Genomic DNA, 57,369 nt, shown 5'->3' on the forward strand with positions numbered 1-57,369 from the left:
GCTCGCGGTGCAGGGCTCCCCGGTGGACATCGGCGGTTACTACCACCCCGACGTCGCCAAGGTCGCCTCCGTGATGCGTCCCTCCGCGAAGTTCACCGAAGTACTGTCCGGACTGGCCAAGTAACCGGACCCGCACACGCAAAACGCCCCGCCTCCCATCACGGGAGGCGGGGCGTTTTTGTTTGCGGCTGTTGGCCTGCGGGCCTTAGCGCTGGACGTGCTTGCCGAACGGAGGCTCCGTGGCCATGTCGGGATCCGTGTTCACAGGCCGCTCTGTGGGAACGGCGTCGTACCCGACTTCCTCTTCGAGGGGGACGGCGGTGGTGGCAGCGCCCCCGCTGACGCGCTCGCGCCAGGCGCCGGTCTCCACTTCGCGCTCCTCGATGAATTTCTTGAAGCGCTTGAGGTCCGAGGCCACCTGGCGGGAATCGAGCCCGACTGCTGCTCCCACCTTCTCGACGGCGGAGTCAGGCTCCCAGACGAGTTCCACACTGACCTTGGTTTCGGTCGGATTGAGTGCTTCGAACCACACTGTTCCCGCGTTGCGCGGTTCGTCGAGGCTTTCCCAGGTGACGCGCTGGTCCGGCTGCTGGACGGTGATCCGGGCGTCGTATTCCCGCTTGACGCCGGCGATGCTGGTCTGGAAGTGCACTGTGGTGTCGTCGAGCTGCCGGACGGAGTCGACACCGCTCATGAAGTGCGGAAAGTCCTCGAACTGGGTCCACTGGTTGTAGGCCTGGCTCAGCGGGACACTTACGTTGATGGATTCCTGGACAGTTGCCATGCGTACATCGCTCCTTCAGCTGGCGGGCCGTTGGCCCGCGGTTCTGATCTCGTTGCGGGCTTCGTGGGCGCGCTTAAACCAACTTAGCGACATTCCCGGCAAATAGTAAGTTTGCTGATGAAAGCGCGGCTGGCCCATTGTGATCAACCGCCGATTTCCCTAGAGTACTAAGCAAGCTTAGTTTCTGGCCGGACGGCCGGCCGCCTGTGGCCAAGGACCGGACGGCAGCGGCTAAGGACCGCACTTCAGAGGGGAACAAATCCATGTCAGCAGACAGCAACGTCCACATTCCCGGCGCCACATCGAGCGAGCCACCCAGTGTTGCCGAGCCGACGCAACCGCGGGAACCGCTGCCGCCCAAGCCGGACCAGAAGGGGCCCGAAGCGGTGTCACCCACCGGAACGCCCACAGGTGCACCTGCCCATTCGCGGGCCCAGTCCGGGGCCTACCTCACCACGGCCCAGGGGCTGCGGCTCCAGGACACCGACCATTCGCTGAAGGCAGGACGGCGCGGTCCGGTGCTGCTCCAGGACCACCACCTCCGCGAAAAGATCACCCACTTCGACCACGAACGGATCCCGGAACGTGTAGTGCACGCCCGCGGAGCGGGGGCCCACGGCACCTTCCGGTCCTACGGCTCCGCGGCGAATATCAGCCGCGCGGGCTTCCTGGCCAAAGATGTTGAAACTCCCGTCTTTGTCCGGTTCTCCACGGTCCTGGGATCCCGCGGCTCCGCCGACACCGTCCGTGACACCCGTGGCTTCGCGACCAAGTTCTACACCGACGAGGGCACTTTCGACCTCGTCGGCAACAACATCCCTGTCTTTTTCATCCAGGACGGCATCAAGTTCCCGGACATCATCCACGCCGGCAAGCCGCACCCGGATCGCGAAATCCCGCAGGCGCAGAGCGCGCACGACACCTTCTGGGACTTTGTGTCGCTGCACACCGAGGCGCAGGCACACACCATGTGGAACATGTCCGACCGTGCCCTGCCGCGCTCCTACCGAACCATGGAGGGATTCGGCGTCCACACCTTCCGCCTGGTGAACGCCGCGGGGGACACTGTGCTGGTCAAATTCCACTGGAAGCCCAAGCAGGGTGTGCACTCGCTTGTCTGGGAGGAAGCCCAGCTCATCAACGGCATGGACCCGGACTTCCACCGGCGTGACCTTGCCGATGCCATCGAGGCCGGAGCTTACCCGGAATGGGAGCTGGGAGTGCAGGTGTTCCCGGACACCGACGAGGAATTCTTCGAGGGAATCGACCTGCTGGACCCCACCAAGTTCGTCCCCGAAGAACTCGCACCGGTGCAACCCATCGGACTGATGACGCTCAATGCCAACCCGGTGAATTACTTCGCCGAAACCGAGCAGGTTGCTTTCCACCCCGGGCACCTGGTGCCGGGCATCGACGTCACTAACGATCCGCTGCTGCAGGTTCGGCTCTTCTCCTACATCGACACCCAGATCTCCAGGCTGGGTGGCCCCAACTTCGGGCAGATCCCCATCAACCGGCCGCAGGCGCCCGTCAACGACATGCTCCGCGACGGCATGCACCAGCAGGCGGTGCACGGGGGAGCGGCACCGTACCACCCGAATTCGCTCGACGGCGGCTGCCCGTTCCTCGCAGGGGCCGATCTCAGTGCGTTCGTGGACGTTCCCGAGCAGTTGGCGGCGGCGGTCAAGGAACGGAAGTCCCCGGCGTCGTTCGATGACCACTTCAGCCAGGTCCGGCTCTTCTTCCGCAGCCTGAGCCCGGTGGAGCAGGACCACGTGATCCAGGCTTACACTTTTGAGCTTGGCAAATGCCGCGAGGAAGCCATCCGGGAACGCCAGCTTCAGAACCTGGCCAATGTTGATACCCGACTGTGTGCTGCCGTTGCCAACGGCCTGGGCATGCCGGCGCCGGCAGCCACGGTGGACGTGGCAGATACGGACCTTAGCCCAGCGCTGTCCCAGATCGGCGGTACCTGGCCGGTGAAGGGCCGCGTGGTGGGGATCGTGGCCGACGCGGGCAGCGACCTGGATGCGGTGCGTGCCGCGTGCACCGCGTTGGACGCCGCGGGAATCGTGCCGCTGGTCATCGCGCCGTCCGGAGGCTACTTGGGGGCGGAGGCCGACGGCGGGATCCCGGTTCAGAGGACATACCTCACCGCGCGATCCACAGAGTTCGACGCCGTGCTGGTTGCCGGTTCGGCCGACCCGGCCCCCGACGCCGAGCAGGGCCTGGACGCCAAGGCCGGCGAGCCCGGGACGTCCCTGGATCCGAGGGTGATTCTGCTGCTTTCCGAAAGCTTCCGCCACGCCAAGGCGATCGGGGGCTGGGGCGGAGGTGCCGCCGTCGTGGATGCTGCCAGCATTCCGCAGGATGCTCCCGGAGTTGCCGTGACCGACGGTGCGGACGGTGCGGTGTCGCGGATCCAGGAGCTTCTGGCAGCGCACCGGTCCTGGGAGCGTTTCCCGGCCTCAACCTCCTGACGGAAGGGCTGAGGCCGCGGCGGTCTGGATCCGGGGGCGAAGACCCGGATTCAGTCGTCGCTCTTACCTTTGCCTTTGTTTCCCGATCCTGAGTTGTCCTGGGCCGGGGGAAGCACGGGAGCGGGGGCTTGCTTCGCGGCTTCCTCGGCGGCCGCTTTGGCAGCAGCGGCATCCGCTTCCGCCTTTGCTGCTGCCGCCGCCTCCTTCGCCGCCGCTGCGTCCGCTTCCGCTTGGACCTTGGCGGCGGTCAGATCCGCCCGCACTGCCTCGATGGCCTTCGTAATGCTCTGGTGCCGCTTGAACGAGACGCTGCCCTCGGCGGCAGAGGCGTCCAGTTCCGCCACCAGCTCGTCGAGGGATTTGAGGGCGCCGGCATGATCGTTGCCGGCGGCTGATTGTGAAACCGTCAGGACCTTGGCCTGGAGTTTCTGAGCGGCATCCGTATCGAGGTCCGGGGCGGTGGAGCTGCAGCCGGCGAGGGCAGCGGCCAACAGTGCGGCCGTGACCACCGCCCGCCACCGCTGCGGTGACCAGCGTCCACGGTTGACTGGCAATGACGTCATGGTTGCACGCTCTTCTGCAGTTGTTCCAAGTGCTCTCCCAAGGTGCCGGTGACCGCGGGGTACTGGACGGGCTCCGGGGTTGCGGGAGTGTTGGCGGACAGGAAGATGGTGGCGCTTACCGCGAGCACCGCGAATGCAGCCGCGACAGCCGCCAGCTTGCCGCGGTTGGCAGAGCGGAGGCGTTGGGCGACGCCGGTGCGCGGCGGACCGTTTTCGCCGGGCCGCAGCTCAGCTGTGGTGCGGCCACCGGACCTCGCTTCAGTTGTCCGCATGCTTTCCGGGACAACCAGGGGCGGGCGCGACGGCGGGGCAGGAAGAATGCGCGTGGGCTCGTCGGCCACGCTTCCGGGCGCTGACTCAGGTGAGACCAGGGCCTGCCGAAGGGCGGTCTCAAGATCTGCCGCCGTCGGTCGGTCCATCGGGTCCAGCGCTGTCATGGAGCGGATCAGGCTTGCCCACTCCGCTGGAACGTCAGCGGGGATTTCCGGGGCGCGGTGCAGGCGCGCCACCGCCGATTCAATGGCGCTTCCCGGATATTCCACCGCTCCCTTGATGCACTCGAGCAGCACAAGGCCCAGGGAATAGATGTCGCTGGCGGGACCCAGATCGGCTCCCCGCGCCTGTTCGGGACTCAGGTATGCGGCGGTGCCCACCATGGTCCCGGTGGCCGTCAGCCGTGTGCCGTCGATAATCCGGGCAATCCCGAAGTCTGTCAGTTTGGGGCGCAACGGTTCACCCGGGCGGACCTGAACCAGCAGGATGTTGGCTGGCTTGATGTCACGGTGGATGATGCCTAGATTGTGGACGTAGGCCAGGGCGTCGGCGACTCCGGCTCCGATCACCGCTACTTCATCCAGCGGGACTGTGCTGTGCCGGATCCTGCTGCGGAGATCCTGCCCCTCAATCAGTTCCATGGTGAGGAACGGCCGGGGCTCTTCGGGGACGCGCGAGTCGATTCCGGCGTCGAATAAGGTCACCAGGCTGGGGTGGTTCAGGGTGGCGAGCAGTTGAATCTCAGCTTCCTGGCGCTTCAATTCATCCGCGTCAGCCGACTGCGGTGCAAAGAGCTTGAGGGCCACGTCGCGGCCCAGGTTCTCGTCCCTGGCCGTGTAGACCGATGCCATGCCGCCGCGTCCGATGACCTCGCCGAGACGGTATCGGCCGTCCAGGACCTCAGCCGTTTCATTGGGCGAACTCTCCACGATGTCCCCATCCTTTTTAGCGTTCCCTCGGAACGCACTCTAAGAATAATACGGGGACGGGTATGCATTTTCATAAGGATGCTTGTTAGTTGAGCCTCCTGGATCGGAAACTGGCGGTGGATGGAGGTGGGGCCGGGGAAGCCCTGAGCAGCTTCCCCGGCCGGACTATTCCGCAAGCGGGCCTAGGCCTTCTTGCGCCGTGCCAGCACCAGCATGATGATCATGCCACCGGCGAGGAGGAGAAGGGCTGCAGTCACCACCTCAAGGTTGGCCCCCGTGGCTGCGAGCATCGGTGACTTGCTGGCTGCCGAGGCATTGGCAGTCGTGGCAACCTGCGATGCGGCCGACGGGTTCAAGCCGTTTCCGGCAGCGGCAGCGCCCGGGACGGTGACAACGGGGAAGCTGACGCCCGGCATGGTTCCGTTGGCAGGACCACCAATGACTCCGGTTGCGGGTCCGCCGGTTGAGGGGACCTCAGTCGACGGTCCGCCGGTTGACGGGACGCCGGTCGTGGGGCCCCCGGTTGCGGGTCCGCCGGTCGTGGGGCCCCCGGTTGCGGGTCCGCCAATACCCAGATCCACGCCGAGGTCGATTGCGGTGTCGGTTCCGGTGGTGGTGCCGGTGTCGCTTGAACCGCCGACGCCGAGGTCAACGCCGAGGTCGATTGCGGTGTCGGTTCCGGCATTCGTGCCGGTGTCAGCCGTACCCAGGTTGACGTCCACGAGAGCGGCGAGGTCGGTGGTGCCGGAATCAGCCGTACTCAGATTGACGTCGACAAGGGCGCCGAGATCGGCGGTAGGCGTGTTCGATCCTGCCGTCCCCGTGTCTGCTGCACCCAGATTGACGTCGACAAGGGCGCCGAGGTCGGTGGTGCCGGCATCCGCGGTGCCCAGGTTGACGTCGACGAGGGCGCCGAGGTCGGTGGTGCCGGCATCTGCCGTGCCCAGGTTGACGTCGACGACGGCGGCGAGGTCGCCGGTTGTGGTGTCCGACCCTGCCGGCCCCGTGTCTGCCGTGCCCAGGTTGACGTCGACGAGGGCGTCAACGTCGGTGGTCCCAGCGTCTGCCGTACCCAGGCCGAGGTCGACGACGGCGCCAAGGTTGGCAGTGGTCGTCTCCGACCCTGCCGTGCCCAGGCCGACGTCGACGAGGGCGCCGAGGTCGGTGGTGCCGGCATCAGCCGTACCCAGGTTGACGTCGACGAGGGCGCCGAGGTCGGCGGTGCCGGCATCAGCCGTGCCCAGGTTGACGTCGACGAGGGCGCCGAGGTCGGTGGTGCCGGCATCAGCCGTACCCAGGTTGACGTCGACGAGGGCGCCGAGGTCGGCGGTAGGCGTGTCCGATCCTGCCGTCCCCGGGTCTGCTGCACCCAGGTTGACGTCGACGACGGCGGTGAGGTCAGTCGTGCTGTTTTCCGGCGTTGAGTCACCCAGTAGGCCCAACGACGAGTTCGCGGCTACAGCCGCAGAGACCGTGGCGGAAGTGCCGGATGTGAGACCATCCGACCCGCTTGTCGTATCCGCGGCGCTTGCAGCGGTGCAGCCGAAGGCTAAGAGTCCTCCGGCAAAGAGGGTGCTGAGCAGCCCTCTGCGCATGTTTGTATGCATGGTGATATCTCCTGAAAGTTGTGGTGGGGCGCCCAAGGCAGCCCGGATGGCCGTTTCCCGCGCAGAAGCGCAGGCAAGGCCTACCTAGTCAGGAGTTGAACCGGGGTCGAAAGACACCGGCGTAGGGGCGTTCTGCAGGGGGCCGCTGACGGGGAATACGCCGGTCAGCGGAACGTCAAGATAAAAAGTCGAAAGCCAAGCTGCGCCGCCGGCGCCCCCGCTTGAAGACTGGCCGCTCCCCGAACCGGAGCCCGGAACAGCAGGTATTTCGGCTGGGCCAGGGCTTCCTTCACGGGGGCCGGGTGACTCGACGCTTCCGGTCTCTGCCGGAACAGACCGCAGTGTGCCTGAGTCAGCGGCGGAGAATGGTGCCACCGCCATTGACGTGACGTAGGCGGCAGCGGGTCCGCCGGCACTCTCAGTGTCCGCACGAAGGGGCAATGCCGCGGCCGGTGTGTTGCTTGCTCCACCCGCGGCGTCCGGCACAGTGAGGACCGGCGCTGCGATGTTGTCCGGAAGCGAATCAACGCCATCCAGCAGGTCGCTGACCGGTTCCACGACGGGCTCAAGAACGGGCAGGGTATCGCCTGCCGCTGGCAGGACTTCCTGGGCGATCCCGGCGACAATGCCGTCGGCTGCGTCGATCACCGGTGCCGTGACGGCACTGATATTGCCGGTTGGGACGATCTGGTTCACCACCGGGACAGCTGCGATCACATGGTCCACAGCGCCGGTGAGGGGCTGGACAAGTCCGGCAGGTTCGGTGGAGCTCGGCTGGGCGGGCAGTACCGTGACTCCGGGCGGCGCTGCGACCGCAGTAGGGGATGAAGCGGCGGCGGCCAGGATGTCACCAACGGGGCTCGTTGCGGCTTCCGCGACCGAAGAAACTGAAGAGCTGACGCCGCCCACCAGTGAGCCAGGGTCCGATGCTGCATTGGCGCTGGCTGCAGGGGCTGACAGTGTCAGCCAAGCCGTGGCTGCTGCGCCCGCAAGGAGCACCGGGCGGAGCGCGCGCCAGGACAGACGTTCCATGCGCAACACCCCCCGGCTCCTCGAAAATTCGACGATTGCCTACAGCCTAGGCACGGTCCTAGGCGGGAGTCCAGCATTTTCCGGGAAATAGCCCGGCGAATTGACTATCTGGTTGCGGGCTTCGATTGCGCATGGTGGGCATCATTGGGGTAGCTCACGCCGAGCTGCGCACGGACACCGTCGAAGAGCCTCATGACATTCAGCGAGTCCTCAAGCGGCATGACCGTGCTTTCCGTGAGTCCCTGCTGGATGCACCTGGTCACCTCGCGGAGTTCGTACGCATAGCCGCGGCCCACCACGTCGAAGTGCTCCGTGCGTGGTTCCCCCATGCCGATCCTGATCCGGATTTCCTTCGGATTGTTCACGGATCCGATGGTCTGCAGGTACCCCAGGCGCCCGGCCACCGTGGCTGCACGCGGGCCATAAGCCGTCAGCGACGACGTCAGCTGGGCCTGCGCACCGTGGTGGTATCCCAGCGTCAACGCATTCTGGGCGTCCACGCCGTCGTCGTTCACTGAGCCCGTGGCACTGACGGTTTGCGGGAATCCCAAGGTGCCCAGTGCCCAGAGCAGCGGATAAACAGTCAGGTCCAGGAGGGCGCCGCCGCCGTCCTTGAGTGCCCACAGGCGGGCGCTGGGGGAGTAGACCGCCGGGAAGCCGAGGTCCGCCGTGACCCACTGGATCGCGCCGAGTTCGCCGGACGCCGCGATGTCGAAGGCGCGCTGCATGCTGGGCAGGAACCTGCTCCACATGGCTTCCATCAGGAAAAGCTTCCGGGACCGTGCGAGGGCCACGAGCTCGGCGGCCTCCCGCGCGTTGATGGTCAAGGCCTTTTCGCAGAGCACGTGCTTGTCGGCACTAAGTGCCGCCAGCGCGACTTCATAGTGATGGGCGTGCGGAGTAGCCACGTAGATAACATCCACCGCCGGGTCCGCCAGCAGCCGCTGGTAGCCGATCCCGCTGTCACCTTCACCGTATGCCTTGGCAAAACCGTACTTGGCCGCGAACGCGTCCGCCGTCGCCTGGTTCCGGGAACTGACCGCGTAGAGTTCCGCATCGGCGAGGTGAACGAGGTCCTGCACCACGGACTGGGCAATGCCGCCGGTGGCCACCACTCCCCACCGCAGCGTACGTCCTGTAGCGGATCGGGGATCCTGGTCGGTCTGGCTGAACAGCCACGGCTTCGCGATGGGGGCACTCATTGTGCCATCCTCTCATCCCGGCTGGGAGAGCGTCGGGGAAAAACCCGCAGGAACTGGGAGAGCGTCGGGGAAAAACCCGCAGGAGGTGGGAGAGCGTTGGGGAAAAACCCGCAGGAGGTGGGAGAGCGTTGGGGAAAAACCCGCAGGGGCTGAGAGAGCGTTGCACGTCCCCTCAGCCCCTGCGCCTGGTCGGCCGGTCAGCTACGCGGTGGCTGCCGTTGCCACCCGCGTGCGGGCGGGCTCCTCGGTGAGGCGCCCCTGCTGGAGCCGGAAGCGGCGGTCCGTCTTGTTGGCGAGCTGGCGGTCGTGCGTGACCACCAGGATGGTGGTGTTGTGGTCGCGGCTCAGCGAGCTGAGGAGCTCGATGATGTGTTCACCGGTCTGCTCGTCAAGGTTGCCCGTGGGCTCGTCGGCGAGGATCAGCTTGGGCTCATTGGCCAGCGCACGGGCAATCGCCACACGCTGCTGCTCGCCGCCGGACAGTCGGTTGATGCGGCGCACGTGCTTCTCCGGATCCAACTGCACCTGCTCCAGCAGTTCCTTGGCGCGGGCAAGCCGTACGGCTTTGCGGACCCCGGCGAATTCCATCGGCAGCATCACGTTGTCCACGGCGGACAGGTTGGGAATCAGGTTGAATTGCTGGAAGACGAAGCCGATGTCGCGGCGCCGGTACTCCGTCAGCTTGCCGTCCGGCATGCTCGCCAGGCTGACGCCATTGACGACGACGTCTCCGCTGGTGGGCTTGTCCAGCGCACCCAGCAGGGACAACAGGGTGCTCTTGCCGCTGCCGCTCTTGCCCACGATGGAGGCGAGCGTTCCCTGTTCCAGTTCAAAGCTGACGTCGTTGACGGGTTTGATGGTGCGGTCGCCGGACTTGAAGGTGCGGACGAGGTTCTTGACTTCGATCATGGCTACTCTCCTCGGAGGACTTCGATGGGACGGATGCGGGCTGTCAGGAGTGCCGGTACCAGCGCGCCGATGATGGCCACGCCGAACACTGCGGCGATGCCGGCGGCGATCACGCCGGGGGAGGCGCTCGCAGTGACGCTCGTCAGGAGCTGGGACGCTCCGCCGAACGGCCCGTTCTGGCCGCCGGGGAGACCAGCGCCGCCTCCCGGGAAGCCGGCCGCCCCGCCGGGCATGCCGCGCCCCGTGGTTGCCGCCGTCGTCGTACTGGTGTTGGAGCTGATCAGTGCGGAGGCGATGCCTCCGCTGGCGAAGGAGGCGACGGCGGCACCCGCCACGCTGCCGAGCGCCACCAGGACCAGCGCCTCTAGGACGAACTGGAGCCCGATGGTGCGGTTGGGGGCGCCGATCGCCTTGAGCACTCCGATTTCACGACGGCGCTCGCGGACCAGCATCACCATGATCAGGAGAATGATCAGGCCTGCCGTGCCCAGCGCCGCAACGAAGGCGATGAACGAGATGTTCTTGACGCTGTCCAGGGAGCTGACGGCGGTTTCGAGGTTCTGGCCCTGGGTGACGTCAGCATTGTCGGCGCCAAGTACGTCCTGGAGGGCGGTCTTCGTCGAATCGACGTTTTCCAGGGTATCCACCGTGACGATCATCGTGGACAGTTCGCCGGGCAGTTCCGCCAGCGTCTGGGCGGAAGGAAGCGTCACATACAGGGCGTTGTTGCCGAACGTGGTGCCCGCGTCGAACAGGCCGGCAACCGTGTAGGTCTGGTCATTGATGGTGAACGTGGAGCCCACCGACAGGCCGTTCTTTTCGGCGAGCGTAGTGCCCAGGAGGGCATTGCTGGATTCCGCGGTGTAGTCGCCCAGGCCGGTGCCGTCGGTGATGTCCAGGGCCTTGCCCGTGCTGTCCACCTCGGCGCCGATTCCGGTGGCGGTGATCGGGAGACTGCGGACCGGCTGCGTGGCACCGGTGCTGCCGGTGGTTCCTTCTGCGGCCTGGTTGCGGCCGCCGAGCGTTCCGGCGTCGACGGCGGCGGTAAGGCTGGTGGTCAGCGTGGTGGTGGCCTGCCCGCCGGGTCCGCCCTGGCCCCCGCCGGGACCTGCCGTCTGGGTACCGGAGGCGGTTTGTGCAGCGGCTTCAGTCGCGTTCCGAAGCCGGAGCGCTTTGGTGCCGACGACGCCGGTCACGTTGGGTACAGCGGCCGCGGTTGCGGCCTGCTCGGCTGTGAGCGGCTCGCCGCCGCCTTCGAAGCCCTGGCCGCCCGCCGGATTGACAGTCAGGACGGTGCCCACGGATGCGTTCAGTTCGGTGACTTTGGCGGCAACCGCCTGGTTGGCCACCAGCATGGACAGGGCCAGGCCGATCGCCACGGCCAACACCGCCACCACGGCCCCGGTTCGGACCTTGTTTCTGAAGGCATTGCCTACACTTCGGGCGAGGACGCTCACGGTACTCCTAGGATCTCTGGCCGGACGGACTGACCGGCTGCTGATCCAACAGTGGTGCGCCCGGCTGTGCGGAGGACGGGCCGAAGCTATGTTTGCGCTGTGAAGGCGGGCGTCCCTGCGGGAACGCAGGAGCCCCGGCCCACCCTCTCGGGTGGGCCGGGGCTCTGTGCTGCAGTCGGAGGCGCCGCAGCGCTGACTACCGGAGATCGGCTACTTGGTGATCGGGCCGAGTACCGGATCGTCCACGTAGGCCGTCTTGACGTTCTCCTTGGTCACGATGACCGGATCCAGCAGGTAGGCCGGGACGGTCTTGACCGTGTTGTTGTAGGACTTGTCATCGTTGATCTCAGGCGTCTTGCCGGCCTGGATGTCCTTGACCATGGTGATCGCGTGCTCGACGAGCTTGCGGGTGTCCTTGTTGATGGTGGAGTACTGCTCGCCGGCCATGATGGACTTGACGGACTCAACCTCGGAGTCCTGGCCGGTGATGACCGGAAGCGGCTTGCCGGCCGCCTTGACGGACGTCAGCACCGCACGTGCCAGGGTGTCGTTCGGGGAGAGGACGCCGTCCAGGGAAGCGGTGTTGTAGCTGCCGGTCAGCAGGGTGTCCGCCCGGCGCTGGGCGTTCTCAGCCTTCCAGCCCTGGGTCACAGCCTGTTCGAACGAGGTCTGGCCGGAGACAACCTTGAGCGTGCCGTCGTCGATCTTCGGCTTGAGGACGCTCATGGCGCCGTCGAAGAAGACCTTGGCGTTGGCGTCATCCGGGGAACCGGCGAACAGTTCGATGTTGTACGGGCCGGAGGGCTTCTTGGCCTTCATGCCGTCCAGCAGGGCCTGGCCCTGGAGCTCGCCCACCTTGAAGTTGTCGTAGGCCACGTAGTAGTCCACGTTCTCGGTGTTCAGGAGCAGACGGTCGTAGGCGATGATGGTGGCGCCGGAGTCCTTGGCCTGCTTGAGCTGGGTACCCAGCTGGGCGCCATCGATGGCACCCACGATGATGACCTTTGCACCCTTGGTGACCATGGCGCTGATCTGGTTCTGCTGCTCGGAGACGCCGCCGTTGGCGAACTGCACGTCAGCCTTGAAACCGGCTCCGTTCAGGCCGTCGTTGAACAGCTTCTCGGCCAGCACCCAGTTTTCACTGGTCTTCTGGGGGAGCGCGACGCCGATCGAGGAGTTCTTGGGGAATGCCTCGCCGCCGCCCGTGCCACCACCTGTGGTGCCGGTTTCAGAGCGGCCGCAGGCTGTCAGCGCCAGTGCCGCAATAGCAGCGATTGCTGCTGCCTTTCCTGCTTTACCAATCATTTGCATTGCTTGGTTCACTTTCTATAGATGGTGTGCGGAGATTCGTGGGGAAGCGCTCAGGCTTCCTTGCGGATGACATCCTTGGTGGCTGTCGTCTCGTCCGGCTGGAGTTCGGTGCTCTTGCCGCCGAAGTTTTTCATCATCATGCCGATGATGGATTTCTTGCCCTGGGTCTTGTTGTAGACGTCGAAGGCGACGGCGATCAGGAGGACGAGGCCCTTGATGATCTGGGTGAGGTCCGCGCCGACGCCGAGGAGCTGCAGGCCGTTGTTCAGGACGGCCATGACCAGGCCGCCGACGATCGAGCCGATCACGGTGCCCACGCCGCCGGTCACTGCGGCGCCGCCGATGAACACGGCTGCGATGGCGTCCAGTTCCCAGCCGACGCCGTCGAACGGGCCGGAGGCGGTGGAGCGGCCCACGAAGATCATGCCGGCCAGGCCGGCGAGGATGGACATGTTCATCATGACCAGGAAGTTGACCTTCTTGGACTGCACTCCCGAGAGTTCAGCGGCGTGGCGGTTGCCGCCGACGGCGTAGATGTGGCGGCCCACGATGGTCTTGGAGGAGATGAAGCCGTAGATGATCACCAGGGCTGCCAGGATCAGGCCGGGAATCGGGAAGGACGTGCCCGGGCGGCCGGTGGCGAACAGGTACGTGGCGTAGAGGATGGCACCGCAGATCAGGACCAGCTTGAGGATCATCACCCAGGCTTCGGGGACTTCAGCGCCGAGGGCGATTGCCCGGCGGCGTGAACGCACCTCGCTGAAGATCACGAAGGCGACAGCCAGGACGCCGAGGATCAGGGTCCAGTTGTTGTAGCCGGTGTTCGGCCCGAATTCAGGAAGGTAGCCGGAGCCGATCGTCTGGAAGTCGGCAGGCACGGGGATGGTGTTGGACTTTCCGACGTACTGGTTGAAGCCGCGGAAGAGCAGCATGCCGGCGAGGGTCACGATGAAGGCGGGGATGCCCACATAGGCCGTCCAGAACCCTTGCCACGCCCCGATCAGCGCCCCGAGGGCCAGGCCGAGGAGGACGCCGGCGTACCAGGGGATGCCCCAGTCACGGATCGCCAGGGCCACGGTGACGCCGACGAATGCTGCCACGGAACCCACGGAGAGGTCGATGTGGCCGGCGATGATGACCAGCACCATGCCGATGGCCAGGATCAGGATGTAGGAGTTGCCGTTGAAGAGGTTGATGACGTTGCCCGGGGTGAGCGTGCGGCCCTCGGTGAAAATCTGGAAAAAGACGATCAGTGCAACCAGGGCGAAGATCATGCCGAATTGGCGGGTGTTGCCGCCAAAGAGCTTCTTGAGCGCGTTCATTGTTTCGGTCCTTGTGTCTGGAAGGTTCTGGAGTTATCCAGAAGGTCAGGCGGCGGTCTTGCGGGCGGATGTCATGAGCTTCATCAGGCTTTCCTGGCTGGCTTCATCCTTGTTCAGGACACCGGTGATGGCGCCTTCGAAGATGGTGTAGATGCGGTCGGAGAGGCCCAGCAGTTCCGGCAATTCGGAGGAGATCACGATCACTCCCTTGCCCTGGTTGGCCAGCTGCTGGATGATGCCGTAGATCTCGTACTTGGCGCCCACATCGATGCCGCGGGTGGGCTCGTCCAGGATCAGCAGGTCCGGATCGGTGAACATCCATTTGGCGAGCACCACCTTCTGCTGGTTCCCGCCCGAGAGCTTGGCGACGCCTTCTTCCACTGAAGGTGTCTTGGTGCGCAGCGACTTCCGGTACTGCTCCGCGACCGTGAATTCCTTGTTGGGGTCCACGACGTTGTGCCTGCTGATCTTCTTCAGGTTGGCCGCAACGGTGGTGGTCTTGATGTCATCCAGGAGGTTCAGCCCCAGCGACTTGCGGTCCTCGGTGACGTAGCCCAGGCCGGCATCGATCGCCTGGCGGACGGTGCGGAGCGTGATCTCCTTGCCGTCCTTGTAGATATGTCCGGAAATGAACCGGCCGTAGGAGCGGCCGAACACGGAGCGGGCCAGCTCGGTGCGGCCTGCGCCCATGAGCCCGGCGAAACCGACAATCTCGCCCCGGCGGACAAAGAAGCTGGAATTCTTGCAGACCAGGCGGTCCTGGATCTGCGGGTGGCCCACGTTCCAGTCCTTGACCTCGAAGAACACCTCGCCGATGTTTGGTTCGTGGTCCGGGAAGCGTGATTCGAGCGTGCGGCCCACCATGCCCTTGATGATGCGGTCCTCATCCACGCCGTCGGCCTTCACGTCGAGGGTTTCGATGGACTTGCCGTCACGGATGATGGTGATGGAGTCCGCGATCTGCTCGATCTCGTTGAGCTTGTGGGAAATGATGATGGACGTGATGCCGCGGCCCTTGAGCCCCAGCATAAGGTCCAGCAGGTGCTGGGAGTCGGACTCGTTCAGCGCCGCCGTGGGCTCGTCCAGGATCAGGAGCTTCACCGACTTGCTCAGCGCCTTGGCGATCTCCACGAGCTGCTGCTTGCCGACGCCGATTTCCTTGATGGCGGTATCCGGATCCTCGCGCAGGCCCACCCGGGCCAGCAGTTCGGTTGACCGCGTCCGGGCCTCGGCCCAGTCGATGATGCCGCGCTTGGTGGGCTCGTTGCCCAGGAAGATGTTCTCCATGATGGAGAGTTCCGGGATGAGCGCGAGTTCCTGGTGGATGATCACGATGCCGGCCTGCTCGCTGGCCCGGATGTCCCGGAACTGCTGGACCTCGTTCTGGTAAACGATGTCGCCGCTGTAGGTGCCGTACGGGTACACGCCGGACAGGACCTTCATGAGGGTGGACTTGCCGGCGCCGTTCTCGCCGCAGATGGCGTGGATCTCTCCGGCCTTCACTCGCAGGCTTACCTCGGACAAAGCTTTAACGCCGGGAAATTCCTTGGTGATGGACCGCATCTCGAGAAGGATCGGATCGTTGTGCGTGGTCTGGGACGTCATTTGCCCTTACGCCTCCAATGCATGACTTCGTTGTCCGCCCCGCAAACCGCAGGGCCGTCTGATGAAAAAGTAAACTGGATCACAGCCCTTGTCGTCAAGTCTTTAACGCAACAGCCGGATAACGAAAAGATTCAGGAGCGGCGGATTCCCGCATGCTGGAACACCAAAGCGGCCGCCCCCAGCGCCTCCGCCCGGTCCCCGAGGGAGGACATGGTGAGGGTTGTGGTTTCCCCGATGACGGGCACGGCGTGGCGCACCAGGCCCCGCCGGATGGGATCCAGGAGGAGGTCTCCGAGCCCGGCCAGCGGACCGCCCACCACAATGACTTCGGGGTTGATGAGGTTGGCCACGTTGCCCAGTGCCCGGCCCACGGCCAGGCCGGCGTCGTCGATGACACGCAGGGTGGCGGAGTCCCGCTCCAGCGCTTTGCGGACGATGTCCTCCGCGCTGAGCGGCTTCTCCTCGCCCCGGCCGAGGAGCTCGATCATGGTGGTGGTGGAGGCGATGGTTTCCAGGCACCCCCGGTTCCCGCAGCGGCAGATCAGGCCGTGTTCATGAATGGTGGCGTGGCCTATTTCGCCGGTGATCCCCACGTTGCCATAGTACGGGGCGCCGTTGAGGATCAGTCCGGCGCCGATGCCCGAGCCGATCTTCATGAACATCAGGTTGCTGATGCCGCTGTGGGGACCCCACGTCACCTCGGCCAGGGCGCCAAGATTGGCGTCGTTGTCAATAAAGACGGGGAAATTCAGGGTGTCTTCGAGGTACTGAAGGATGTTGATTCCCACCCACTCGGGCAGGATCGCCCCCTGCGCCACGGTGCCCGTCCGGCGGTCGATGGGGCCCGGGATTCCGACGCCGGCGCCGACGATCGCGCTGCGTTCCACACCGCTTTCCGCCAGCAGTTTGGCCAGGAGCTCGACGGCGGCGCTAATGCCTTCGTCCGCGTGGTGGCCGAGAGGCAGCAGTACTGATTCCTCAGCGATGATGTGGTAGCTCAGCGTCGCGAGGACCACACGGAGGTGGCGGCGGCCGAAGTCGATCCCAACGGCCACGGCCCCGTTGCTGTTGAGCCGGACGTTCAGTGCCCGACGGCCGGAACTGGTGGTCGGTTCCGTGGACGCCAGCCCGGCGTCCTGCATGATTTTGACGATGTTGGAGACCGTGGCCGTGGAAAGGCCGGTCTGCCGGGCGAGTTCAGCCTGGGTTGACGGGCCGTTCAGGAGGCATTCGATGATCCGTTGCTGGTTCAGGTGCCTCAAAGCGGACTGTGAACCAGGATTTTTGGTTCGGCTCCTCGTTGAGCGCGGTGATGAGGGCATGCAATGAAGCGTGCACCATCTGCACCGTTGTAGTCAAGAAGTTAACGCAAGAGCACAAGCGCAGTGCCCGCGCCGCACGCGCGGACGTTCCGCACTGCAGGGCCCGTTTTCCGGGTGGAAATGCACCTACGGCCCAGTCTGCACCTTGGCTACGCTGGGAGGAAGAGGCTGCAACAAGAGGCGTGCCGTGCTTCCCGCGGCCGTCCCGGAGACTATAGAGGTGGTAATGGTGCTGCTGGCACTCCTGCAGGCGAACGCTGCAGTCCTTGATGTGGAAGCAAACTGCGGGACGGTCGACGACGCTGCGCGGACCGCCGCCGCGGCCGGAGCCCGGGTCCTGCTGACCCCGGAATTGTTCCCGGTGGGATATGCGCCGCGCCGGGTCCGGGCCGAACTGGATCCCGGGACGCTCCCGTCCATCCGCCGGACGCTGGCCGGCATCGCCCGGAGGAACGGCATTGCCCTGGTCTACAGCCTGCCCGCCGTTCGCCCGGACGGGCGGTGGCAGATCACTTCCACCCTGGTGGACCATCAGGGCGCGGAGCTGATGAACTACGCCAAAGTGCACCTGTTCGGTGCGGAGGAACGAGGGGCGTTCAGCCCGGCGGCGGAACCTCCCGCCGTCGTCGACTTCCTGGGGATCAAGACGTCCATGGTGATCTGTTACGACGTCGAGTTCCCCGAAGCGGTGCGGGCCGCCGCCGTCCGCGGTGCCGAACTCCTGCTGGTTCCCACCGCCCTGTCCCGGGGCTTCGATTCCGTGCCCCGGGTCCTGCTGCGCGCCCGGGCGCTGGAAAGCCAGCTGACCGTGGCCTATGCCAACCATGCGGGGGAGGAGGACGGCGTGGAATTCCTGGGCCTCAGCGTCATTGCAGGTCCCGACGGCGCCCTGCTGGCCGCTGCCGGAGCGGAGCCGGAACTGCTGTACGCCGACGTCTCCGCGGCGAGTGCCCGCGACGCGCGCGCGGAAGTGCCATACCTTCGGGAGCGCCGGCCGGACCTCTACCGCGACTGGGAGTCGTCCACGTACTGAAGGGCAAACCAGAGCTCCGCGCGTACCTGGGCCAGGTTGAGGTCGGTGTCCAGCAGCTCAGCAAGGGCGTTGACCTGGCGACGGACACTGTTGCGGTGCAGGCCCAGGGCCTTGGCAGTGGCATCCCAGCTCCCGTTCTCACCCAGCCAGGTCCGCAGCACCGCCAGCTGGGCGTTCCGCCGCTCGGGATCCTCCTGGCTGAGCACCGGTTCCAGGAGCCGGGCCGCCAGCATGGTTCCGGCTTCGCGGCCGAGCAGCCCGGCCACGGACCAGGTTACCTCGTCCACCCGGGCGCTCCGGCCGGTTGCCTCTACCCGTGCCCGCAGTGACGTCACCCGCCGGTAGGCGGATGCCAGTTCCTGGAACTCCGTGGCATCCCCGACCACCAGCCGCCAGCCCAGCGCTTCCGTCTCGGCGAGCAGGGCATCGTCCACCTTCAGACGGGTAATGGCGGTGAAGCCGTAGTCGGTGAGCTCCACCAGTTTGGTGTCGAACATCCGGCGCCACTGCAGCAGTTCCCGGACGGGACTGTCGCCGGGCCCGCCGGGCTCCGCCTTCACGCCCTGGACCACCCGCAGCGGGGCCGAGCGCGTGGAGGAAATGCTCTGTGCCAGGAGGTCCCTGAGCCCGTTGACGTGCTTCGTGCCGCCCGAGGTGGCGCTCTCCGGGTGCAGCAGGAGCGCCGTCGCCAGCTGGCTCGGCGCCAGCGAGCCGCTGGTCCGCTGCCGCACCAGCAGTTCCAGGAGCCCCACCACGGAGGACACCACGCTGTTCTGCGCCGGCGTGAGGGGCCCGCCGGATCCCAGGACCAGCGCGCCGAGGTTGGCATCCCGGGTGCTGCGGAGGGGATGGCCGAACACCAGGGACGACCCCGGCTCCTCGAGGGACTCCATTTCCACCCGGGGGCCGCTGCCCGCCAGCAGCCGTTTCAGCAGCGGCTGCAGGGCGGAAAGTTCGACGGCGCCGGGCGGGGCCGCGCTTCCGGCGGCCGATGACCGGGCGCGGATCCGGCCGTCGGCTCCGACGAGCAGAGCCCAGACCGGAACCCGCTGCGCCAGCGCCGCAAGGAGTTCGTGTTCCGGCCTGGCTGAAAGGACCGCCCGCATCAGCTGCCGGTTGGTGTCCGCCAATTGCCGGAACACCCTGGCGTTGTCCGATTCCAGCAGCTGCGAAAAAGCCAGCCCGATCGCCGCGAACGGGACAGTCCTGGGGAACTCCACCAGCGTCAGGTTGTGGCGCCGGCAGGCTGCGACCAGTGTCTCGGGAACAGCATCGAAGTACGGTTCCAGTCCGAACCCCAGGGCCCCCACGCCGGCGCCGACCAGCCGCTGCACGTACGCGTCCATCTTTCCCGGGCTGCCGCCGTCGCCGAGGAACGGCAGCCCGGCGGTGAGGATGAACTCGCCGTCCAGCAGGTAGGGCGTGGGGTCCTCCAATTCGCTCGGCTCCACCCAGCGCAGCATGCTGGCACCGTTGCCGCCGTCGTGCAGTATTTTCAGCTCCGGCGGCAGCGTCTGCAGGAACTGTTCCAGCGTGACGAAGCCGAGCCGTTCGGCAGCGGCCTCAGGCGCCAACGGGACCACCGGCCTCCTGGTAATCCGGGCACTCGTAGGCCCGCGGCAGGCGCGGGGCGATCCGGTTGATGATCTCGTCGCCGTGGCTGCCGATTGCCGCGCCCCAGTCATCGGCGCTCGCCGCTCCGGTGCTCGGGTCACCAAATAGCACGGCTGTGTCACCAACGGCCACACCGCTGGAATCCGGGCCCAGGTCCACCATGAACTGGTCCATACAGACCTTGCCGATCACCGCAACCCGGCGGCCCCCGAGGAGGATCAGGCTGCGGCCCGAGATGCCTTTGGGGATGCCGTCCGCGTAGCCCAGCGGGATCAGCCCAAGGTACCTCGGCTCGTGCGTGATGGCCTGGTGCTCGTAGCTGACGCCGGTTCCTGCCGGGACTTTCTTGACCAGCACCACGGGCGCGGTAACGGTGAGCGCGGGGCGCAGGCCGAAGTCGGCCGGGGCAAGGTGGTCCGCGGGGGCCAGCCCGTAGAAAGCCAGGCCGGCCCGCACCATGTCGAACGCGAACTCGGGCCGGTCCAGGATGTTGGCGGAACTCGAAACGTGCCGGAGGGCGGGGTCGAGGCCGGCCGCCCGGGCCGCGCGGACGGCCTCTTCGAAAGCACCCACAGCCGCCACATTGGCAGGATGCGCGGGAACGTCGGCCCAGGCCAGATGCGTCCAGACGCCCCGGACCAGGAGCGTGCCGTCACGCTCTGCCGCCCGGGCCGCGGCCACCAGCTCCGCCCAGTCCTCCGCCCGCGCTCCGCCGCGGCTCAGCCCCGTGTCCAGTTCAAGGTGGACCACGGCGGGGCGGCCCAGCCGGCGGGCGATGCCAGCCACGACGTCCAGCTGGGCGACGCTGCCAAGCGAGACATCGACGTCGTACTCCAGCGCTTCCCGGATGGTCCCGCTGGAGGCGGCCGCGAGGTAAAGCCACGACAGCACCGGGGCGGTGATGCCTGCCCGGCGCAGCGCGATCGCCTCGTGAAGCTGTGCCGTCCCCAGCCAGTCCGCGCCCGCGGACAGGGCCGTCCGGGCGACGTCCACGAGCCCGTGGCCGTAGGCATTGCCCTTCACCACGGCCATGAAATGGGGAGCCGCTGAGCGCTCACGGAGCGTGCGGATGTTGTCTGAAATGGCCGAGAGGTCAACGCTGACCTGCCCGGTGAGCGCCGCATTCCGCGGGCCCTTACTGTGTGCATTAAGTCTCATGCCAGATCACTATAGGTCATTTTGCACAACCGTGAGAGGTGGCTCACAAACCTAAGCTGGACCAGGGGAAAGCCGATAACTACTCACGAACGGACGTCAATGATGACTGTGCCTACACTCACCGGCCGGCCGCCGGCTGCTGCCCGCCGTCCGGGCCTGGCTGCGCAACTGCTGCGCCGCAAGCCGATCGGCCAGATGGTCAGCGAGGCCGAAACCGGCCATGGCGGCACCAGGCTGGTCCGCAGTTTCGGAGTCCTGCAGCTGACCATGATCAGCGTGGGCGCCACGCTGGGAACCGGCATTCTGGTGATCCTTGGCGAGTCTGTGCCGCTGGCCGGTCCCGCCATCTGGATTTCGTTCGCCATCGCCGGTCTGGCCGCCCTGCTCTCCGCCGTCTCCTACGCCGAAATGGCAGGCCTGGTCCCGGTGGCCGGCTCCAGCTACTCCTACACCTACGCCACCATGGGCGAGGGCATGGCGTGGATCTGCGGCTGGTGCCTGGTACTCGAGTACGCAGTGTCGGTGGCCGCCGTGGCCGTTGGTGCGGGCCAGTACGTCAACGAGACCCTGGCGGTCTTCGGGCAGGTCCTTCCGGACTCCGTGTCCCAGCCGCCCGGCGACGGTGGCATCATGAACATCCCGGCCATGGTCATCGTGGTCCTCGCCACGATTCTGCTGGTCCGCGGCGCCAGGGAAAGCGCCTGGATCAACACCGCGATCGTGGTGATCAAGGTGGGCATCCTCATCTTCTTCTGCGCCGTGGCCTTCACGGCCTTCAATGCCGGCAACTTCGAACCGCTCCTTCCGATGGGCGCCGCCGGCGTCTCGGCCGCTGCGTCGACGGTCTTCTTCTCCTACATCGGCTTCGACGCCGCCTCCACCGCCGGCGAGGAAGCGCGCAATCCCAAGCGGGACCTGCCGCGCGCCATCATGCTCTCCATGGTCATCGTCACCACCATCTACGTCCTGGTGGCTGTGGCCGCCATCGGCGCCCGCCCCTGGGGCTGGTTCGACGGCACTGAGGCCGCGCTCGTGAAAATCCTCGAAGAAACCACCGGCCAGCCGTGGATTGCACTGGTCTTCGCCGTCGGCGCCGTGCTTGCCATCGCCAGCATCGTGCTGACCGTCCTCTACGGGCAGACCCGCATCCTTCTCTCCATGGCCCGCGACGGCCTCATCCCGCGGATTTTCGGCCGCGTCTCCTCCCGCACCGGCACCCCGGTTGCCGGGACCGTGATCGTGGGCGTCCTCGTGGCCCTCACCGCCGGCCTGGTACCGCTCGGGGACCTGGCGGATGCCACCAGCATCGGCACCCTGTTCGCCTTTGCCCTGGTCAACGTGGCCGTCATCTACCTGCGCCGCAACCGGCCCGAACTCAGGCGCACCTTCCGGGTGCCGCTGTTCCCGCTCACCCCGATCCTCGGCGCCCTCATGTGCGCCTACCTCATGGCCAACCTCGGCGCTGACACGTGGGCGGTCTTCGGCATCTGGATGCTGGTGGGACTCGCCGCCTACTTCGGCTACGGCCGCAAGCACTCCAAGGTGGCGGCATTGGGCCACGAGGAATACCGTGAACTGACCGGGCGCGAAACTTCAGCAATGTCCACCACCGAACCGACGAAGGCAGACCTTTCATGACCATCGCCACCGAACTGCCGGCCAACGACCCCGCTGCGGCCCCCGGCCTCCAGCCCGCCCCAACGCGGGGCGCGGCAGCCGATGCCCCCATCACCATGCTGAACCCGGACTTCCCTTTCAGCTATGATCACTACTTGGCCCACCCGGACGGGCTCGGCTCCGTCCCGCCCGAGCTGTACGGGACCGAAGTGGCAGTGGTCGGCGCAGGCCTGTCCGGACTGGTCACGGCCTACGAACTGATGAAACTGGGCCTCCGCCCTGTCCTTTATGAAGCCGACCAGATCGGCGGCCGGCTGCGGACCGCCAGCTTCCCGTCGGCCCCGGGCGTGGTGGCGGACCTTGGCGGCATGCGGTTCCCCGTGTCCGGCAAGGCGTTCTACCACTACGTGGACCTGCTGGGCCTGCAGACCCAGGAGTTCCCCAACCCGCTGGCACCGGCCACCTCCAGCACCGTGATTGAGCTGGCCGGCCAGAAGCACTACGCCAGCACGCCGGCGGACCTGCCGCCGTTCTTCCGCGAGGTGGCGGATGCGTGGAAGGCCGCCGTGAACGACGGCGCCAAATTCAGCGAGATGCAGGACGCCATCCGGGCGCGGGACACGGCCCGGATCAAGGAGATCTGGAACGAACTCCTGCCGCTGATGGACGAACAGACGTTCTACGGCTTCATCGCGGCCAGCGAGTCCTTCAAGAAGGCGGGCTTTGCGCACCGTGAAGCATTCGGGCAGGTGGGGTTCGGCACCGGCGGCTGGGATACCGACTTCCCCAACTCCATCCTCGAAATCCTGCGCGTCGTCTATACCGATGCCGACGACCAGCACCGCCTCATTGCCGGGGGAGCGCAGCGGCTCCCCGAGGCGCTGTGGCAGCACACCCCGTCGGGCATGGCCCACTGGCCGGAAGGGACATCGCTGGCGTCGCTGCATTCCGGCTCCCCGCGCGGCGCCGTGGACCGCATCAGCCGGGACGCCAACGGCGACCTTCGCCTCCGCGAACGCTGGGGCCGGGAAGCGAGCTATCCCGCCGTCGTCACCACGTGCCAGTCCTGGCTGCTGTCCACCCGGATCCACACCGAGGAAGCGTTGTTCCCGGCGGAGCTGTGGACGGCGATTGAGCGCTCGCACTACATGCAGTCGTCCAAGACCTTCGTCATGGTGGACCGCCCGTTCTGGAAGGACACTGATCCGGCAACGGGCCGCGATGTCCTGTCCATGACGCTGACCGACCGGCTGAACCGTGCCACCTACCTGCTGGACGACGGGCCGGACAAGCCCGCGGTGATTCTGCTCTCCTACACGTGGAACGACGACGCCCTGAAGTGGCTGGCGCTCGACGCTGACCAGCGGGTGGAGCTCATGCTGCACTCCCTGGAGCAGATCTACCCGGGGGTGGACATCGCCAGCCACATCATCGGCCAGCCCATCACCGTCAGCTGGGAGGCGGACCCCAACTTCATGGGTGCCTTCAAGGCGAACCTGCCCGGCCACTACCGTTACCAGCAGCGGCTGTTCACGCATTTCAAGCAGGACAAACTGCCCGAATCCCAGCGCGGCATCTTCCTGGCCGGCGACGACGTTTCGTTCACTGCCGGCTGGGCCGAAGGTGCGGTCACCACCGGCCTCAACGCGGTGTGGGGCGTGGTGAACCACCTCGGCGGCCGGTCAGCGGCAGGGAATCCGGGGCCGGGCGAACTGCTGGACTCGCTGGGGCCGATCAGCCTGGACTGAGGTTCGGTTTAGCCGGCGTGCATTTGCCGGTGCGCCTGGGCGAGTTCGCGGTAGTGCGCGGCGTTGCGCTGCACGCCGTCGAACTCTTCATCGGTGAGTTCGCGGCGGACTTTGGCCGGGACACCGGCCACCAGGGACCGCGGCGGGACCACCGTGCCTTCGAGGACGACGGCGCCGGCTGCCACCAGCGAGCCGGCGCCGATCACCGCACCGTTCAAGATGGTGGCGCTCATGCCGATGAGGCAGTCGTCCTCAACCGTGCAGCCGTGCACGACGGCGCTGTGCCCCACACTGACACGCGCCCCGACGCTGCAGGGGAAGCCCGGGTCCGCGTGCAGCACCACGTTGTCCTGCAGGTTGCTGCCCGCTCCCACGGTGATGGCGGCCGTGTCGGCCCGCACCGAGACGCCGTAAAAGGCGCTGGCGTCCTCGGCGAGGGTGGCGTTGCCGATCACGGAGGCGCTGGGGGCGACGAAGACTGAAGGGTGGACGTCCGGGCTGGTGCCGGCAAAAGGATAAAGAGGAGCCATGTGCCCAGCCTAGGAGTTTTTGTCCAGATAACGGGACCAAATGGGTCGTTTGAGGCGATTATCTGGACAAAAACTCCTAGGCCGGCCTAGTGACGCCGCAGATCCGGCTCAGTAGCCTGGGGCCCATGAAACTACGGGGTTTTGGCCGTCACGGGCTTCAGCTGCAAGGGCTACACCTGCGCAAGGATGGAGGAGGAGGGCCCGGGCGGTTCCGCCGGTTGATGGCGGAGCTTGAACAGGCGGATTCCCTCGAGCCCGCCGTCAGCGTCATCCATCCGCTGGCGCAAAGACCGGCGGGGTGTCTAGGCTCAGGGTTTCCCTCAACTGCTAGCTAGTTGGGTTAGAAGGAGGGAGTGCGGAGGACCAGGAACTGGTAATGCTGCGTCCAGTGGCCCGCACCCGGTCCGGACTCCGCGCCCGTTCCTTCCGGCCACGTCAACAGTTCCTCAACATCGCCATGCCTGCCGAAGATCCGCCGGAGCGCCGCATCGCTGCGCCGGCTGAAGAAGCGCGGCGGCTGGATCACGTCTTCGGGGTTGAGCACTTCCACATCGTCCCCGGACCAGAGCCCGACGGCGATCGGCGCGCCGGGCGCGGCCACGCGCACGAGTTCACGGACGACGTCGTCGATGTCGCTGTTGGGGATATGCAGCAGGGTGCTCATGGTCCACACCGCCGGGAAGACGCCGTCGGCGAACGGCAGGTTCCGCACACTGGCAACTGAGACGTTCAGCCCCTTGGCCGTGGCCAGGCGCACGTGCTCCTCGGAGAGGTCCACACCGGTGTAGTTGATGCCTGCCTGGACGAACTTCAGCCCGTCAAGCCCCGGGCCCGTGCCGATCTCCAGCACCGCATGCCTGCCTTCGGCCTTCAGCCGGGCAATGAACCGCTCACGCTGCAGCACACGCTGCGGGGTGAGCGGATGAACGGGGTGGAGGACGGCGCGCTGGTTGTAGAACGCGGCCAGCCGGTCCTCGCCGCTGTGCTCGCCGCCCATCTCCCCGGCCTAGTTGAAGACGACTGTGCGGTTGCCATCCAGCAGCACGCGGTGCTCGGCGTGCCACTGGACGGCCTGGGCGAGGGTGCGGCCCTCCACGTCACGGCCCATCTGCACGAACTGCTCGGCCGTGCGGCGGTGGTCCACGCGGATGACTTCCTGCTCGATGATGGGCCCCTCGTCCAAGGCAGCGGTGACGTAGTGGGCGGTGGCGCCGATCAGCTTCACGCCCCTGGCGTGCGCCTGGTGGTACGGCTTCGCACCCTTAAAGGACGGCAGGAACGAGTGGTGGATGTTGATGGCCTTACCGGTGAGCTCGGTGCACAGTTCGTTGGAAAGAATCTGCATGTAACGGGCCAGGACAGTCAGCTCAATGTCTTCCTCGGCGATGATCTTGCGCAGTTCGTCCTCCGCCTGGACCTTGGTGTCCGGGGTGACCGGGATGTAGTGGAACGGGATGCCGTAGAACTCCGCAAGTCCGGCCAGGTCCTCGTGGTTGGACACGATGGCGGGGATCTCGATGGGCAGCGTGCCGGAGCGCTGCAGGAACAGGAGGTCGTTGAGGCAGTGGGCGGACTTGCTTGCCATCAGCAGGGTACGGATCCTACGGCCCACGGGGTCCAGGCTCCACTGCATGCCGAAAGCTTCCGCCACAGGCTCCAGTGCAGCATGGACGTCTGCCTGAGGAATGGTGGTGGTGGCCTCAACTCGCATGAAGAACGTGCCGGTGTCCTGGCTTCCGTACTGCTGCGAGTCCGTAATGTTGCAGCCGGCGACGAGCAGCGCTCCCGCTACGGCATGGACGATGCCGGGCCGGTCCGGGCAGGAGAGGGTCAGTACGTAGGCGGAGGTCAGCTGGTCTTCAGTCACGAAGAACAGCCTACCTGCGCGGGGAGGGTGTGCTTTCGACGGGATGCGGAAAGGTTTTGATAGTCTTAACCGGTCGCAACTGGCGTTGGATGGCTAACCATCAGGGAGCGGCATTAACGAAGACCACGGATCGTACGCCTGGGCCGAGGGTCATGTTTTGCCGGCCGGCAGCCTAACCGCTGCCGATTCCTGCTGTCTTGCCCCTCACCGGGGACTTGCCCGTGACCACGGGCTTTCCCGTAACCAAGGGGCAGGGCAACGTCACAGCCGGTAGCCTGACCTTAGCAGCGCCCATCCCTAGCCAGGAGTTCTTCGTGACCACTTCACCGACTTCCGTCAGCACTTCCTCCGCCGTCAGTAACCTGCCGCTGGCTGAGCTCGACCCCGAGATCGCCGCCGTACTGGACCAGGAGCTCGGCCGCCAGCGCGGCACCCTGGAAATGATCGCCTCCGAAAACTTTGCCCCGCGCGCCGTGATGGAAGCGCAGGGTTCCGTCCTGACCAACAAGTACGCCGAGGGCTACCCGGGCCGCCGCTACTACGGCGGCTGCGAGTACGTGGACATCGCCGAGCAGCTGGCGATCGACCGCGTGAAGGACCTGTTCGGCGCTGAATACGCCAACGTCCAGCCGCACTCCGGTGCGCAGGCCAACGCCGCGGCCCTTTCGGCCATGATCACCCCCGGCGACAAGATCCTGGGCCTCTCGCTGGCCCACGGCGGCCACCTCACGCACGGCATGAAGCTCAACTTCTCCGGCAAGCTGTACCAGGTTGCCGCTTACCAGGTGGAGCAGGACAACTTCCGGATCGACATGGACAAGCTCCGTGAGCAGGCCATCGCCGAGAAGCCGCAGGTCATCATCGCCGGCTGGTCCGCCTACCCGCGCCACCTGGACTTCGCAGCCTTCCGCTCCATCGCCGATGAAGTCGGCGCGCTGCTCTGGACCGACATGGCGCACTTCGCCGGCCTGGTGGCCGCCGGCCTGCACCCGAGCCCGGTGCCGCACTCCGACGTCGTCACCTCCACGGTGCACAAGACGCTCGCAGGACCCCGCTCCGGCGTGATCCTGGCCAAGCAGGAATGGGCCAAGAAGCTCAACTCCAACGTCTTCCCCGGCCAGCAGGGCGGACCGCTCATGCACGTCATCGCCGCCAAGGCCGTTGCCTTCAAGATCGCCGGCACCGCGGAGTTCAAGGAGCGCCAGGAGCGCGTACTCGAAGGCGCCAGGATCATCGCCGACCGCCTGAACCAGTCCGACGTCGCCGAGGCCGGTGTCTCCGTGCTCACCGGCGGCACCGATGTGCACCTGGTCCTGGTGGACCTGCGCAACTCGCAGCTGGACGGCCAGCAGGCGGAAGACCTCCTGCACTCGGTGGGAATCACCGTGAACCGCAACGCCGTTCCGTTCGACCCCCGCCCGCCGATGGTCACCTCCGGCCTGCGCATCGGGACCCCGGCACTGGCCACGCGCGGCTTCGGCGCCGAGGAATTCACCGAGGTAGCGGAGATCATCGCCACCGCGCTGAAGGCCGGTTCCGCCACCGACGTGGAAGCCCTGCAGGCCCGCGTAGACAAACTCGCCGCCGACTTCCCGCTCTACCCGCAGCACGAGCAGTGGTGACCCCGTCCATGGCGCAGACCGCCAAGGTCCTTGACGGAAAGGCGGCCGCTGCCGCCATCAAGTCCGAACTGTCCGAGCGTGTCGCCACCCTGAAGGCCCGCGGAGTCACTCCGGGCATTGCCACTGTGCTCGTGGGCGCGGATCCTGCCTCGCAGCTGTACGTGTCCATGAAACACAAGCAGTCTGTGGAGATCGGGATGAACTCGATCCAGTGTGAGCTTCCGGCGGATGCCACCCAGGCCCAGGTTGAGGCCCTCATTGACGAACTCAATGGGGACCCGGCCTGCCACGGTTACATTGTGCAGCTGCCGCTGCCCAAGCACCTGGACACCGACGCCATCCTTGAGCGGATTGACCCCGCCAAGGACGCCGACGGCCTGCACCCGACCAACCTCGGCCGGCTGGTGCTCAACGTCAACGGCGAGATCACCTCGCCGCTGCCGTGCACGCCCCGTGGCGTCATCGAGCTCCTGGAACGCAACGGCTACAGCCTCTCGGGCAAGCACGTCGTCGTGGTCGGCCGCGGTGTCACGATCGGCCGCACGATCGGCCTGCTGCTGACCCGGCGGGCCGTGAACGCCACCGTCACGCTGACGCACACCGGCACAAAGAACCTCTCGGAGCTGCTGAAGATGGCGGACGTCATTGTAGGCGCGGCGGGTGCCAAGCACATCGTCAAGGCTGCGGACGTCAAGCCGGGTGCGGCCCTGCTCGACGTCGGTGTCACCCGTGAAACAGATCCAGAAACGGGCAAGAGCAAGGTCCACGGCGACATCGATCCCGCCGCTGCCGAGGTAGCCGGCTGGATTTCGCCGAACCCCGGCGGCGTCGGTCCCATGACCGTGGCGCTGCTTATGACCAATGTGGTCGAAGCCGCGGAACGCCAGTTGGCAGCGGAAAGCCACGCAGGCTGACTGTCTGCTGGCTGAAATGCTGTAGGTCTCAGCAGGGCGCCTCCTCCCGACGGGAAGAGACGCCCTGCTGCGCTTAACCGGTGTCCCTGCTGGCAAAAGCAAGGCCCACGCGGGCAATACACATCGAATGGATTTTTTGAGATCCAACTCTTTCTTTGTTCGAACGTGAGTACTAACGTTGTGTGGGTGCCTGAACTTGTGTCCAACGAAGAACTGTCAAGCAAACCATCCCGCAGCCAGAGCCGGGGCGACCAGATGCAGTACGTCATCACCGCCGAAAACCTCACCAAGACGTACGGCGACGTCACCGCCGTCGACGGCATTTCCTTCAGCGTTCCGGCCGGTGAGGCCTTCGGCCTGCTTGGCCCCAACGGGGCCGGCAAGTCCACCACCATGAAGATGATCGGCGGGGTCTCCCAGCGCACTTCCGGAAGCCTGTCCATCATGGGGCTGGATCCTGAAAGCCACGGCCCCGAAGTCCGTGCCCACCTGGGCGTCGTGCCGCAGCAGGACAACCTCGACGAGGAACTCAGGGTCCGCGACAACCTGCTGGTCTACGGGCGGTACTTCGGGCTGCCCATGAGCTACCTGCGGCCCAAGGCCGATGAACTGCTGGAGTTCGCCCAGCTGACGGACAAGGCGAAATCCAAGGTGGACGCGCTCTCCGGCGGCATGAAGCGGCGGCTGACCATCGCGCGTTCGCTGATCAACGAACCCCGGATCCTGCTGCTGGACGAGCCCACAACGGGCCTGGACCCGCAGGCCCGGCACATCCTCTGGGACAGGCTTTTCCGGCTCAAGGAGCAGGGTGTCACGCTCATCCTGACCACGCACTACATGGATGAGGCGGAACAGCTGTGCGACCGCCTCATTGTGGTGGACAAGGGCCGGATCATGGCCGAAGGCTCACCGTCCAGCCTGATCCGTGAGTACTCCACCCGGGAAGTCCTGGAACTGCGTTTCGGTTCGGAACGCAACGCCACCATCGGCGTTGAGCTTGAGGGCATCGGCGAGCGGCTGGAGACGCTCCCGGACCGCGTGCTGATTTACGCGCACGACGGCGAGGCGGCGCTTGAGCAGGTGTCCGCCCGCGGACTGCGTCCGCTCACGTCGCTGGTGCGCCGGTCGTCCCTGGAGGATGTCTTCCTCCGCCTCACCGGCAGGAGCCTCGTTGACTGAGCAATCCGCGCCCCCTGTAACGGACGACGGCGGCCGCGGACCGGCTGTGCCTGCTGTGCTGCGTGCCCACTCGCCGGCCGTGTCAGCGGCCCGGGCCCGCCGCTGGGGATCCTTCTACTACGCAGAGCAGGTCCTCCGCGTGATGAAGAGCTACGGCTGGACCATCGTGATGTACGGCGTGGGCCAGCCGGTAGCCTACCTTTTCGCCATGGGGGTGGGCCTGGCCACGCTCGTGGACACGGGCGGCGGGGGAGTGTTCGGCGGTGTCAGCTACCTCGCGTTCATCGCCCCTGCCCTGCTGATCTCGGCGGCCGTCATGACCGCGGCCAACGAATTCACCTTCCCGGTCATGGACGGTTTCAAGTGGCGTCGGGTCTACTACGGGCCGCACGCGTCCCCGCTCACGCCTGAACAGATCGCCGCAGGCCACATCATGGCCGTGACACTGCGGTTCCTGCTGCAATCCGCCATCTACTTCGCGGTGGTGGCGCTCTTCGGCGCGTCACCCAGCGGCTGGGGCTGGGTCTCCATCCTGGTGGCCACGCTGGCGGGACTCTCCTTCGGCCTGCCGCTGATGGCCTATGCCGCCTCCATCAAGGAGGACAAGGGCCAGTTCGCCATGGTGATGAGGTTCATTGTGACTCCATTGTTCCTCTTCTCCGGAACCTTCTTTCCCCTCGATTCCTTGCCGCTGGTGGTCCGGTGGATCGGCTGGATTTCGCCGATCTGGCACGGCACCGAACTGGGCCGTGTCTTCAGCTACGGCCACGATGAGCCGCCGCTGCTGACCATCCTGCATATCGTGTTCCTGGTTGGCCTCGCCGTGGCGGGCTGGATGCTCACCAAGCGCCAGTTCGTCAGGAGGCTGGGGCAATGAGCACACTCACTGAAGGCCACAGCGTCACCGAGGCTGCACGGAACCGCCACTTCGGCCCGATGTACTCACGGAACGTCAAAGCGGTCATTGCCCGCGGACTCATGGCCACCAAGAGCAGCAACTGGATGGTGATGCTTTCCGGCTTCTTCGAGCCCGTGCTGTACCTGATCTCCATGGGCGTCGGCCTAGGCGCCATCGTGGGCGCAGTGCAGGGTCCCGGCGGCCAGGAAATCAGCTATGCGGCATACATCGCCCCGGCACTTCTGGCCGTCTCAGCGATGAACGGGGCCGTCTACGACTCCACGTGGAACGTGTTCTTCAAGATGAACTTCGCCAAGCTGTACCAGGGCATGCTGTACACCTCCCTGGGACCGCTGGACGTGGCCATGGGGGAGATCTTCCTGGCCCTGCTGCGGGGCCTGCTGTACGCCACAGGATTCACCGCGGTGATGGGCGTTATGGGGCTGATTACCACACCGTGGGCCATCCTCATGATTCCCGCCTCGGTGTTGATCGCCTTCGGCTTTGCGAGTTTCGGTATGGGGATCACCAGTTTCATGAAGACTTTCCAGCAGATGGACTGGATCAACTTCGTGATGCTGCCGATGTTCCTCTTCAGCGCCACGTTCTATCCGCTGAGCGTCTACCCGCAGTACATCCAGTGGCTTATCCAGGCAATGCCGCTGTGGCACGGGGTGGAGCTGCTCCGGCAGATCAGTGTGGGAATTTTCACCCCCGCCACAGCGGTCCACATCGGGTACTACCTCGTGATGATCGTGCTGGGAGTGATGCTCACGGCCGGGCGCCTGCGCAAGCTGTTCCTGAAGTAGCGTTCGCCCGGGGTGGAAGCGTCCATTTTCCTGCCCCGGCGTTTGAGACAATGGAGCCATGCGAACTTTGGGTAACCCTCACTCTGCGTCCAACCCGGCCAAGGGCGGGTTTTCCATGCTGCGAATCAGCGGGCCGGGAATGATGCTGTTTGTCATCGCCTTTGTGGTGGCCGTCATCTTCGCTGCCAACCAGAACGACGTCGTCGGCTGGGTGGTGGCAGTCATCGCCGGCTTCTGGCTCGCGCTGGCAGCGTTCGTGGTGTTCAGCATCCAGAAGGCGGCCAAGAAGGCCACCGCCAAGCTGAACGAGGCGCAGAACGCCTTCAACGCCGCGACCGGCCGCGCGCCGTCGCCGGGGAGCGCCGACCACGGCGGTACCCGCCTGGTCCGGTCGCGCAACGAAGCCGACGAAGTCCGGGACATGAAGCTGGACCACTCCTTCAAGATCGTGCAGGTGCAGGTCCGCGTCGTCGAGCAGGAACGGGCCAAGGGCGCTGCCGCGGATCAGGACACCGTCCGCCGCGCACTGGAAACCATCGAGATCACGGCCACCAACGCCCGGGACATGATCAAGTCCTCCGGCGGCGCTGACGAACCTGTCAGCGGAACCATCATCGACTAGAGTGGAGCGGGTGAGCTCGGCATTGGAGAAGGACCACCTTCGCATCGCATCAGTCAACGTCAACGGCCTCCGCGCTGCCTACCGGAACGGCATGGCAGAGTGGCTGGAGCCCCGCGGGGTGGACATTCTGTGCCTGCAGGAGGTCAGGGCGCCGGACAAGATCGTCCGTGAACTCCTGGGCGAGGGCTGGTTCATCCTGCACGAGGAAGCCGAGGCCAAAGGCCGCGCCGGCGTCGCCATTGCCTCCCGCGAGGAGCCGCTGGCAACACGGTCCCACATCGGTGATGACTACTTTGCCACCGCCGGGCGCTGGGTCGAGGCGGACTTCCGCGTCCGGGATGCCGCCGGTGCAGCCACCCAGTTGACGGTGGTGAGCGCCTACGTTCACTCCGGCGAGGCCGGGACCCCCAAGCAGGACGACAAGTTCCGCTTCCTGGATGTCATGACGCGCCGCCTTCCCGAGCTGGCCAAGCACAGCGACCATGCCCTCGTGGTGGGTGACCTCAACGTTGGCCATACGGAGCTGGACATCAAGAACTGGAAGGGCAACGTGAAGCGCGCCGGATTCCTTCCCGAGGAACGTGCGTACTTCGACCGCTTCTTTGGCGAGGAGATCGGATGGAGGGATGTCCACAGGGGCCTGGCGGGAAACGTCGACGGCCCCTACACCTGGTGGTCCCAGCGCGGCAAGGCCTTTGATACGGACACAGGCTGGCGCATCGATTACCACATGGCCACCCCCGCCCTCGCTGCCGCGGCTTTTTCGGCAGTGGTGGACCGGGCACCGTCATGGGACACCCGCTTCTCCGACCACGCACCGCTGGTAGTGGACTACCAGCTCTAAGCCCGAAGGTTTTTCTCACAATGACTAGCTCGACTTCTCCGGTGACCAAGAAACGCATCCTCTCAGGTGCCAAGCCCACAGCGGACTCGCTCCACCTGGGCAACTACATCGGCGCCGTCCGCAACTGGGTTGACATGCAGGCGGAATACGACGCCGTGTTCTTCATCCCGGACCTCCATGCCATCACCGTGGACTTCGAACCCGCAGAGCTGGCCAAGCGCACCCGCGTGGTTGCCGCCCAGTACATCGCGGCGGGCATCGACCCGGACAAAAGCATCTTCTTCGTCCAGTCCCATGTCCCTGAACATGCCCAGCTCGCGTGGGCGCTGAACTGCATCACCGGGTTCGGCGAGGCGTCCCGCATGACGCAGTTCAAGGACAAGACGCAGAAGTCGGGGGCGGACGCCGCCACGCTCGGCCTGTTCGCGTACCCCACCCTGATGGCAGCGGACATCCTCCTCTACCAGACGGACCTTGTCCCGGTGGGCGAGGACCAGCGCCAGCACCTGGAACTGACCCGGAACCTGGCCCAGCGCTTCAACACCCGCTTTGGCCACACCTTCACAGTGCCTGAGGCCACGATCCTCAAGGCCACGGCCAAGATCTACGACCTCCAAAGCCCGACGGCCAAGATGTCGAAGACAGGCGGATCGCCCCACGGCTCCATCCAGCTCCTGGAAGACCCCAAGCTCGCGGCGAAGCGGATCAAGTCCGCAGTGACTGACGCCGGAACGGAGATCCGGTTCGACGCCGAAGCCAAGCCGGGGGTTTCCAACCTGCTCACCATCTATTCAACGCTCACCGGCAAGACCGTGGCCGAGCTTGAGGCAGAATACCAGGGCAAAATGTACGGCCACCTCAAGACTGACCTCGCGGACGTGATGGTGGACTTCATCACGCCCCTCCGGAACCGGACCAACGAACTGATGGAGGACCCGGCGGAACTGGACCGGCTCCTTGCCCGCGGTGCTGAACGGGCCCGGGAAATCGCCTCCGTGACCCTCGGCCAGGTCTATGAGCGCATGGGCTTCCTCCCGTCCCTCAGCCTCGCAGGAGTCCGCTAGCCCCATGTCATCCGCCAGCAAAGTCACTGCCAACGAAAAGTCCCCTGCGTACCGCGGAGAGGGAAAATTCGTAGACGCCGATGATGAGGCTGCCACGGGCCGGGGCACGGTCCCGCGTAAGCGCAGGGACCGGACCGAGGAAATGAGCGTCGGCGTTATCCTGGGCTTCCCCCCGGACATCGCCGAGGAGCTCCAGCGCTGGCGGGCGTCCTTCGGAGACCCCATGGCCGGCGTCATTCCGGCACACATCACGCTGGTGACCACCACTCCCACCAAGGACTGGGAAGCCACCCGGAACCACGTCCGCGAAATCGCGCGCCGGCAGGAGCCGTTTACGGTGACCATCGCGGGGACCGGCTCGTTCCGGCCCGTGTCCCCGGTGGTCTTCCTGAACGTCGAAGACGGTTTCGGCCACTGCGTGAACCTGCACGAACAACTGCAGACCGGGCCGCTGGAACGGGAACTGCCGTTTGCCTACCACCCGCATGTGACCATCGCCCACGATGTGGCGCCGGAGAGCCTGGATGAGGCCGAAACGGTGCTGAAGGATTACCGGGCCACGTTCCCTGTGGTTAGCATGGGGCTGTACGAGCACGACATCAACGGCATCTGGCAGCTACGGGAAGAACTCGACTTTGGCATCGAAACTGACCACCTCCGAGGCACGTCCGGCTGAGTCAGCGCAGGCAGCGCAGGCGGCGGCTGAACCTCCGCTACCGACAGAGCGCGCCCGGCTGAAGCTGGAAGTGAGCCGCAAGAAGGTTGAGTGGAGCAAGGCCCGCAGGTCAGGCGGCGGCGCCATGCCAGGGCTGCTGGCCATGTTCCAGTGGCTGCTGGCACGACTGAACGCCTTTCGTCCCATGCGTGCGTTCCAGCACTACAACCTGCAGCACGGGCCGCTGATGGCCGCCGGCATCGGTTTCAACATGTTCTTCTCCATCACCGGCCTTCTGGCCACCGGCTTTTCCGTCGCCGGCCTGCTGCTGAGCGGCCAGCCTGCCCTGCTGGACCGGATTGTCAGCAGTGTCGCCGCCAGCGCGCCGGGCCTGGTGAAGGTCGACGGCGGCGACGGCCTGGTGGACCCGCAGGACCTCCTGAATCCCTCCGGCCTTGGCTGGACCGCGGTCATCGCTGCCGTCGTGACCATCGTGACCTCCCTGGGCTGGATTGCAGGCGTCAGGGAGGGTCTGCGGGGCGTGATGCGGCTCCGCCCGCGGAAGATGAACCCGGTGGTACAGAAGCTCCGGGACGCCGGCACGCTGCTGCTGCTGGGCGTTGCGCTGGTGCTCAGCGCCGGCGCCTCCCTCATTTTCGGTACCGCGGCCGGGTGGGTCACCGAGCAGCTGCAGCTGGACCCGGTGATGGCCTGGCCCCTGACCACGTCCATCAAGGTGGGCGTGCCGCTGGCGCTGGGCTGGGTGACGGCAGTGATCATGTTCCGGCTGGCGGCCGGGCTGAAACTTACGCGGCGAGCCCTGCTGGAAGGCACCATCCTGTCGGCCGTGGGAACCACAATCCTCCAGATCTTCAGCACGGAGTTGCTTGCCAACGCCGGCCGAAACCCGATTCTGGCTCCGTTCGCCATCATCATCGGGCTGCTCATCTGGTTCAACCTGGTCAGCCAGGTCTACCTGGTCTCAGCGGCGTGGTCCGCCGTCCGTGAAGAAGACCTGAAGAATGCCCCGGCCGCGAAGGCAACCGGCTGGGGTTCGCGCCAGGTCCAGCCGGGAAAAACCCCGGTGGAGCGGGAGCGGCTGTCAGTGCGGGAACGGCCGACTGCTACCGTCCGGCGTCGAGGTACTGATCGGCCCACGCGGAAATAATCTTCGCGGCCCGGGCAGCCTGGCCTTTGCCGGTCAGCAGGTGGTCGCTGCCTTCCAGGGAGACGAAACTGCGCGGGTGGCGCGCCGTCTGGAAGATCGTGCTGGCGTTCTCGATCCCTACGGTGTTGTCCGTGGGGGAGTGCAGCACCATCAGGGGTTTGTGCAGCTGCTTGATGCAGTCCGTCAGGTCCGCGTTCTCCAGGTCCTCGACGAAGTGCCGGCGGATCTCCACGCGCTTGCCGCCCAGGTCAACCTCGGCGCTGCCTTCACTCAGGATCCGGTCCAGGGCCGCGTCAAAGACATGTGCCACATGCTTGGGCGAGAACGGCGCTCCCACGGTGGCGACGGCGTCGAGCTCCGGGATCTCCTTGGCAGCAGCCAGGACCGCCGCACCGCCGAATGAATGCCCCACCAGCAGGGAGATCGGCTTGCCCTCGGCCCGCATGAACTCCGCAGCCCTCACGGTGTCTGCCACCTTATGGCTGAAGGAGCCTTCGGACCAGTAACCGGCTGATTCGCCGAGGCCCAGGTTGTCGAAGCGCAGCATGCCCACCCCGTTGTCCGCCAGCGCCTTGCACATCCGGGACGCGGAAGGGCTGTCTTTGCCAAGGGTGAAACCGTGCGAGAACACACCCCAGCCCTTGACCGGGCCTTCCGGAACGTCGATGATGCCGGAGAGCAGTTCACCCGTGGATCCTTCGAAGCTGACTTTTTCGGAGCGGGACATGGGAGCCCTTTCGTTGCGTTTCGGTACGTTCCGGAGAACGACGACGGCGCCCCCACCGGAAAGGTGAGAGGCGCCGTCGGCTGGTACTCCGTTGGGAAAACGGTGCTAGATCTTGCGGGACAGGATTGCCTGCTTGACCTCGGCAATGGCCTGCGTGACCTGGATGCCGCGGGGGCATGCTTCGGTGCAGTTGAAGGTGGTGCGGCAGCGCCACACGCCTTCCTTGTCGTTAAGGATCTCCAGGCGCATGTCGCCGGCGTCATCACGGGAATCGAAAATGAAGCGGTGCGCGTTCACGATTGCTGCCGGGCCGAAGTACTGGCCGTCGGTCCAGAAGACCGGGCAGGAAGACGTGCAGGCGGCGCAAAGGATGCACTTGGTGGTGTCGTCGAAGCGCTCACGGTCCTCAGCGGACTGCAGGCGTTCCTTCGTGGGCTCGTGGCCCTTGTTGATCAGGAACGGCATGACCTCGCGGAAGGACTGGAAGAACGGCTCCATGTCCACGATCAGGTCCTTCTCCACCGGCAGGCCCTTGATGGGTTCCACGGTGATGGGCTTGGTCGTGTCCAGGTCCTTCAGTAGGGTCTTGCACGCGAGGCGGTTGCGGCCGTTGATGCGCATGGCATCGGAACCGCAGACGCCGTGCGCGCAGGACCGGCGGAAGGAGACGCTGCCGTCGATTTCCCACTTGACCTTGTGCAGGGCATCCAGCACGCGGTCGGTGCCGTACATGGTCACCTTGAAGTCGTCCCAGGTGGCATCCTCGGACACCTCGGGGTTGTAGCGGCGCACGCGCAGGGTGACGTCGAACGTCGGGATCTCCCCGCCGCCTCCGATGTGTGCGGGCAGTTCGATCTTGGAGGCTGGCTCAGCAAGTTCGGCGGACATCTTAGTACTTCCTCACCATCGGCTCGTAGCGGGTAAAGACAACCGGCTTGGTGGCCAGTCGGATGCCGGCTATTGCCTCTGCAGAGCCGTCAGCCGGGGCGTGGTCGTCCTTGTACGCCATGGAGTGCTTCATGAATTTTTCGTCGTCGCGGTCCGGGAAGTCCTCGCGGAAGTGGCCGCCGCGGGATTCCTCGCGGTGCAGGGCTGCAACCGTCATGACCTTGGCCAGTTCCAGCAGGAAGCCCAACTCCACGGCCTCGAGCAGGTCCAGGTTGAAGCGCTTGCCCTTGTCCTGGACGCTGATGTTCTTGTACCGCGCCTCGAAGGACTCGATATCCTTCAGGACCTGGTTCAACGTGTCGGCCGTGCGGAACACCTGCATGTTGGCGTCCATGGTGTCCTGGAGTTCCTTGCGGATCACGGCCACCTTCTCGTCGCCGGTGCCGTTGCGGGCGATGTCCAGCAGTTCGATGGTGTAGGCCTCCGGGTCCGCCGGAAGATCCACGAAGTCAGCGGTCTTGGCGTACTCAGCGGCGGCGATGCCGGCTCGCTTGCCGAAGACGTTGATGTCCAGCAGCGAGTTGGTGCCCAGGCGGTTGGAGCCGTGGACCGAAACGCAGGCCACTTCACCGGCCGCGTACAGGCCCGGCACCACGGTGTCGTTGTCCTGCAGGACCTCGGTGGTGATGTTGGTGGGAATGCCGCCCATGGCATAGTGCGCCGTCGGGAACACCGGAACCGGCTCCGTGTAGGGCTCAACACCAAGGTAGGTGCGGGCAAACTCGGTGATGTCCGGAAGCTTCGCATCGATGTGCGCCGGCTCGAGGTGGGTCAGGTCAAGGAGCACGTAGTCCTTGTTCGGGCCACAGCCGCGGCCTTCGCGGACTTCGTTGGCCATGGAGCGGGCCACGATGTCGCGGGGTGCGAGGTCCTTGATGGTGGGGGCGTAGCGCTCCATGAAGCGCTCACCTTCGGAGTTGCGCAGGATGGCGCCTTCGCCACGGGCTGCTTCCGAAAGCAGGATGCCCAGCCCGGCAAGGCCGGTCGGGTGGAACTGGAAGAACTCCATGTCTTCCAAGGGGATGCCGCGGCGGAAGGCGATGCCCATGCCGTCACCGGTGAGGGTGTGGGCGTTGGACGTGGTCTTGAAGACCTTGCCGGCGCCGCCGGAAGCGAACACCACGGACTTGGCCTGGAACACGTGCAGCTCACCGGATGCGAGGTCGTAGGACACGACGCCGGCAACACGCTTCTGCTTGTACGGCGTGCCGTCTTCGCGGACGGCGTCTTCCTCGACCGTCAGGAGGTCCAGGACGTAGTACTCGTTGTAGAACTCAACGTTGTGCTTGACACAGTTTTGGTACAGCGTCTGCAGAATCATGTGGCCGGTACGGTCAGCCGCGTAGCAGGCCCGGCGAACGGGAGCCTTGCCATGGTCACGGGTGTGGCCGCCGAAGCGGCGCTGGTCAATCCGCCCTTCCGGCGTACGGTTGAACGGCAGACCCATCTTTTCCAGGTCCAGCACGGCGTCGATGGCTTCCTTCGCCATGACTTCGGCTGCGTCCTGGTCCACCAGGTAGTCGCCGCCCTTAATGGTGTCGAACGTGTGCCACTCCCAGTTGTCTTCCTCGACATTGGCCAGTGCCGCACACATGCCACCCTGCGCCGCACCGGTGTGCGAGCGGGTGGGGTAGAGCTTGGTCAGTACTGCTGTGCGCGCGCGCTGACCGGATTCGATCGCGGCGCGCATGCCAGCGCCACCGGCACCGACGATGACGACGTCGTACTTATGGACCTGCATACCAAGACGCTCTTTCTCTCAAAATTCGCTATAAAACCACGGGCGGGCGGAGCCCGCACCGTAAAACCATCGACCCGCTCAGTGCGGGCACAGCTGATTCCCCCTGGGAGGAAACGGAACTGATTAGGCTGCGGGGCAGAAGCCGCCGGGCAGCGGTACGCCGTTGACGTCCAGCGGGCACGGGTTGAAGGTGAAGATCACCAGGGTGCCCAGGATGATGATGACGGCTGTTGCGGCGTAAAGGACGATCTTCAGCCAGAAGCGGGTGGAATCCTTCTCGGCGTAGTCGTTGATGATGGTGCGGACGCCGTTGGTGCCGTGCAGCATGGCCAGCCAGAGCATGGCCAGGTCCCAGAACTGCCAGAACGGATCGGCCCACTTGCCGGCCACGAAGCCGAAGTCGATGGCATGGATGCCTTCGCCCACGAGGAGGTTAACGAAGAGGTGCCCGAAAATCAGGACCACCAGGACAACGCCCGAAAGCCGCATGAACAGCCACGCAGCCATTTCGAAGCTGCCCTTCGACGCGCCGCTGCGGCGGTACTTGGGGGCAATCAGTCCTGCGCCCGGCTTCCCGCCGTCTTTTCCACTGCGGGGGCTCTGAATGGTTGCTGTCATGGCTTAGTGACCTCCAAAGGCGAGGGAAAGGTGGCGGATGGAGAAGCCCACCATGACGATGACCCAGAGAACCAGGACCGTCCACAGCATCTGGCGCTGGTACTTAGCGCCCTTCTTCCAGAAGTCGACGGCGATGATCCGCAGGCCGTTGAAGGCGTGGAACACGATCGCTGCGACAAGGCCCGTTTCACCCAGGGCCATGAGGGGGTTCTTGTAGGCGCCGATCACGGCGGTGTATGCCTCGGGGGACACGCGCACCAATGAGGTGTCCAGCACATGGACCAACAAGAAGAAGAAAATCACTACACCGGTAATGCGGTGTCCAACCCAGGACCACATGCCTTCACGGCCGCGGTACAAGGTGCCAGCTGGTTTTGTCGGCACTGAATAAACCTCCCTGCAACACAGCGGCGCTGGCATGGGATCCACGCGGGGGGAACGCCTGCTGCGAGAGCACTCGTAAGCTCAAGCCTAAATCTAGGCTTCGCTCACAGCTTATTCAATTCAGGAACTCCTTGGTGACGCCGTCCCGCGCGGTTTTTGCGTATTTTTGAGACGAACGCCACATCGCCGCCCCAATGACGGTGTTTCGCAGCGGCGTTGCGGTGCCGTCCAGGCGGCATCTGCCGGTATCAGCGCGCTAGTCAGCTAAAGTAGGCCCTGATGACTACAGACCTAGTGACAAGCCGGGATTCACCGCTGGACCGTTTTATTGCGGTAATTCCTGCAGGCGGAGTGGGGACCCGCCTCTGGCCCCTGTCACGCGCAGCAGCCCCAAAATTCCTTCATGATCTCACCGGTTCCGGCAGTACGCTGCTGCGGGCCACTTATGACCGTCTGGAGCCGCTCGCCGGAAAGGGCGTGCTCGTCGTAACCGGCGTTGCCCACCGAAACGCAGTGTGCAGCCAGCTTCCGGAGATCCAGGACGCCGACCTTGTGCTCGAAAGCGAACCCAAGGACTCCGGTGCGGCCATCGGCCTTGCCGCCGCCATCCTGTACCAGCGGGATCCGGAGATCATCATGGGTTCTTTCGCCGCGGACCAGGTGATCAGCCCCGACGACCTCTTCCAGGACGCCGTGCGCGAGGCCATCCACACGGCCGCGGCCGGCAAGATCGTCACCATCGGCATCAAGCCGACGCACCCGTCCACCGGGTTCGGCTATATCCGCTCGGGCAAGAACCTTGGCGTCACGAACGCCCCGAGCGCGCAGGCCGTGGTGGAGTTCGTTGAAAAGCCCAGCGAGGACGTAGCCCAGCAGTACGTGGACAGCGGAGAGTATGTCTGGAATGCAGGCATGTTTGTCGCGCCCGTGTCGTTGATGCTCAAGCACCTAGAGGCGAACCAGCCGGAACTCTTCAAGGGGCTCACGGAGATCGCCCAGGCCTGGGACACCCCGGAACGCGATGAGGTCACCGCCCGCGTCTGGCCCACCCTGCCGAAGATCGCGATCGACTACGCAGTGGCGGAGCCTGCCGCTGCTGCCGGAGACGTCGCCGTCGTGCCTGGTGCTTTCCGTTGGGACGACGTCGGGGACTTTGCCTCCGTTGGCCGGCTCAACAGTGCCAGGGAAGTGGACGATGTCACGGTCCTCGGCGAAGGCGCCCGGGTCTTCACCGAAAATGCCAGCGGCGTGGTGGTCACCGACACCAAGCGCGTCATTGCGCTGATCGGCATCAAGGACGTGGTCATTGTTGACACGCCGGATGCCCTGCTGGTCACCACCATGGCCCACTCCCAGCGCGTCAAGGCTGCCGTGGACGCCCTCAAGGCCAGCGGCGATACCGACGTCCTGTAGGCCGGACCGCTCCAGCCGCTGATAGAAACCGGACCCGCCCGGGGTTCCCCGCATTGGGGGATCCCCGGGCCGTGCCGTTTAAGGCGCCGGGAGCGGGCTCCCGGATCCGTAACCCTCCGACGCTGATGCAGGTATTCGGGGCAGCCTCGCTAGAGTTGTGTCGTGCGCAACTACACTACTGAAGCCGAGCCCACCGCCCTCGTGGGGCCGTGGCTGGAGCCCCTGCTGCCGGAACTGATCGATTTCCGACGTGATCTCCATGCGCACCCTGAACTGTCCTTCAAGGAGTTCAGGACCACCAAGAAGCTGGCGGAACGGCTCGAGGCCGCCGGCCTGAAGCCCCGCCGGCTCGAAGGCACCGGCCTCACTGTCGACGTCGGTGCGGGTCCCATCGCCACGGCACTCCGCGGCGACATCGACGCCCTTCCCATCATTGAAGAGACGGGCCTGCCGTTCGCGTCCAAGAACCACGGTGTCACCCACGCCTGCGGCCACGACGTCCACACCACCACCATGCTGGGGATCGCCCTGGTGCTGCACCGCATGCACCAGGAGTCCCCGCTGGGCGGCACGGTCCGGATCATTTTCCAGCCGGCCGAAGAGACCATGCCCGGCGGGGCACACTCCTGCATTGAGCAGGGCGTGCTCGAGGGCGTGCCGCGCATCCTTGCCCTGCACTGCGACCCGCGTATCGACGTGGGCAAGATCGGCACCCGGATCGGTGCCATCACGTCAGCCTCGGACACCATCCGGATCGAACTTTCCGGACGCGGCGGCCACACGTCCCGGCCCCATCTCACCGAGGATCTCGTTTTCGCGCTGGCGCAGATCGCCGTCAACGTCCCGGCCGTCCTGTCCCGCCGCGTGGATGTCAGAAGCGGCGTGTCCGTCGTGTGGGGACACATCTCGGCCGGCTCGGCCCCCAACGCCATTCCGGGCACCGGCTACATGGCAGGAACCATGCGGTGCCTGGACCGCGACGCCTGGCACAGCGCCGGCGAACTCCTGGACGAAGTGGTCCACCAGGTTGCTGCGCCCTACAACGTGGACGTCCGGCTGGAGCACACCCGCGGTGTACCTCCCGTGGTCAACTCCGAGCATGAGACGGCCCTGATCGAGGCGGCGGCGCGCGCGGAAATCGCCGAAAGCGCCGTGGTCCTCACGCCCCAGTCCATGGGCGGCGAAGACTTCGCCTGGTTCCTGGCGGAGCTGCCCGGCGCCATGATGCGGCTGGGCACCAAGACGCCCGGCGGTGAGGAATACGACCTGCACCGCGGCGACTACATCCTCGACGAGCGTGCCCTGGGCTACGGCATCCAGGTTCTGACGGCGGCAGCACTCCGCACGATCCGCGACCTCTAAGCCCCACCCTCAAGCGCGAGCGGACAGTTGAGTCCCCTGACCCGGGGCCTCAACTGTCCGTTCGCGCTTCTGCTGGGGCGGGAAGTGCCCGTTCGCGCTCCTTCCGACGCAGATAAGTTGTGCACAATCTAATTGTGCGATATCGTTTTTTCCATGACCGATGCCCCCCGCCTGAACCGCCAAGTGTGCTTCGCGCTGTATTCTGCGTCCAAGGCGGCCACCGCCGTCTACCGGCCCATGCTGGACGAGCTTGGCCTGACCTATCCCCAGTACCTCGTCATGCTGGTGCTCTGGGAGAACCAGCCCCGCAGTGTCCGCGAGCTCGGGGAGGAGCTGGGCCTGGACTCGGGCACCCTGTCCCCGCTCCTGAAGCGGCTCGAATCCCTGGGCCTCGTGGAGCGGAAGCGTTCGGGCGAGGATGAGCGCCGCGTGGAGGTCTTCCTGACGGACACGGGCACTGCCCTCAGCGCCCGGGCCGGTGCCATTCCCCAGCAACTCGCAGATGCCGCAGGCCTGTCCGCGGCCGAGCTCGACCAGCTCCGCGAAACCCTGGGCAGGCTCACTGCCGCCCTCCATTCGTCCCGCTAACGCCAGATTTTCCATCCCGGATATTCCATCCAACAGAACGGAACCACGTGAAGACTCTCTACACAGCAGAAGCACTCGCCTCGGGCGAAGGTCGTGACGGGAACGCCCGCACCAAGGACGGCCAGCTTGACGTCGCGCTGGCCAGCCCGGTGGAACTCGGCGGCAACGGCCAGGGCACCAACCCGGAACAACTGTTCGCCGCCGGATACGCCGCATGCTTCCACTCCGCGCTGCGGCTGGTGGGCCGCAAGGAAAAGGCCGACCTTACGGACTCCGCCGTAGCAGCAAAGATCCACTTCGGCGCGCTGGAAGACGGCGCCGGCTATGGCCTGGCCGCTGAACTCGAAATTGCCCTGCCCGCCGTGGACCTGGCAACGGCGGAGGCCCTCGTGGCCAAGGCGCACCAGATCTGCCCCTATTCCAATGCCACCCGCGGCAACATCAATGTCGACATCAAGATCCTGGAGGTGGCCGCATGAGCGCCGGCACCGAAACCCTTCCCCGCACCACCCGCGAGATCCAGCTGGCATCCCGTCCGCACGGCCGCCCGGTCCCGGAAAATTTCCGTTTGGCCGAGTCTGAACTTCCGGAACTGCAGGACGGCCAGGTCCTGATCCGCAACCAGTTCATCTCCGTGGACCCCTATATGCGCGGCCGCATGAACGACGTCAAGTCGTACTCGGCGCCGTTTGCGCTGGATGCAGCGCTCGACGGCGGCGCTGTGGGCGAAGTGATCGCGTCCCGTTCGGATGAACGCAAGGTGGGGGACGTCGTCGTGCATTCCCTCGGCTGGCGCGAATACGCGGTTCTTGACGCAGCGGCCACGTCCGTGGCCCGCACGGACCTGGCCCCGGCGTCAGCGTTCCTCGGAGCCCTTGGCATGACCGGCCTGACCGCGTACGCGGGACTGCTGAAGGTCGCCGGGTTCAAGCCCGGAGAAGTTGTCTTCGTTTCCGGGGCCGCGGGTGCCGTCGGTTCGCTCGTGGGACAGATTGCCAAGGCGATGGGTGCTTCCAAGGTGATCGGCAGCGCCGGATCCCCGGAGAAGGTGGCGCGCCTGCTGGAACTCGGATTCGACGCGGCGTTCAACTACAACGACGGCCCGGTGGCGGGGCAGCTCGCGGAAGCAGCCGGGGAGCGCGGGATCGACGTGTACTTCGACAACGTCGGCGGTGAACACCTTGAAGCGGCGCTCTCAGCCCTCACGGTGGGCGGGCGCGTTGCGATGTGCGGCGCCATTGCGCAGTACAACTCGACCGAGCCCACACCGGCTCCCCGGAACCTCATGCTGGCCATCGGCAAGCAACTGACGCTCAAGGGATTCCTGGTCGGCGGGTACTGGCAGCACATGGCGGAGTTCGTCGGAACCGTGTCCGCCTGGGTGGCCGACGGCACCGTGCGTTACGACGAAACAGTCGTGGACGGCCTGGAGAACGCCCCGCAGGCCTTTATGGATCTCCTCGACGGAGCCAATACCGGGAAGATGCTGGTCCGGATCTAGGAAATGGACATGACTTGCGGTGGCGGCTACTGGTAGGTAACAAGTTCTCAACAATCTCCGCGCCGGGGTGGCGGCGTGGTGTCCGGACGTGTTCCAGGCCACTACAGTAGCTGTCATCAGTGCGCCTCGGCGCAGTGCTGCGAAACCATCAGTGAAAACAGAATTTCAGTGTGGAGCATTCGAAACGGACACTCATTGAACTCCCGTCGTAGCGCCTATCTCTTTGTTCCTGGAGGAAAATTGAAGAACTCACTGCGTGCAACCCTCAAGCGCGGTTCAATGACCGGTGTTGCCACCGCCGGTGCAGCAGCACTGCTGCTGACCGGCTGTGGCGCCGCTCCGGAAGCCGGCAGCACCGCCAGCGCCACTGCCAGCGACTACACGGGCTGCATCGTGTCCGACTCCGGCGGATTCGATGACCAGTCCTTCAACCAGTCCTCCTATGAAGGCCTGAAGAAGGCTGAGAAGGACCTCGGGATCAAGGTCAACCAGGTCGAGTCCAAAACCAACAACGACTTCGAGCCGAACCTCCGCGCCATGGTCACCGCAGGCTGCGACCTGACGGTCACGGTGGGCTTCCTCCTCGGTGACGCCACGAAGGCACAGGCCACGGCAAACCCGGACAGCCACTTCGCGATCATCGACTTCGGCTACGAAACCCCCATCAGCAACGTCAAGCCGATCATCTACGACACCGCCCAGGCTGCCTTCCTGGCCGGCTACCTCGCGGCAGGCTCCACCAAGACCGGAACGGTGGCAACCTTCGGCGGCATCAAGATCCCCACCGTCACCATCTTCATGGACGGCTATGCGGACGGTGTGAAGTACTACAACGAGCAGAAGGGCAAGGACGTCAAGGTCCTTGGCTGGGACAAGGAGAAGCAGGACGGCAGCTTCACCGGCGACTTCGAAAAGCAGGACAAGGGCAAGCAGCTGACCCAGAACTTCCTGGACCAGGGCGCGGACATCGTGATGCCCGTTGCCGGCCCGGTAGGTAAGGGTGCGGGAGCCGCACTCAAGGAAGCTAAAGCCGCAGGCAAGGACGTCAAGCTCATCTGGGTTGACTCCGACGGCTTCCTCACCGCTCCCGACTACAAGGACATCATGCTGTCCTCCGTCATGAAGCAGATGGGCGAGGCAGTTGAGACCGTTGTGAAGGAAGACAAGGACGGCAAGTTCAGCAACACGCCGTACGTCGGAACCCTCGCGAACGACGGCGTGCAGCTGGCTCCATTCCACGAGCTTGAGTCACAGGTTCCCGCGGAACTGAAGACCGAACTGGACCAGATCAAGAAGGACATCGTTGACGGCAAGCTGAAGGTCGAGTCGGCAGCGAGCCCTAAGGCCTAACTCCCTCCGCAAAGCGCCACCACCCGGTTGGTCATTGACTTCCGGGCGGTGGCGCTTTTCGTTGGGCGTCGGCTTTTCCGAGGAGCGCTGCCCGCTCCGCCAAGGGCTGCAGGCACTAGGCTGGTGCTGCAGCCACATATCCCGTCCGGACACATTTTCCGGACGCTTCGAGATTGGTCAGAGTTTTGAAACTTGAACTCAGAGGGATCACCAAACGCTTCGGCTCCCTTGTTGCCAACGATCACATCGATGTGGTTGTTGAACCCGGGCAAATTCATTGCCTGCTTGGCGAAAACGGCGCTGGCAAGTCCACGCTGATGAATGTCCTGTACGGACTCTACGAACCCAGCGATGGCGAAATCCTGGTGGACGGCAAGCCTGTCACGTTCCGCGGCCCGGGCGACGCGATGGCCGCAGGGATCGGCATGGTGCACCAGCACTTCATGCTGGTCCCGGTTTTTACTGTTGCCGAGAACGTGGCGCTTGGCGCCGAATCCACCAAGGCGGGCGGCTTCCTCAACCTGGAAGACACGCGCCGGAAGATCAAAGAGATCTCCGACAAGTACGGTTTCGACGTCGACCCTGACGCCCTGATTGAGGACCTCCCCGTGGGCGTCCAGCAGCGCGTGGAAATCATCAAGGCATTGGTCCGCGATGCGAAGGTGCTAATCCTCGACGAGCCCACCGCCGTGCTGACGCCCCAGGACACCGACGAGCTCCTGGACATCATGCGCCAGCTGAAGAGCAACGGCACGTCGATCGTGTTCATTTCCCACAAACTCCGCGAAGTCAAGGCTGTGTCCGACACGATCACGGTCATCAGGCGCGGCAAAGTGGTGGGCACGGCGGATCCCGGCGCGTCCACCACAGAGCTTGCCTCGATGATGGTGGGCCGCGCCGTGAACCTGACACTGGACAAGGCCCCGGCCAGGCCCCAGGAAACCACGTTCCAGGTGAAGGACCTCACCGTGATCGCCCCGACCGGCCAGCACGTTGTGGACGGCATCAGCTTCGACATTGCCCGCGGCGAAATCCTGGCTGTGGCGGGTGTGCAGGGCAACGGCCAGACGGAACTCACGGAAGCCATCCTCGGCCTGCAGGAACGCTGCCACGGATCGATCCTGCTGGACGGCGAGGAACTCCTGGGCCGCAGCGTCAAGGAAGTACTCCGCGCCGGCGTCGGCTTCGTGCCCGAAGACCGCTCGGTCGACGGCCTGATCGGAACGTTCTCGATCGCCGAAAACCTCATTCTGGACCGCTACGACCAGGCTCCCTTCGCCAAGGGCATCAGCATGAGCCCGGCCAAAGTCCTGGAGAATGCCCAGTCCCGGATCGACGAATTCGACGTCCGCACGCCGTCGGGGTCGCTGGCCGCCGGAACGCTCTCCGGCGGAAACCAGCAGAAGGTTGTCATGGCCAGGGAGCTGTCCCGGCCGCTGCGCCTCTTCATCGCTTCCCAGCCCACCCGCGGCGTGGACGTGGGATCCATCGAGTTCCTGCACAAGCGCATCGTGGCTGAACGGGACCAGGGCACGCCAGTGATGATTGTGTCCACCGAACTCGATGAAGTGATCGAACTCGCGGACCGGATCGCCGTGCTCTACAAGGGCAAGCTGGTGGGCATAGTCCCGGCGGGCACCGGACGCGACGTCCTGGGCCTGATGATGGCGGGGCTCCCCCCGGAGAGCGCCCACCCGGAGAGCGCCCACCAGGAAACCGCCCACGCCGACGCCCAGGCCGGAACCGCCCGCACCGCCGCGGCCGGAGGGCAGACGCCCGTGCAGACTTCCACCTCCGGTGCCGAAGGAGGCGACCATGACTGAACAGGACAAGCCCAAGCACGTGGCTCAGGAACAAGCTGACGAAAACGCGGCCACAAGCCCCGAGTCCCAGGCCCCTGAACCCCAGGCCCCTGAACCCCAGGCGCCCGCCCAGGACGCAGCAGCCGTGACCGCTCTGGACACAGCGGGCGGCGCGATGCAGCCCTCGGCCGTTCCCGTCTCGGCCCAGAGCGGCACCGTTCCGGGCGGGCCGGAAACGCTGGTCCGGCGGATTTTCACCGGCAGCGGCATGGTGTCGGTGCTGGCGGTCCTGCTGGCCCTGATCCTTGGCGGACTCCTCATCGCCAGTACGGACAAGCAGGTGGGAGCCACGGCGAGCTACCTCTTTGCCCGGCCGTCGGATTTCTTCTCGGCCGTCTGGACCGCGGCGACGCGTTCCTACGTGGCCCTCTTCCAGGGCTCGGTCTTCAACCCCCGCGGCTCCACCGTTGCGGTGCAGTTTGCTCCGCTGATGGAAACCCTCACCATCGCCACCCCGCTGATCACCGCCGGCCTGGGCGTTGCCCTGGCATTCCGGGCAGGCCTGTTCAACATCGGCGCCCAGGGACAGATCATCATGGCCGGCATCCTCGCCGCCTGGGTCGGCTTCGCACTGCACCTGCCGCTGGGCCTGCACCTGCTGCTGGTCCTGGTAGCCGGGATCGTGGGCGGCGCCATCTGGGGCGGACTCGTGGGTCTGCTGAAGGCCCGCACCGGGGCCCATGAGGTCATCCTGACCATCATGTTCAACTACATTGCGCTGTACTTCCTGCGGTACCTGCTGAATACGCCGGCGTTCCAGCGGCCGGGAGAGTCCAACCCCATCTCGCCGATCCTGGATCCCACCGCGGTGTACCCGCAGATTTTCGGGACGCAGTACAGGCTCCACCTGGGCTTTGTGCTGGCCATCGCCGCAACGGTCTTTGTCTGGTGGCTGCTGAACCGCTCCACCGTGGGCTTTGAATTCCGTGCGGTCGGGGCCAACCCCAAGGCGGCACTGACCGCCGGCATCAACGTGCCCCGGGCCACCGTCCTGGTCATGGCGATCGCCGGTGCACTGGCGGGCATGTCCGGCGTGGCGCAGGTGGCGGGAACCGAAAAGGTCCTGACCGACGGCGTCGCGGCCACCTACGGTTTCGACGCCATCACCGTTGCACTCCTGGGACGCTCGACGCCGTGGGGCACCTTCGCCGCCGGCCTGCTGTTCGGCGCCTTCCGCGCAGGAGCGGTGCAGATGCAGATCCAGACCGGAACACCGATCGACATTGTGCTCGTGGTCCAGTCGCTGATCGTCCTGTTCATCGCGGCACCGCCGCTGGTGCGGGCCCTCTTCGGGCTCAATCCGCGCAAGAAGAAGGCCGCAGCGGCCGGTAAGTCCCAGAAGGCCGCCACCACCGGAGGTGCAGCATGAGCACAACAGCAACATCGCCCGTTCCGGGACAGCCGCAGCAGGGAAAACCGCAGCCGGGAACGCCGCAGTCGGCGGAAAAAGCCCCCGCGGTATCAGCAAAGCCCGTCACCTGGAAGGTACCGGTCCTGCTGGCCGTCCTCGGCGTCGTCGCGTTCATTTTCTTCGGCGTGATGGGACCCAACCAGACGGCCAGGTTCGGCATCTCCTCGAGCGGTGACTTCTTCCAGCTTCCGGCCATCGAGGTGCCCGCCTTCCTGGGCGGAATCGTCCTGTCGGTCCTGATGCTGGGTCTCGCCGCCTATGCGGTGTACCTCAAAACCCGGAATCAAGCCTCGCCCGGCTGGCTGCCCATCGTCTTCATCGTGCTGTTCGTGGCGGCCTTCCTGATCTGGGTGGTGGGCGGCGCCCGCACGCCCAGCATCTCGCTGGCCGGGCTCATCGCAGGTTCCGTAACACTCGCCGTGCCGCTCGTGTTCGGTTCCCTGTCCGGTGTGCTTTGCGAACGCGTCGGCGTGGTCAACATCGCCATTGAGGGGCAACTGCTCGGCGGTGCGTTCACCGCAGCGATGGTGGCCACCCTGACCAAAAGCCCCTTCGTCGGGCTGCTGGCAGCGGCAGTGGCCGGCGCCGTCGTCTCCATGGTGCTGGCGGTCTTCAGCATCAAGTACCTGGTCAACCAGATCATCGTGGGCGTGGTCCTCAACGTCCTGGTCTCCGGCCTGACCGGCTTCCTGTTCAGCACAGTGATGCAGGCCAACAAGGCCCAGTTCAACTCGCCGGGCCGGCTGCCCATCATCGACATCCCCGTGCTTTCCAGCATCCCGGTGATCGGCCCGATCCTGTTCAAGCAGTCCGTGGTGGGTTACCTCATGTACATTGCGGTCATCGTGGTGTGGATCGGCCTCTTCAAGACCAAATGGGGCCTCCGCGTCCGGGCCGTCGGGGAACACCCGCAGGCCGCGGACACGATGGGTATCAAGGTCAACGCCACCCGCTTCTGGAACGTCACGCTCGGCGGTGCCGTTGCGGGCATCGGCGGTTCCTTCTTCACGCTGGTGGCCATCGACAGTTTCACCAAGGAGATCTCGGGCGGTCGAGGCTTCATCGCCCTGGCCGCGCTGATCTTCGGCCGGTGGAACCCGATCGGTGCGTTCTTCGCGGCGCTGCTGTTCGGCTTCGCGGACAACCTGCAGAGCATCGTGACCATCATCGGCACCCCGGTTCCCAGCCAGTTCATGGCGATGCTGCCCTACCTGGTGACGGTGCTTGCCGTGGCCGGACTGGTGGGCCGTTCCCGGCCGCCGGCAGCCAGCGGCATACCGTACGTCAAGGGTTGACGGCCGTGGACGAGGAAATACCACGCGTACGCGTAAGTGCAGGCGCCGGCCTGGACGCCGGCGACATCGACTGGTCGGCGCTTGAAGCAGCAGCCGTCTCAGCCATGAAGAACGCGTATGCGCCGTATTCGAAGTTCGCGGTGGGGGCGGCAGCCCTCACCGCAGACGGCCGGATTGTCAGCGGCTGCAATGTCGAAAACGCCAGTTACGGCCTGACGCTGTGCGCCGAATGCACCTTGGTGGGCAACCTGCAGATGACCGGCGGCGGGCTGCTGCGCGCCTTCTACTGCGTGGACGCCGGCGGCAACATCCTGATGCCGTGCGGGCGCTGCCGCCAGCTGCTGTACGAGTTCCGGGCACCCGACATGGAACTCATGACCACACAGGGAATCAAGACAATGGACCAGGTGCTACCCGATGCCTTTGGTCCCCAACACCTGGAGGAACCCCGGTGACACACACCGCAAGCAACACCGAGGCGTTCGACGCCGTCGACATCATCCGGATCAAGCGGGACAGGGGTGTCCTGAGCCCTGAACAGATCGACTGGACCATCGACGCCTACACGCGCGGCGCCATCGCCGATGAGCAGATGGCCGCTTTGAACATGGCCATCCTGCTCAACGGCATGGACCGCGCGGAAATCTCGCGCTGGACCGCGGCGATGATCGCCTCCGGCGAACGGATGGACTTCTCCGGCCTGAGGCGTGCCGACGGCGGCGTGAAACCGACGTCGGACAAGCACTCCACCGGGGGAGTGGGGGACAAGATCACGCTCCCGCTGGCACCTCTCGTGGCCGTTTTCGGGGTGGCCGTCCCGCAGCTCTCCGGCCGCGGACTCGGGCACACCGGCGGCACCCTGGACAAACTGGAATCAATCCCCGGCTGGCGGGCAACGCTGAGCAACGACGAAATGATGGCCCAGCTGCAGGACGTCGGGGCCGTGATCTGTGCCGCGGGCGCCGGGCTGGCGCCCGCGGACAAGAAGCTCTACGCCCTCCGGGACGTCACCGGAACGGTGGAAGCCATCCCGCTCATTGCGTCCTCCATCATGAGCAAGAAAATTGCTGAAGGCACCGGTTCGCTGGTCCTGGACGTCAAGGTGGGAAGCGGCGCCTTCATGAAGGACGAGGCCCGGGCCCGGGAACTGGCAGAGACCATGGTCGCGCTGGGCAAGGACGCCGGCGTCAACACGGTGGCCCTGCTGACCAACATGAACACGCCGCTGGGCCTGACCGCGGGCAACGCGATCGAAGTGGAGGAATCCGTGGAGGTCCTGGCCGGCGGCGGTCCGGAAGACGTCGTTGAACTGACCGTGCGGCTGGCCGAGGAAATGCTCGCCTGCGCCGGAGTTCATGACGCCGACCCCCGCGCCGCCCTCAAGGACGGCCGGGCCATGGACGTGTGGAACCGGATGATCGAGGCGCAGGGCGGGGATCCGCGGGCAAAGCTCCCCGTCGCCAGGGAATCCGAGGTTGTCTACGCTCCGGCTGACGGGATCCTCGTGGAACTTGATGCCCGGTCAGTGGGTGTGGCTGCGTGGCGGCTGGGTGCCGGGCGGGCCCGCAAGGAGGACCAGGTCCAGGCCGGAGCCGGCGTCAGGCTCCACGCCAAACCCGGTGCCATGGTGCGTGCCGGCGAGCCGCTGATGACGCTGTTGACAGACACCCCGGAGAAATTCGGCCGCGCCAAGGAAGCCCTTGAAGGGGCCGTTGTTGTTGCGCCGGAAGGCTCCCGGCCGGCGCAGCAGCTCATCATCGACCGCATCGCCTGATCCCGTGACCCTCTTCGGCCGGTTCCCGCGGCAGGCGCCCCTGGCGTCCCGCGCACCGGTCGGGGAGAAAACGGGCGGCCCCGGCCGTTAGGAAACTGTGCAGGCTATCAACGACTTCATTCTCGCCGCGGCAGGGCAGCCCTGGGTACTTCTCCTGGTGCTCGCCTGCTGCGTGATCGACGGGGTTCTTCCCGCCGATCCCCAGCGAGTCGGTGGTGGTTGGGCTGGCGGCTGTGGCCGCGACCGCGGATGTCCCCAATCCCTGGCTGTTGATGCTCATGGCCGCGCTGGGGGCGTTCGGGGGCGACAACATCGCCTACCTGATCGGACGCCGGGTGGGCACCCGGCGGTGGCGGTGGATGCGGGGGCGGCGAATGCAGACCGCCTTCCAGTGGGCCGGTAACGAACTCCGGAAACGGCCGGCGTCGCTGGTGCTCGTGGCGCGGTTTGTTCCGATTGGCCGGGTGGCCGTAAACCTCACCGCCGGCGCCACCCGCTTCCCGCATTTGCGTTTCGTGGGGCTGACCGTATTGTCCGCAGCGCTGTGGTCCTCATATTCGGTAGCCATCGGGCTGTTTTTCGGGCAGTGGTTCGAAGACAACCACCTGCTCGGCGCCACCATTGCCATTATCTGCGCCATCCTGCTCGGGATCATTGTGGACATTGTGATCAGCCGCTTCCGCGGCCGGATACCGGAGGAACCCGCGGCACCCGGGAGCACCTGACCGGCAGGCGATTTTCAGCAGGCCGTAGCGTAGCGGATCATGCCGCTGCCATGGGACACTAAATAGCGATTTCCGTCACTTCATAGGAGCAGGGCCTAGCGTGGAATTTATCAATGAGGCAGTGCTCCATGCCGCAGGCCAATGGTGGATTTATCCCATCCTGCTGGTGTTCTTTTTTGTTGACGGCTTTGCGATGGTTGTACCGAGCGAAACCCTCATCGTGGCCCTTGCGGCGTTCTCACGCCAGAGCGGTGAACCCAACCTGTGGATCCTTGGCGCCACAGCGCTGGTCGGCGCCATCGCCGGCGACAACATGGCGTACCTGCTGGGCCGGAAGATCGGGCTGGAACGCTGGCGCTGGATGCGCAAACCCAAGGTGCAGCGGGTCTTCGCCTGGGCCCACTACGAGCTGGAGAAGCGCGGCGCCGTCCTGATCTTCACGGCCCGCTACATCCCCTGGGGCCGCGTGGCGGTCAACTACGTGGCCGGCACCACCGCTTTCCCGCACCGCAGGTTCTTCATCCTGGATGCCTTTGCCTGCGTCACCTGGGTGGGTTACTCGATCGGGATAGGCCTGCTGGCGAGCTCCTTCCCCTTGCTGCACCACAATCCGCTGCTCGGCGCCGGCATCGCCGTGGTGTTCGCCATCATCCTCGGAATCATCATTGACCACCTGCTGCGGTGGTGGCACAAGCGGCTGGGACGCCACGACGAAGCGCCTGCCGGCGGGGAAACAGGCAGCGAAACCGCCAGCGAAGCCAGGGGCGAAACCGCGCCGGAACACGGCGGGCGGACCGGACGGGACGACGTCGTGGACGTCCCGGCCCTGGCTGTTCCCGCCGTCGCCGAAGCCGAAACCCGCGGCTGAAGCAGGGCCGCCCGCATCCGGGTGGCGCCGGAGGGCCGCCGACCCTAAGGTTGGAACGTGACTGAGCCTATTCTTGACGCTGCCCCTGCCATCGACTTCGACCTCAAGAGCCTCCCCAAGGTATCCCTGCACGACCACCTGGACGGCGGCCTGCGCCCGGCCACCATCATCGAACTCGCGGAGGCAGTCGGTCATACCCTGCCTTCCACCGATCCCGTGGCGCTGGGGGAGTGGTTCCGCGAATCCGCGGATTCCGGTTCGCTGGTCCGCTACCTCGAGACTTTCGACCACACCATCGCCGTGATGCAGACCAAAGAGGGCCTCTTCCGGGTTGCCAAGGAGTTCGTTGAAGACCTTGCCGATGACGGTGTGGTGTACGGCGAAGTCCGCTGGGCACCCGAGCAGCACCTGCAGAAGGGCCTGACGCTGGACGAAGTGGTCGAGGCCATCCAGGAAGGACTCGACGCCGGCGTCGACGCCGTCGCCGAAACCGGTCGGGAGATCCAGGTCGGGCAGCTCATCACTGCCATGCGCCACGCGGACCGCGGCCAGGAAATCGCCGAACTGGCAGTCCGCCACCGCAACAACGGAGCCGTGGGCTTCGACATTGCCGGGGCCGAGGACGGATTCCTCCCGGCCCGCTTCCGCGATGCGTTCACCTACCTCGCCCAGCACAACTTCCCCGCCACGGTCCACGCCGGCGAAGCCGCCGGCCTGGAAAGCATCCAGTCCGCCCTCGTTGACGGCCGCGCCCTGCGCCTGGGCCACGGCGTGCGCATCGCCGAGGACATCACCGTGGAATTCGACGACGAGGACACCCCGGAAGCGGACGAGGCCGGCGAAGCTGATGGAAACATCGGCATGGTCACCCTCGGCGAGCTCTCCAGCTGGATCCGCGACCGCGGCATCGCCCTGGAAATCTGCCCGTCCTCCAACCTGCAGACCGGTGCCATTGCCGGTTTCGGCGAGGGCATCGAAAGCCACCCGCTGGACATGCTTTACCAGCTCGGCTTCAACGTCACGATCAATACCGACAACCGGCTGATGAGCGGCGTGACCCTCACCGACGAGTTCGAACTGCTGGTGGAGACCTTCGACTACGACCTCGATGACATCCTCGAGCTGACCCTGAACGCCGCAGAGGCGGCTTTCCTGCCGCTGGAGGAGAAGGAAGCCCTCGTTGAGTACATCAACGACGCCTACGCCAACCTCGCCTAAGGACGGCACCTTCCCGGTCACCTCACTGGTGGGGGTCATCGCCGCCCTCCGGGAACACTGCCCCTGGATGGGGGCTCTGACCCACGAGTCGCTGGTGGAGTACCTCCTGGAGGAAGCCTTTGAGGTGGCCGAAACAATCGAAACCGGCGCCGACGAGGCGGAGCTCCGCGGAGAGCTGGGCGACGTCCTGCTCCAGGTAGTGCTGCACGCCCGGCTCGCGGAGGAACGCGGAAGTTTCGATTTCGACGACGTCGTCCGTGGCCTGACGGCGAAAATGATCCGCCGGAATCCGCACGTGTTCCGGCCGGACGGTTCGCTCCAGGACGCTTTCCCCGCCAGCGTGGCGGACATCGTCCGGAAGTGGGACTCCATCAAGCGGACCGAGAAGCCCGAACGCGGTGACCCCTTCGAGGGAATTCCGCAGGACCTCCCGGCCCTTGCCCGCGCCCGGAAGACCCTGGACCGGGCCGGGCGGGCAGGGCTGCCGGATCAACCGGCCGGCCCGGGGTCAGAGCTCATCGACGCCATTGACTCCGAGCAGCAGCTGGGCGAGCTCCTTCTCGCCGTCGTCGCCGCTGCCGGAAGCAAGGGCTTCGACGCCGAACGCGCCCTCCGCGGGGCGGTCAGGCGGTATCAGGACAGCCACCGCCCCGGTCACCCGGACGGGTTCCGGACGGGATCATGACGTCCGGGTGCTGGATAGGTTTCCGTAACGTGCACCACTCTCGACTACGCTAGTCCCTGACGAGGACGTCGAGTTTTTCCGCTAGTTTCCCAGTAAATCGCTTCACCATAAGGAGCATATTCATGGCGCTTATCGATGCCATTCACGCCCGCGAGATCCTCGATTCCCGTGGCAACCCGACCGTAGAAGTTGAAGTACTGCTGTCCGATGGCCAGATTGGCCGCGCAGCAGTTCCCTCCGGCGCCTCCACCGGCGAGCACGAGGCCGTTGAGCTCCGTGACGGAGACAAGGGCCGCTACCTTGGCAAGGGCGTCCAGAAGGCCGTTGACGCCGTCATCGATCAGATCGCTCCGGCACTGACCGGTTTCGACGCCACGGACCAGCGCAGCATTGACCAGGCCATGATTGACCTGGACGGCACCGCCAACAAGGGCAAGCTCGGCGCCAACGCCATCCTCGGTGTTTCGCTGGCCGTCGCCAACGCCGCGGCCGCGTCCGCCGACCTGCCGCTGTACAAGTACCTGGGCGGCCCGAACGCCCACGTCCTGCCCGTGCCGCTGATGAACATCCTCAACGGCGGCTCGCACGCCGACTCCGACGTGGACATCCAGGAATTCATGATCGTCCCGATCGGCGCCGAGACCTTCTCCGAGGGCCTGCGCTGGGGTGTCGAGGTTTACCACAACCTCAAGTCCGTCCTGCAGGCCAAGGGCCTCTCCACCGGCCTGGGCGACGAGGGCGGCTTCGCGCCGAACCTGCCG

Annotated in this window: 52 protein-coding genes and 1 pseudogene (2 of these 53 cut by a window edge); 31 read left to right on the top strand and 22 right to left on the bottom strand. The window is 65.6% G+C overall.

Annotated elements, in window-relative coordinates; genetic code table 11:
* Positions 1 to 124 carry the 3' portion of an NADP-dependent isocitrate dehydrogenase gene (locus tag Q8Z05_RS13320; RefSeq protein ID WP_305940107.1) on the top strand. Its footprint begins 2,099 nt before the window's first position, so only the last 124 of its 2,223 coding nucleotides appear in the window; its start codon lies off the left edge, out of view; the stop codon is at positions 122 to 124.
* Positions 125 to 205: 81 nt separating this feature from the next.
* Here Q8Z05_RS13320 and Q8Z05_RS13325 read toward each other — a convergent pair whose 3' ends face one another.
* A complete protein-coding gene (locus tag Q8Z05_RS13325; RefSeq protein WP_305940108.1) occupies positions 206 to 784 on the bottom strand; it encodes an SRPBCC family protein in 579 nt (192 codons plus the stop codon).
* Positions 785 to 1,047: 263 nt separating this feature from the next.
* Here Q8Z05_RS13325 and Q8Z05_RS13330 point away from each other — a divergent pair, with 263 nt between their 5' ends.
* Positions 1,048 to 3,264: a catalase gene (locus Q8Z05_RS13330; RefSeq protein WP_305940109.1), complete on the top strand. Its 2,217-nt coding sequence runs from the start codon at positions 1,048 to 1,050 to the stop codon at positions 3,262 to 3,264.
* Positions 3,265 to 3,314: 50 nt separating this feature from the next.
* Here Q8Z05_RS13330 and Q8Z05_RS13335 read toward each other — a convergent pair whose 3' ends face one another.
* The 11 genes from Q8Z05_RS13335 to Q8Z05_RS13385 all read right to left on the bottom strand — a co-directional run bounded on the left by Q8Z05_RS13335 (position 3,315) and on the right by Q8Z05_RS13385 (position 16,796).
* Complete coding sequence (locus Q8Z05_RS13335; protein ID WP_305940110.1) at positions 3,315 to 3,827, bottom strand: mucin-associated surface protein; 513 nt, start codon at positions 3,825 to 3,827, stop codon at positions 3,315 to 3,317.
* A complete protein-coding gene (locus tag Q8Z05_RS13340; protein WP_305940111.1) occupies positions 3,824 to 5,029 on the bottom strand; it encodes a serine/threonine-protein kinase in 1,206 nt (401 codons plus the stop codon). Before Q8Z05_RS13340 ends, Q8Z05_RS13335 begins: the two co-directional genes overlap by 4 nt.
* A gap of 182 nt (positions 5,030 to 5,211) precedes the next feature.
* Entirely contained in the window at positions 5,212 to 6,636 is a 1,425-nt protein-coding gene (locus Q8Z05_RS13345) for a beta strand repeat-containing protein (RefSeq protein WP_305940112.1), read from the bottom strand.
* Positions 6,637 to 6,720: 84 nt separating this feature from the next.
* Complete coding sequence (locus tag Q8Z05_RS13350) at positions 6,721 to 7,668, bottom strand: hypothetical protein (RefSeq protein ID WP_305940113.1); 948 nt, start codon at positions 7,666 to 7,668, stop codon at positions 6,721 to 6,723.
* Positions 7,669 to 7,772: 104 nt separating this feature from the next.
* Positions 7,773 to 8,870: a Gfo/Idh/MocA family protein gene (locus tag Q8Z05_RS13355; RefSeq protein ID WP_305940114.1), complete on the bottom strand. Its 1,098-nt coding sequence runs from the start codon at positions 8,868 to 8,870 to the stop codon at positions 7,773 to 7,775.
* Between the two features lie 201 nt (positions 8,871 to 9,071).
* Positions 9,072 to 9,779, bottom strand: a complete 708-nt coding sequence (locus Q8Z05_RS13360) for an ABC transporter ATP-binding protein (RefSeq protein ID WP_305940115.1) — start codon at positions 9,777 to 9,779, stop codon at positions 9,072 to 9,074.
* A 2-nt stretch (positions 9,780 to 9,781) separates the two neighbouring features.
* Positions 9,782 to 11,236, bottom strand: coding sequence for an ABC transporter permease (locus tag Q8Z05_RS13365; RefSeq protein WP_305940116.1), 1,455 nt, complete (start codon positions 11,234 to 11,236; stop codon positions 9,782 to 9,784).
* Between the two features lie 210 nt (positions 11,237 to 11,446).
* Entirely contained in the window at positions 11,447 to 12,547 is a 1,101-nt protein-coding gene (locus tag Q8Z05_RS13370; protein ID WP_028270518.1) for a substrate-binding domain-containing protein, read from the bottom strand.
* Between the two features lie 50 nt (positions 12,548 to 12,597).
* The gene (gene mmsB, locus Q8Z05_RS13375; protein WP_305940117.1) at positions 12,598 to 13,869 is read right to left on the bottom strand and encodes a multiple monosaccharide ABC transporter permease; all 1,272 of its coding nucleotides are present in this window, start codon (positions 13,867 to 13,869) and stop codon (positions 12,598 to 12,600) included.
* A 45-nt stretch (positions 13,870 to 13,914) separates the two neighbouring features.
* On the bottom strand, positions 13,915 to 15,474 hold the full coding sequence (gene mmsA, locus Q8Z05_RS13380; protein WP_305940118.1) for a multiple monosaccharide ABC transporter ATP-binding protein: 1,560 nt from the start codon (positions 15,472 to 15,474) through the stop codon (positions 13,915 to 13,917).
* Positions 15,475 to 15,605: 131 nt separating this feature from the next.
* Entirely contained in the window at positions 15,606 to 16,796 is a 1,191-nt protein-coding gene (locus Q8Z05_RS13385) for an ROK family transcriptional regulator (protein WP_305940119.1), read from the bottom strand.
* Between the two features lie 226 nt (positions 16,797 to 17,022).
* On the opposite strand from Q8Z05_RS13385, the gene Q8Z05_RS13390 reads away from it, so the two are divergent.
* Positions 17,023 to 17,829, top strand: a complete 807-nt coding sequence (locus Q8Z05_RS13390) for a nitrilase-related carbon-nitrogen hydrolase (RefSeq protein ID WP_305940120.1) — start codon at positions 17,023 to 17,025, stop codon at positions 17,827 to 17,829.
* Here the strand turns inward: Q8Z05_RS13390 and Q8Z05_RS13395 are convergent.
* Together Q8Z05_RS13395 and alr are read right to left on the bottom strand one after the other, a co-directional pair.
* Positions 17,799 to 19,403 (bottom strand): PucR family transcriptional regulator, encoded by a 1,605-nt coding sequence (locus tag Q8Z05_RS13395; RefSeq protein WP_305943559.1) that lies wholly within the window; start codon positions 19,401 to 19,403, stop codon positions 17,799 to 17,801. The two genes, Q8Z05_RS13390 and Q8Z05_RS13395, sit on opposite strands and share 31 nt — an antisense overlap.
* A complete protein-coding gene (gene alr / locus Q8Z05_RS13400; RefSeq protein ID WP_305940121.1) occupies positions 19,393 to 20,601 on the bottom strand; it encodes an alanine racemase in 1,209 nt (402 codons plus the stop codon). The genes Q8Z05_RS13395 and alr overlap by 11 nt, the downstream gene beginning before the upstream one ends.
* 102 nt (positions 20,602 to 20,703) lie before the next feature.
* On the opposite strand from alr, the gene Q8Z05_RS13405 reads away from it, so the two are divergent.
* A complete protein-coding gene (locus Q8Z05_RS13405) occupies positions 20,704 to 22,239 on the top strand; it encodes an amino acid permease (RefSeq protein WP_305943560.1) in 1,536 nt (511 codons plus the stop codon).
* Entirely contained in the window at positions 22,236 to 23,966 is a 1,731-nt protein-coding gene (locus tag Q8Z05_RS13410; RefSeq protein WP_305940122.1) for a flavin monoamine oxidase family protein, read from the top strand. Before Q8Z05_RS13405 ends, Q8Z05_RS13410 begins: the two co-directional genes overlap by 4 nt.
* An 8-nt stretch (positions 23,967 to 23,974) precedes the next feature.
* Here Q8Z05_RS13410 and Q8Z05_RS13415 read toward each other — a convergent pair whose 3' ends face one another.
* The 3 genes from Q8Z05_RS13415 to purU form a co-directional block, all read right to left on the bottom strand.
* Entirely contained in the window at positions 23,975 to 24,496 is a 522-nt protein-coding gene (locus tag Q8Z05_RS13415) for a gamma carbonic anhydrase family protein (RefSeq protein ID WP_305940123.1), read from the bottom strand.
* Between the two features lie 340 nt (positions 24,497 to 24,836).
* Positions 24,837 to 25,493, bottom strand: coding sequence for a class I SAM-dependent methyltransferase (locus Q8Z05_RS13420; protein WP_305940124.1), 657 nt, complete (start codon positions 25,491 to 25,493; stop codon positions 24,837 to 24,839).
* A gap of 9 nt (positions 25,494 to 25,502) precedes the next feature.
* Positions 25,503 to 26,363, bottom strand: a complete 861-nt coding sequence (gene purU, locus Q8Z05_RS13425; protein ID WP_305940125.1) for a formyltetrahydrofolate deformylase — start codon at positions 26,361 to 26,363, stop codon at positions 25,503 to 25,505.
* 314 nt (positions 26,364 to 26,677) lie between these two features.
* On the opposite strand from purU, the gene glyA reads away from it, so the two are divergent.
* The 10 genes from glyA (at position 26,678) to Q8Z05_RS13475 (ending at position 36,138) form a co-directional block, all read left to right on the top strand.
* On the top strand, positions 26,678 to 27,985 hold the full coding sequence (gene glyA, locus Q8Z05_RS13430) for a serine hydroxymethyltransferase (RefSeq protein WP_305940126.1): 1,308 nt from the start codon (positions 26,678 to 26,680) through the stop codon (positions 27,983 to 27,985).
* Positions 27,986 to 27,993: 8 nt separating this feature from the next.
* Complete coding sequence (locus tag Q8Z05_RS13435) at positions 27,994 to 28,899, top strand: bifunctional methylenetetrahydrofolate dehydrogenase/methenyltetrahydrofolate cyclohydrolase (RefSeq protein ID WP_305940127.1); 906 nt, start codon at positions 27,994 to 27,996, stop codon at positions 28,897 to 28,899.
* Positions 28,900 to 29,154: 255 nt separating this feature from the next.
* Entirely contained in the window at positions 29,155 to 30,078 is a 924-nt protein-coding gene (locus tag Q8Z05_RS13440) for an ABC transporter ATP-binding protein (RefSeq protein WP_305943561.1), read from the top strand.
* The gene (locus Q8Z05_RS13445) at positions 30,071 to 30,955 is read left to right on the top strand and encodes an ABC transporter permease (protein WP_305940128.1); all 885 of its coding nucleotides are present in this window, start codon (positions 30,071 to 30,073) and stop codon (positions 30,953 to 30,955) included. Before Q8Z05_RS13440 ends, Q8Z05_RS13445 begins: the two co-directional genes overlap by 8 nt.
* On the top strand, positions 30,952 to 31,785 hold the full coding sequence (locus tag Q8Z05_RS13450; protein ID WP_305940129.1) for an ABC transporter permease: 834 nt from the start codon (positions 30,952 to 30,954) through the stop codon (positions 31,783 to 31,785). The genes Q8Z05_RS13445 and Q8Z05_RS13450 overlap by 4 nt, the downstream gene beginning before the upstream one ends.
* A 58-nt stretch (positions 31,786 to 31,843) precedes the next feature.
* Positions 31,844 to 32,407, top strand: a complete 564-nt coding sequence (locus Q8Z05_RS13455; protein ID WP_305940130.1) for a hypothetical protein — start codon at positions 31,844 to 31,846, stop codon at positions 32,405 to 32,407.
* Positions 32,408 to 32,417: 10 nt separating this feature from the next.
* Positions 32,418 to 33,251, top strand: coding sequence for an exodeoxyribonuclease III (locus tag Q8Z05_RS13460; protein WP_305940131.1), 834 nt, complete (start codon positions 32,418 to 32,420; stop codon positions 33,249 to 33,251).
* Between the two features lie 20 nt (positions 33,252 to 33,271).
* The gene (trpS, locus tag Q8Z05_RS13465; RefSeq protein WP_305940132.1) at positions 33,272 to 34,315 is read left to right on the top strand and encodes a tryptophan--tRNA ligase; all 1,044 of its coding nucleotides are present in this window, start codon (positions 33,272 to 33,274) and stop codon (positions 34,313 to 34,315) included.
* 142 nt (positions 34,316 to 34,457) lie between these two features.
* Entirely contained in the window at positions 34,458 to 34,991 is a 534-nt protein-coding gene (locus Q8Z05_RS13470) for a 2'-5' RNA ligase family protein (protein ID WP_305943562.1), read from the top strand.
* Positions 34,951 to 36,138 (top strand): YihY/virulence factor BrkB family protein, encoded by a 1,188-nt coding sequence (locus Q8Z05_RS13475; protein ID WP_305940133.1) that lies wholly within the window; start codon positions 34,951 to 34,953, stop codon positions 36,136 to 36,138. The genes Q8Z05_RS13470 and Q8Z05_RS13475 overlap by 41 nt, the downstream gene beginning before the upstream one ends.
* On the opposite strand, the gene Q8Z05_RS13480 is transcribed toward Q8Z05_RS13475, so the two are convergent.
* The 5 genes from Q8Z05_RS13480 to sdhC form a co-directional block, all read right to left on the bottom strand.
* Positions 36,095 to 36,865 carry an alpha/beta hydrolase family protein gene (locus tag Q8Z05_RS13480; RefSeq protein ID WP_305940134.1) on the bottom strand — a complete coding sequence of 257 codons (771 nt, stop codon included), beginning with the start codon at positions 36,863 to 36,865 and terminating at the stop codon, positions 36,095 to 36,097. The two genes, Q8Z05_RS13475 and Q8Z05_RS13480, sit on opposite strands and share 44 nt — an antisense overlap.
* 105 nt (positions 36,866 to 36,970) lie before the next feature.
* On the bottom strand, positions 36,971 to 37,753 hold the full coding sequence (locus tag Q8Z05_RS13485; RefSeq protein ID WP_028270493.1) for a succinate dehydrogenase iron-sulfur subunit: 783 nt from the start codon (positions 37,751 to 37,753) through the stop codon (positions 36,971 to 36,973).
* Between the two features lies 1 nt (position 37,754).
* Positions 37,755 to 39,554 carry a succinate dehydrogenase flavoprotein subunit gene (sdhA, locus tag Q8Z05_RS13490; RefSeq protein WP_305940135.1) on the bottom strand — a complete coding sequence of 600 codons (1,800 nt, stop codon included), beginning with the start codon at positions 39,552 to 39,554 and terminating at the stop codon, positions 37,755 to 37,757.
* Between the two features lie 123 nt (positions 39,555 to 39,677).
* Complete coding sequence (locus tag Q8Z05_RS13495; RefSeq protein ID WP_305940136.1) at positions 39,678 to 40,172, bottom strand: succinate dehydrogenase hydrophobic membrane anchor subunit; 495 nt, start codon at positions 40,170 to 40,172, stop codon at positions 39,678 to 39,680.
* Between the two features lie 3 nt (positions 40,173 to 40,175).
* On the bottom strand, positions 40,176 to 40,511 hold the full coding sequence (gene sdhC, locus Q8Z05_RS13500) for a succinate dehydrogenase, cytochrome b556 subunit (RefSeq protein WP_043430438.1): 336 nt from the start codon (positions 40,509 to 40,511) through the stop codon (positions 40,176 to 40,178).
* Between the two features lie 324 nt (positions 40,512 to 40,835).
* Here sdhC and Q8Z05_RS13505 point away from each other — a divergent pair, with 324 nt between their 5' ends.
* The 16 genes and pseudogenes from Q8Z05_RS13505 to eno form a co-directional block, all read left to right on the top strand.
* On the top strand, positions 40,836 to 41,969 hold the full coding sequence (locus Q8Z05_RS13505; RefSeq protein WP_305940137.1) for a mannose-1-phosphate guanylyltransferase: 1,134 nt from the start codon (positions 40,836 to 40,838) through the stop codon (positions 41,967 to 41,969).
* Positions 41,970 to 42,131: 162 nt separating this feature from the next.
* On the top strand, positions 42,132 to 43,331 hold the full coding sequence (locus Q8Z05_RS13510; protein WP_305940138.1) for an amidohydrolase: 1,200 nt from the start codon (positions 42,132 to 42,134) through the stop codon (positions 43,329 to 43,331).
* Positions 43,332 to 43,484: 153 nt separating this feature from the next.
* Positions 43,485 to 43,919, top strand: coding sequence for a MarR family winged helix-turn-helix transcriptional regulator (locus Q8Z05_RS13515; protein ID WP_305940139.1), 435 nt, complete (start codon positions 43,485 to 43,487; stop codon positions 43,917 to 43,919).
* Between the two features lie 47 nt (positions 43,920 to 43,966).
* The gene (locus tag Q8Z05_RS13520) at positions 43,967 to 44,398 is read left to right on the top strand and encodes an organic hydroperoxide resistance protein (protein WP_305940140.1); all 432 of its coding nucleotides are present in this window, start codon (positions 43,967 to 43,969) and stop codon (positions 44,396 to 44,398) included.
* A complete protein-coding gene (locus tag Q8Z05_RS13525) occupies positions 44,395 to 45,420 on the top strand; it encodes an NADP-dependent oxidoreductase (protein ID WP_305940141.1) in 1,026 nt (341 codons plus the stop codon). The genes Q8Z05_RS13520 and Q8Z05_RS13525 overlap by 4 nt, the downstream gene beginning before the upstream one ends.
* A 240-nt stretch (positions 45,421 to 45,660) precedes the next feature.
* Positions 45,661 to 46,770, top strand: coding sequence for a BMP family lipoprotein (locus tag Q8Z05_RS13530; protein ID WP_442781322.1), 1,110 nt, complete (start codon positions 45,661 to 45,663; stop codon positions 46,768 to 46,770).
* Between the two features lie 185 nt (positions 46,771 to 46,955).
* Entirely contained in the window at positions 46,956 to 48,593 is a 1,638-nt protein-coding gene (locus Q8Z05_RS13535; protein WP_305940142.1) for an ABC transporter ATP-binding protein, read from the top strand.
* Positions 48,586 to 50,001: an ABC transporter permease gene (locus Q8Z05_RS13540; protein ID WP_305940143.1), complete on the top strand. Its 1,416-nt coding sequence runs from the start codon at positions 48,586 to 48,588 to the stop codon at positions 49,999 to 50,001. Before Q8Z05_RS13535 ends, Q8Z05_RS13540 begins: the two co-directional genes overlap by 8 nt.
* The gene (locus Q8Z05_RS13545) at positions 49,998 to 51,338 is read left to right on the top strand and encodes an ABC transporter permease (protein WP_305940144.1); all 1,341 of its coding nucleotides are present in this window, start codon (positions 49,998 to 50,000) and stop codon (positions 51,336 to 51,338) included. Before Q8Z05_RS13540 ends, Q8Z05_RS13545 begins: the two co-directional genes overlap by 4 nt.
* A gap of 104 nt (positions 51,339 to 51,442) precedes the next feature.
* Positions 51,443 to 51,793, top strand: a complete 351-nt coding sequence (locus tag Q8Z05_RS13550; RefSeq protein ID WP_371745978.1) for a cytidine deaminase — start codon at positions 51,443 to 51,445, stop codon at positions 51,791 to 51,793.
* Positions 51,790 to 53,112 (top strand): thymidine phosphorylase, encoded by a 1,323-nt coding sequence (locus tag Q8Z05_RS13555; protein ID WP_305940145.1) that lies wholly within the window; start codon positions 51,790 to 51,792, stop codon positions 53,110 to 53,112. The genes Q8Z05_RS13550 and Q8Z05_RS13555 overlap by 4 nt, the downstream gene beginning before the upstream one ends.
* A gap of 97 nt (positions 53,113 to 53,209) precedes the next feature.
* A pseudogene (locus Q8Z05_RS13560) lies at positions 53,210 to 53,837 on the top strand (DedA family protein).
* A 100-nt stretch (positions 53,838 to 53,937) separates the two neighbouring features.
* Entirely contained in the window at positions 53,938 to 54,705 is a 768-nt protein-coding gene (locus Q8Z05_RS13565) for a DedA family protein (protein WP_305940146.1), read from the top strand.
* A 57-nt stretch (positions 54,706 to 54,762) separates the two neighbouring features.
* A complete protein-coding gene (locus Q8Z05_RS13570; RefSeq protein ID WP_305940147.1) occupies positions 54,763 to 55,923 on the top strand; it encodes an adenosine deaminase in 1,161 nt (386 codons plus the stop codon).
* 67 nt (positions 55,924 to 55,990) lie between these two features.
* Complete coding sequence (locus Q8Z05_RS13575) at positions 55,991 to 56,608, top strand: MazG nucleotide pyrophosphohydrolase domain-containing protein (protein ID WP_305943565.1); 618 nt, start codon at positions 55,991 to 55,993, stop codon at positions 56,606 to 56,608.
* A gap of 122 nt (positions 56,609 to 56,730) precedes the next feature.
* Positions 56,731 to 57,369, top strand: partial view of a phosphopyruvate hydratase gene (eno, locus tag Q8Z05_RS13580; RefSeq protein WP_305940148.1) — the 5' end (the start) only. 642 nt of this gene lie beyond the right edge of the window; the window shows 639 of its 1,281 coding nt (coding positions 1-639); it begins with the start codon at positions 56,731 to 56,733; its stop codon lies beyond the right edge, outside the window.

It is taken from the genome of Arthrobacter oryzae, from assembly GCF_030718995.1.
Lineage (GTDB): Bacteria > Actinomycetota > Actinomycetes > Actinomycetales > Micrococcaceae > Arthrobacter > Arthrobacter oryzae_C.

Excerpts from the sequence above, each read along its gene's own strand:
- Q8Z05_RS13325 (WP_305940108.1), bottom strand. The coding sequence starts at position 784 with ATGGCAACTGTCCAGGAATCCATCAACGTAAGTGTCCCGCTGAGCCAG.
- Q8Z05_RS13330 (WP_305940109.1), top strand. The coding sequence starts at position 1,048 with ATGTCAGCAGACAGCAACGTCCACATTCCCGGCGCCACATCGAGCGAG.
- Q8Z05_RS13335 (WP_305940110.1), bottom strand. The coding sequence starts at position 3,827 with ATGACGTCATTGCCAGTCAACCGTGGACGCTGGTCACCGCAGCGGTGG.
- Q8Z05_RS13345 (WP_305940112.1), bottom strand. The coding sequence starts at position 6,636 with ATGCATACAAACATGCGCAGAGGGCTGCTCAGCACCCTCTTTGCCGGA.
- Q8Z05_RS13350 (WP_305940113.1), bottom strand. The coding sequence starts at position 7,668 with ATGGAACGTCTGTCCTGGCGCGCGCTCCGCCCGGTGCTCCTTGCGGGC.
- Q8Z05_RS13355 (WP_305940114.1), bottom strand. The coding sequence starts at position 8,870 with ATGAGTGCCCCCATCGCGAAGCCGTGGCTGTTCAGCCAGACCGACCAG.
- Q8Z05_RS13360 (WP_305940115.1), bottom strand. The coding sequence starts at position 9,779 with ATGATCGAAGTCAAGAACCTCGTCCGCACCTTCAAGTCCGGCGACCGC.
- Q8Z05_RS13370 (WP_028270518.1), bottom strand. The coding sequence starts at position 12,547 with ATGCAAATGATTGGTAAAGCAGGAAAGGCAGCAGCAATCGCTGCTATT.
- mmsB (WP_305940117.1), bottom strand. The coding sequence starts at position 13,869 with ATGAACGCGCTCAAGAAGCTCTTTGGCGGCAACACCCGCCAATTCGGC.
- mmsA (WP_305940118.1), bottom strand. The coding sequence starts at position 15,474 with ATGACGTCCCAGACCACGCACAACGATCCGATCCTTCTCGAGATGCGG.
- Q8Z05_RS13385 (WP_305940119.1), bottom strand. The coding sequence starts at position 16,796 with ATGCCCTCATCACCGCGCTCAACGAGGAGCCGAACCAAAAATCCTGGT.
- Q8Z05_RS13390 (WP_305940120.1), top strand. The coding sequence starts at position 17,023 with ATGGTGCTGCTGGCACTCCTGCAGGCGAACGCTGCAGTCCTTGATGTG.
- alr (WP_305940121.1), bottom strand. The coding sequence starts at position 20,601 with ATGAGACTTAATGCACACAGTAAGGGCCCGCGGAATGCGGCGCTCACC.
- Q8Z05_RS13405 (WP_305943560.1), top strand. The coding sequence starts at position 20,704 with ATGACTGTGCCTACACTCACCGGCCGGCCGCCGGCTGCTGCCCGCCGT.
- Q8Z05_RS13410 (WP_305940122.1), top strand. The coding sequence starts at position 22,236 with ATGACCATCGCCACCGAACTGCCGGCCAACGACCCCGCTGCGGCCCCC.
- Q8Z05_RS13415 (WP_305940123.1), bottom strand. The coding sequence starts at position 24,496 with ATGGCTCCTCTTTATCCTTTTGCCGGCACCAGCCCGGACGTCCACCCT.
- Q8Z05_RS13420 (WP_305940124.1), bottom strand. The coding sequence starts at position 25,493 with ATGGGCGGCGAGCACAGCGGCGAGGACCGGCTGGCCGCGTTCTACAAC.
- Q8Z05_RS13435 (WP_305940127.1), top strand. The coding sequence starts at position 27,994 with ATGGCGCAGACCGCCAAGGTCCTTGACGGAAAGGCGGCCGCTGCCGCC.
- Q8Z05_RS13440 (WP_305943561.1), top strand. The coding sequence starts at position 29,155 with ATGCAGTACGTCATCACCGCCGAAAACCTCACCAAGACGTACGGCGAC.
- Q8Z05_RS13450 (WP_305940129.1), top strand. The coding sequence starts at position 30,952 with ATGAGCACACTCACTGAAGGCCACAGCGTCACCGAGGCTGCACGGAAC.
- Q8Z05_RS13455 (WP_305940130.1), top strand. The coding sequence starts at position 31,844 with ATGCGAACTTTGGGTAACCCTCACTCTGCGTCCAACCCGGCCAAGGGC.
- trpS (WP_305940132.1), top strand. The coding sequence starts at position 33,272 with ATGACTAGCTCGACTTCTCCGGTGACCAAGAAACGCATCCTCTCAGGT.
- Q8Z05_RS13470 (WP_305943562.1), top strand. The coding sequence starts at position 34,458 with ATGAGCGTCGGCGTTATCCTGGGCTTCCCCCCGGACATCGCCGAGGAG.
- Q8Z05_RS13480 (WP_305940134.1), bottom strand. The coding sequence starts at position 36,865 with ATGTCCCGCTCCGAAAAAGTCAGCTTCGAAGGATCCACGGGTGAACTG.
- Q8Z05_RS13485 (WP_028270493.1), bottom strand. The coding sequence starts at position 37,753 with ATGTCCGCCGAACTTGCTGAGCCAGCCTCCAAGATCGAACTGCCCGCA.
- sdhA (WP_305940135.1), bottom strand. The coding sequence starts at position 39,554 with ATGCAGGTCCATAAGTACGACGTCGTCATCGTCGGTGCCGGTGGCGCT.
- Q8Z05_RS13495 (WP_305940136.1), bottom strand. The coding sequence starts at position 40,172 with ATGACAGCAACCATTCAGAGCCCCCGCAGTGGAAAAGACGGCGGGAAG.
- sdhC (WP_043430438.1), bottom strand. The coding sequence starts at position 40,511 with ATGTGGTCCTGGGTTGGACACCGCATTACCGGTGTAGTGATTTTCTTC.
- Q8Z05_RS13505 (WP_305940137.1), top strand. The coding sequence starts at position 40,836 with ATGACTACAGACCTAGTGACAAGCCGGGATTCACCGCTGGACCGTTTT.
- Q8Z05_RS13515 (WP_305940139.1), top strand. The coding sequence starts at position 43,485 with ATGACCGATGCCCCCCGCCTGAACCGCCAAGTGTGCTTCGCGCTGTAT.
- Q8Z05_RS13525 (WP_305940141.1), top strand. The coding sequence starts at position 44,395 with ATGAGCGCCGGCACCGAAACCCTTCCCCGCACCACCCGCGAGATCCAG.
- Q8Z05_RS13540 (WP_305940143.1), top strand. The coding sequence starts at position 48,586 with ATGACTGAACAGGACAAGCCCAAGCACGTGGCTCAGGAACAAGCTGAC.
- Q8Z05_RS13545 (WP_305940144.1), top strand. The coding sequence starts at position 49,998 with ATGAGCACAACAGCAACATCGCCCGTTCCGGGACAGCCGCAGCAGGGA.
- Q8Z05_RS13550 (WP_371745978.1), top strand. The coding sequence starts at position 51,443 with ATGAAGAACGCGTATGCGCCGTATTCGAAGTTCGCGGTGGGGGCGGCA.
- Q8Z05_RS13575 (WP_305943565.1), top strand. The coding sequence starts at position 55,991 with ATGGGGGCTCTGACCCACGAGTCGCTGGTGGAGTACCTCCTGGAGGAA.